General features: G+C 38.7%; 54 protein-coding genes and 1 pseudogene (2 of these 55 running past the window's edge). 23 read left to right on the top strand and 32 right to left on the bottom strand.

Going from position 1 to position 57671, the window contains the following annotated elements; all coding sequences use genetic code 11:
- From lgt to ACE1CA_RS23820, 7 genes are all read right to left on the bottom strand, one after another.
- Positions 1 to 30, bottom strand: partial view of a prolipoprotein diacylglyceryl transferase gene (gene lgt, locus ACE1CA_RS23850; RefSeq protein ID WP_413276739.1) — the 5' end (the start) only. Its footprint begins 867 nt before the window's first position; 30 of the gene's 897 nt are visible here — the first part of the coding sequence; the start codon lies at positions 28 to 30; its stop codon lies beyond the left edge, outside the window.
- A 274-nt stretch (positions 31 to 304) separates the two neighbouring features.
- Positions 305 to 1573 carry a lipid-A-disaccharide synthase-related protein gene (locus ACE1CA_RS23845; RefSeq protein WP_413276738.1) on the bottom strand — a complete coding sequence of 423 codons (1269 nt, stop codon included), beginning with the start codon at positions 1571 to 1573 and terminating at the stop codon, positions 305 to 307.
- A gap of 227 nt (positions 1574 to 1800) precedes the next feature.
- Positions 1801 to 2484 carry an ATP synthase subunit B family protein gene (locus ACE1CA_RS23840; RefSeq protein WP_413276737.1) on the bottom strand — a complete coding sequence of 228 codons (684 nt, stop codon included), beginning with the start codon at positions 2482 to 2484 and terminating at the stop codon, positions 1801 to 1803.
- A complete protein-coding gene (coaD, locus tag ACE1CA_RS23835; RefSeq protein ID WP_413276753.1) occupies positions 2418 to 2948 on the bottom strand; it encodes a pantetheine-phosphate adenylyltransferase in 531 nt (176 codons plus the stop codon). Before coaD ends, ACE1CA_RS23840 begins: the two co-directional genes overlap by 67 nt.
- A gap of 91 nt (positions 2949 to 3039) precedes the next feature.
- Complete coding sequence (locus ACE1CA_RS23830; protein WP_413276736.1) at positions 3040 to 3393, bottom strand: phenylpyruvate tautomerase MIF-related protein; 354 nt, start codon at positions 3391 to 3393, stop codon at positions 3040 to 3042.
- A 132-nt stretch (positions 3394 to 3525) separates the two neighbouring features.
- A complete protein-coding gene (locus ACE1CA_RS23825) occupies positions 3526 to 4008 on the bottom strand; it encodes a flavin reductase family protein (RefSeq protein WP_413276752.1) in 483 nt (160 codons plus the stop codon).
- Between the two features lie 174 nt (positions 4009 to 4182).
- Positions 4183 to 4656, bottom strand: a complete 474-nt coding sequence (locus ACE1CA_RS23820) for a hypothetical protein (protein WP_413276735.1) — start codon at positions 4654 to 4656, stop codon at positions 4183 to 4185.
- Between the two features lie 265 nt (positions 4657 to 4921).
- Between ACE1CA_RS23820 and ACE1CA_RS23815 the strand changes: the two genes are divergently transcribed.
- Positions 4922 to 5644 carry a histidine phosphatase family protein gene (locus ACE1CA_RS23815; protein ID WP_413276734.1) on the top strand — a complete coding sequence of 241 codons (723 nt, stop codon included), beginning with the start codon at positions 4922 to 4924 and terminating at the stop codon, positions 5642 to 5644.
- On the opposite strand, the gene ACE1CA_RS23810 is transcribed toward ACE1CA_RS23815, so the two are convergent.
- The 3 genes from ACE1CA_RS23810 to ACE1CA_RS23800 form a co-directional block, all read right to left on the bottom strand.
- Entirely contained in the window at positions 5641 to 6156 is a 516-nt protein-coding gene (locus ACE1CA_RS23810) for a hypothetical protein (protein ID WP_413276733.1), read from the bottom strand. The genes ACE1CA_RS23815 and ACE1CA_RS23810 overlap by 4 nt on opposite strands.
- A gap of 103 nt (positions 6157 to 6259) precedes the next feature.
- Positions 6260 to 6556 (bottom strand): hypothetical protein, encoded by a 297-nt coding sequence (locus ACE1CA_RS23805; RefSeq protein ID WP_413276732.1) that lies wholly within the window; start codon positions 6554 to 6556, stop codon positions 6260 to 6262.
- Between the two features lie 513 nt (positions 6557 to 7069).
- Complete coding sequence (locus ACE1CA_RS23800; protein WP_413276731.1) at positions 7070 to 7906, bottom strand: dienelactone hydrolase family protein; 837 nt, start codon at positions 7904 to 7906, stop codon at positions 7070 to 7072.
- A gap of 187 nt (positions 7907 to 8093) precedes the next feature.
- Between ACE1CA_RS23800 and ACE1CA_RS23795 the strand changes: the two genes are divergently transcribed.
- Both ACE1CA_RS23795 and ACE1CA_RS23790 read left to right on the top strand, forming a co-directional pair.
- The gene (locus ACE1CA_RS23795) at positions 8094 to 8309 is read left to right on the top strand and encodes a type II toxin-antitoxin system HicB family antitoxin (protein WP_413276730.1); all 216 of its coding nucleotides are present in this window, start codon (positions 8094 to 8096) and stop codon (positions 8307 to 8309) included.
- An 80-nt stretch (positions 8310 to 8389) separates the two neighbouring features.
- Positions 8390 to 8968 (top strand): annotated as a pseudogene (locus ACE1CA_RS23790) (DNA cytosine methyltransferase); the annotation flags it as partial.
- Between the two features lie 134 nt (positions 8969 to 9102).
- Here ACE1CA_RS23790 and ACE1CA_RS23785 read toward each other — a convergent pair.
- From ACE1CA_RS23785 to ACE1CA_RS23770, 4 genes are all read right to left on the bottom strand, one after another.
- Positions 9103 to 9924, bottom strand: a complete 822-nt coding sequence (locus tag ACE1CA_RS23785) for a VapC50 family PIN domain-containing toxin (RefSeq protein WP_413276729.1) — start codon at positions 9922 to 9924, stop codon at positions 9103 to 9105.
- A gap of 14 nt (positions 9925 to 9938) precedes the next feature.
- Positions 9939 to 10388, bottom strand: a complete 450-nt coding sequence (locus tag ACE1CA_RS23780; protein ID WP_413276728.1) for a helix-turn-helix domain-containing protein — start codon at positions 10386 to 10388, stop codon at positions 9939 to 9941.
- Positions 10389 to 10584: 196 nt separating this feature from the next.
- Positions 10585 to 10797, bottom strand: a complete 213-nt coding sequence (locus tag ACE1CA_RS23775) for a hypothetical protein (RefSeq protein ID WP_413276727.1) — start codon at positions 10795 to 10797, stop codon at positions 10585 to 10587.
- Positions 10798 to 10926: 129 nt separating this feature from the next.
- Positions 10927 to 11298 (bottom strand): SH3 domain-containing protein, encoded by a 372-nt coding sequence (locus ACE1CA_RS23770; protein ID WP_413276726.1) that lies wholly within the window; start codon positions 11296 to 11298, stop codon positions 10927 to 10929.
- 301 nt (positions 11299 to 11599) lie between these two features.
- Between ACE1CA_RS23770 and purB the strand changes: the two genes are divergently transcribed.
- The 4 genes from purB to ACE1CA_RS23750 all read left to right on the top strand — a co-directional run bounded on the left by purB (position 11600) and on the right by ACE1CA_RS23750 (position 15470).
- Positions 11600 to 12895: an adenylosuccinate lyase gene (gene purB, locus ACE1CA_RS23765; RefSeq protein WP_413276725.1), complete on the top strand. Its 1296-nt coding sequence runs from the start codon at positions 11600 to 11602 to the stop codon at positions 12893 to 12895.
- A gap of 181 nt (positions 12896 to 13076) precedes the next feature.
- Entirely contained in the window at positions 13077 to 14183 is a 1107-nt protein-coding gene (locus tag ACE1CA_RS23760; RefSeq protein WP_413276724.1) for a HindVP family restriction endonuclease, read from the top strand.
- 24 nt (positions 14184 to 14207) lie between these two features.
- Positions 14208 to 15173, top strand: a complete 966-nt coding sequence (locus ACE1CA_RS23755; protein WP_413276723.1) for a DNA cytosine methyltransferase — start codon at positions 14208 to 14210, stop codon at positions 15171 to 15173.
- Between the two features lie 84 nt (positions 15174 to 15257).
- Positions 15258 to 15470, top strand: a complete 213-nt coding sequence (locus tag ACE1CA_RS23750; protein ID WP_413276722.1) for a hypothetical protein — start codon at positions 15258 to 15260, stop codon at positions 15468 to 15470.
- Between the two features lie 15 nt (positions 15471 to 15485).
- Here the strand turns inward: ACE1CA_RS23750 and ACE1CA_RS23745 are convergent, their stop codons facing one another.
- Complete coding sequence (locus ACE1CA_RS23745; RefSeq protein ID WP_413276721.1) at positions 15486 to 15689, bottom strand: DUF6887 family protein; 204 nt, start codon at positions 15687 to 15689, stop codon at positions 15486 to 15488.
- Positions 15686 to 15871: a DUF6888 family protein gene (locus tag ACE1CA_RS23740; RefSeq protein ID WP_413276720.1), complete on the bottom strand. Its 186-nt coding sequence runs from the start codon at positions 15869 to 15871 to the stop codon at positions 15686 to 15688. The genes ACE1CA_RS23745 and ACE1CA_RS23740 overlap by 4 nt, the downstream gene beginning before the upstream one ends.
- A 187-nt stretch (positions 15872 to 16058) precedes the next feature.
- On the opposite strand from ACE1CA_RS23740, the gene ACE1CA_RS23735 reads away from it, so the two are divergent.
- Both ACE1CA_RS23735 and ACE1CA_RS23730 read left to right on the top strand, forming a co-directional pair.
- A complete protein-coding gene (locus tag ACE1CA_RS23735) occupies positions 16059 to 16286 on the top strand; it encodes a DUF433 domain-containing protein (RefSeq protein ID WP_413276719.1) in 228 nt (75 codons plus the stop codon).
- Positions 16287 to 16362: 76 nt separating this feature from the next.
- Positions 16363 to 16965, top strand: coding sequence for a Uma2 family endonuclease (locus tag ACE1CA_RS23730; protein ID WP_413276718.1), 603 nt, complete (start codon positions 16363 to 16365; stop codon positions 16963 to 16965).
- 87 nt (positions 16966 to 17052) lie between these two features.
- Here the strand turns inward: ACE1CA_RS23730 and ACE1CA_RS23725 are convergent, their stop codons facing one another.
- Complete coding sequence (locus tag ACE1CA_RS23725; RefSeq protein ID WP_413276717.1) at positions 17053 to 17973, bottom strand: metallophosphoesterase family protein; 921 nt, start codon at positions 17971 to 17973, stop codon at positions 17053 to 17055.
- A gap of 275 nt (positions 17974 to 18248) precedes the next feature.
- On the opposite strand from ACE1CA_RS23725, the gene ACE1CA_RS23720 reads away from it, so the two are divergent.
- Positions 18249 to 19325 (top strand): hypothetical protein, encoded by a 1077-nt coding sequence (locus ACE1CA_RS23720; protein ID WP_413276716.1) that lies wholly within the window; start codon positions 18249 to 18251, stop codon positions 19323 to 19325.
- A gap of 37 nt (positions 19326 to 19362) precedes the next feature.
- Here ACE1CA_RS23720 and ACE1CA_RS23715 read toward each other — a convergent pair whose 3' ends face one another.
- Both ACE1CA_RS23715 and ACE1CA_RS23710 read right to left on the bottom strand, forming a co-directional pair.
- The gene (locus ACE1CA_RS23715) at positions 19363 to 20052 is read right to left on the bottom strand and encodes an N-acetylmannosamine-6-phosphate 2-epimerase (protein ID WP_413276715.1); all 690 of its coding nucleotides are present in this window, start codon (positions 20050 to 20052) and stop codon (positions 19363 to 19365) included.
- Positions 20045 to 22462 (bottom strand): hybrid sensor histidine kinase/response regulator, encoded by a 2418-nt coding sequence (locus ACE1CA_RS23710; protein ID WP_413276714.1) that lies wholly within the window; start codon positions 22460 to 22462, stop codon positions 20045 to 20047. Before ACE1CA_RS23710 ends, ACE1CA_RS23715 begins: the two co-directional genes overlap by 8 nt.
- 181 nt (positions 22463 to 22643) lie before the next feature.
- On the opposite strand from ACE1CA_RS23710, the gene cobN reads away from it, so the two are divergent.
- From cobN to ACE1CA_RS23695, 3 genes are all read left to right on the top strand, one after another.
- Positions 22644 to 26450, top strand: coding sequence for a cobaltochelatase subunit CobN (cobN, locus tag ACE1CA_RS23705; protein ID WP_413276713.1), 3807 nt, complete (start codon positions 22644 to 22646; stop codon positions 26448 to 26450).
- Between the two features lie 120 nt (positions 26451 to 26570).
- The gene (locus tag ACE1CA_RS23700; RefSeq protein WP_413276712.1) at positions 26571 to 28043 is read left to right on the top strand and encodes a TldD/PmbA family protein; all 1473 of its coding nucleotides are present in this window, start codon (positions 26571 to 26573) and stop codon (positions 28041 to 28043) included.
- Positions 28044 to 28127: 84 nt separating this feature from the next.
- Positions 28128 to 29468, top strand: coding sequence for a TldD/PmbA family protein (locus tag ACE1CA_RS23695; protein ID WP_413276711.1), 1341 nt, complete (start codon positions 28128 to 28130; stop codon positions 29466 to 29468).
- 82 nt (positions 29469 to 29550) lie between these two features.
- Here the strand turns inward: ACE1CA_RS23695 and ACE1CA_RS23690 are convergent, their stop codons facing one another.
- The 3 genes from ACE1CA_RS23690 to ACE1CA_RS23680 all read right to left on the bottom strand — a co-directional run bounded on the left by ACE1CA_RS23690 (position 29551) and on the right by ACE1CA_RS23680 (position 35123).
- The gene (locus ACE1CA_RS23690; RefSeq protein ID WP_413276710.1) at positions 29551 to 32151 is read right to left on the bottom strand and encodes a GAF domain-containing sensor histidine kinase; all 2601 of its coding nucleotides are present in this window, start codon (positions 32149 to 32151) and stop codon (positions 29551 to 29553) included.
- 641 nt (positions 32152 to 32792) lie between these two features.
- Positions 32793 to 33710, bottom strand: a complete 918-nt coding sequence (locus ACE1CA_RS23685) for a DUF4351 domain-containing protein (RefSeq protein WP_486517505.1) — start codon at positions 33708 to 33710, stop codon at positions 32793 to 32795.
- Positions 33711 to 33779: 69 nt separating this feature from the next.
- A complete protein-coding gene (locus ACE1CA_RS23680; RefSeq protein WP_413276708.1) occupies positions 33780 to 35123 on the bottom strand; it encodes an adenylate/guanylate cyclase domain-containing protein in 1344 nt (447 codons plus the stop codon).
- A 107-nt stretch (positions 35124 to 35230) separates the two neighbouring features.
- Between ACE1CA_RS23680 and ACE1CA_RS23675 the strand changes: the two genes are divergently transcribed.
- On the top strand, positions 35231 to 35395 hold the full coding sequence (locus ACE1CA_RS23675; RefSeq protein ID WP_413276707.1) for a hypothetical protein: 165 nt from the start codon (positions 35231 to 35233) through the stop codon (positions 35393 to 35395).
- Between the two features lie 120 nt (positions 35396 to 35515).
- Complete coding sequence (locus tag ACE1CA_RS23670) at positions 35516 to 35767, top strand: hypothetical protein (protein ID WP_413276706.1); 252 nt, start codon at positions 35516 to 35518, stop codon at positions 35765 to 35767.
- 21 nt (positions 35768 to 35788) lie between these two features.
- Here ACE1CA_RS23670 and ACE1CA_RS23665 read toward each other — a convergent pair whose 3' ends face one another.
- The 4 genes from ACE1CA_RS23665 to ACE1CA_RS23650 all read right to left on the bottom strand — a co-directional run bounded on the left by ACE1CA_RS23665 (position 35789) and on the right by ACE1CA_RS23650 (position 39878).
- Positions 35789 to 36886, bottom strand: a complete 1098-nt coding sequence (locus tag ACE1CA_RS23665; RefSeq protein WP_413276705.1) for a protein kinase domain-containing protein — start codon at positions 36884 to 36886, stop codon at positions 35789 to 35791.
- Between the two features lie 100 nt (positions 36887 to 36986).
- Positions 36987 to 37820, bottom strand: coding sequence for an SH3 domain-containing protein (locus ACE1CA_RS23660; protein ID WP_413276704.1), 834 nt, complete (start codon positions 37818 to 37820; stop codon positions 36987 to 36989).
- A 150-nt stretch (positions 37821 to 37970) separates the two neighbouring features.
- Positions 37971 to 38546, bottom strand: a complete 576-nt coding sequence (locus ACE1CA_RS23655; RefSeq protein WP_413276703.1) for a thioredoxin family protein — start codon at positions 38544 to 38546, stop codon at positions 37971 to 37973.
- 33 nt (positions 38547 to 38579) lie between these two features.
- Positions 38580 to 39878 carry a hypothetical protein gene (locus ACE1CA_RS23650; protein WP_413276702.1) on the bottom strand — a complete coding sequence of 433 codons (1299 nt, stop codon included), beginning with the start codon at positions 39876 to 39878 and terminating at the stop codon, positions 38580 to 38582.
- Positions 39879 to 40179: 301 nt separating this feature from the next.
- Between ACE1CA_RS23650 and ACE1CA_RS23645 the strand changes: the two genes are divergently transcribed.
- Positions 40180 to 42330, top strand: coding sequence for a protein kinase domain-containing protein (locus ACE1CA_RS23645; protein WP_413276701.1), 2151 nt, complete (start codon positions 40180 to 40182; stop codon positions 42328 to 42330).
- Between the two features lie 374 nt (positions 42331 to 42704).
- Positions 42705 to 43193 (top strand): DUF1269 domain-containing protein, encoded by a 489-nt coding sequence (locus ACE1CA_RS23640; protein ID WP_413276700.1) that lies wholly within the window; start codon positions 42705 to 42707, stop codon positions 43191 to 43193.
- A 103-nt stretch (positions 43194 to 43296) separates the two neighbouring features.
- Here the strand turns inward: ACE1CA_RS23640 and ACE1CA_RS23635 are convergent, their stop codons facing one another.
- The 4 genes from ACE1CA_RS23635 to ACE1CA_RS23620 form a co-directional block, all read right to left on the bottom strand.
- Positions 43297 to 43788, bottom strand: a complete 492-nt coding sequence (locus ACE1CA_RS23635) for a DUF4276 family protein (protein WP_413276751.1) — start codon at positions 43786 to 43788, stop codon at positions 43297 to 43299.
- A gap of 45 nt (positions 43789 to 43833) precedes the next feature.
- Positions 43834 to 44897, bottom strand: a protein-coding gene (locus ACE1CA_RS23630) for an IS630 family transposase (RefSeq protein ID WP_459563618.1) whose coding sequence is annotated in 2 segments (ribosomal slippage) — positions 43834 to 44441 and positions 44441 to 44897 — 1065 coding nt in all. Because the reading frame shifts where the segments join, the coding sequence is not laid out codon by codon here.
- A gap of 294 nt (positions 44898 to 45191) precedes the next feature.
- Complete coding sequence (locus ACE1CA_RS23625; RefSeq protein ID WP_413278181.1) at positions 45192 to 46343, bottom strand: AAA family ATPase; 1152 nt, start codon at positions 46341 to 46343, stop codon at positions 45192 to 45194.
- Between the two features lie 115 nt (positions 46344 to 46458).
- A complete protein-coding gene (locus ACE1CA_RS23620) occupies positions 46459 to 47658 on the bottom strand; it encodes a phosphoglycerate kinase (RefSeq protein ID WP_413278180.1) in 1200 nt (399 codons plus the stop codon).
- 113 nt (positions 47659 to 47771) lie between these two features.
- Between ACE1CA_RS23620 and ACE1CA_RS23615 the strand changes: the two genes are divergently transcribed.
- The 3 genes from ACE1CA_RS23615 to ACE1CA_RS23605 all read left to right on the top strand — a co-directional run bounded on the left by ACE1CA_RS23615 (position 47772) and on the right by ACE1CA_RS23605 (position 50152).
- Positions 47772 to 48182 carry a universal stress protein gene (locus tag ACE1CA_RS23615; protein ID WP_413278179.1) on the top strand — a complete coding sequence of 137 codons (411 nt, stop codon included), beginning with the start codon at positions 47772 to 47774 and terminating at the stop codon, positions 48180 to 48182.
- Positions 48183 to 48326: 144 nt separating this feature from the next.
- Positions 48327 to 49190: a ribosome biogenesis GTPase YlqF gene (gene ylqF, locus ACE1CA_RS23610; protein ID WP_413278178.1), complete on the top strand. Its 864-nt coding sequence runs from the start codon at positions 48327 to 48329 to the stop codon at positions 49188 to 49190.
- 230 nt (positions 49191 to 49420) lie between these two features.
- Positions 49421 to 50152 carry a carbonic anhydrase gene (locus ACE1CA_RS23605; RefSeq protein WP_413278177.1) on the top strand — a complete coding sequence of 244 codons (732 nt, stop codon included), beginning with the start codon at positions 49421 to 49423 and terminating at the stop codon, positions 50150 to 50152.
- Between the two features lie 10 nt (positions 50153 to 50162).
- Here ACE1CA_RS23605 and ACE1CA_RS23600 read toward each other — a convergent pair whose 3' ends face one another.
- Positions 50163 to 50942, bottom strand: coding sequence for an MOSC domain-containing protein (locus ACE1CA_RS23600; protein WP_413278176.1), 780 nt, complete (start codon positions 50940 to 50942; stop codon positions 50163 to 50165).
- A 220-nt stretch (positions 50943 to 51162) separates the two neighbouring features.
- Between ACE1CA_RS23600 and ACE1CA_RS23595 the strand changes: the two genes are divergently transcribed.
- Positions 51163 to 52812 carry an adenylate/guanylate cyclase domain-containing protein gene (locus ACE1CA_RS23595; RefSeq protein WP_413278175.1) on the top strand — a complete coding sequence of 550 codons (1650 nt, stop codon included), beginning with the start codon at positions 51163 to 51165 and terminating at the stop codon, positions 52810 to 52812.
- Positions 52813 to 52824: 12 nt separating this feature from the next.
- On the opposite strand, the gene ACE1CA_RS23590 is transcribed toward ACE1CA_RS23595, so the two are convergent.
- Positions 52825 to 55080, bottom strand: a complete 2256-nt coding sequence (locus tag ACE1CA_RS23590; protein WP_413278174.1) for a PAS domain-containing protein — start codon at positions 55078 to 55080, stop codon at positions 52825 to 52827.
- Positions 55081 to 55555: 475 nt separating this feature from the next.
- Here ACE1CA_RS23590 and ACE1CA_RS23585 point away from each other — a divergent pair, with 475 nt between their 5' ends.
- Entirely contained in the window at positions 55556 to 57241 is a 1686-nt protein-coding gene (locus ACE1CA_RS23585) for a TolC family protein (protein WP_413278173.1), read from the top strand.
- Positions 57242 to 57506: 265 nt separating this feature from the next.
- On the top strand, positions 57507 to 57671 hold the 5' portion of the coding sequence (locus ACE1CA_RS23580) for a 2Fe-2S iron-sulfur cluster-binding protein (RefSeq protein WP_413278172.1). It continues 132 nt past the right edge of the window; only the first 165 of its 297 coding nucleotides appear in the window; it begins with the start codon at positions 57507 to 57509; the stop codon falls past the right edge of the window.

Here is a 57671-nt window from a genome sequence, read left to right as displayed (position 1 = left end):
AAAATTCAGTAGCCAAGAAGTGATGATCATAAGTTGGCGGAAGAAACAATTAAACTCAGAATTGACATCAGTTGTGTGATATTAACTGAGATCTAGCAGTAGGGGAGGTAGAACCTCCTTTCGTCTCGTTATCAGGTTCAACCTGGTAACGAAAAACAGAGGCTCTGCCTCTTGGTGTAAGATCTCAGTTCAACTCCGAGATTGATTTTAAATGGCTTTGGCAAAGATTGAATTATATCCGAAGTTTCATCTTTAAAAGTTTGTTGTCAGCACTTTAGTGCTATTCCCACTGAAGTGGGCACAACTAACCTAATTTTTCTATTAAACATTGAGCTATGCGGCGGGATGCACCGGGTTTACCCATGCGACGGAGACCATTGGCGGCTATTAATTGTAGACGATCGGGATCGTTAAGCAAATACTTTAAGGTTTGAGCTACAAGTTTTGGTGTTTCTACTAATAATATCGAAGGGCCGAGTAACCGATTTTGCGCTTCCGCGAAGGCATAAGTAAATTGTGGGCCTTTTCCGGGAATTGTAATTGCAGGTTTACCTAAACCGACAAATTGTTCGGTTGCTGTTCCTGCCATTGCGATCGCAAAATCAGCAGCTTGCAAGCAATCAGCAAAAGCTTTCTGAGTCAGAATTAACTGATATTTCCCTTGAGAATACACTAAAGCTGTAGAGTCGGAAATTGGCAATTTGGCAGACAAATATTGAGCAGACTTCAATCGCCAGCCTTGTCTTTCCAAAGTTTCTTGTAATGGGTCTAAACTTAAACCAGGAGCGATCGCTGCCAGAAACGACACCATGCGATCGCGAAAAGTCTCCACAATTCCCGCTACCGCTGAAATAATTATTTGCCAATTTTCGTAAGCTTCAGGAATCCGAGAACCTGGAAGCAGACAAACAGAAAGCGATCGACCCTGCAAAATACCCTTTTCCCCCGATAAATAAGCTGATTCAGGAGTTAAAGACTCTAAATCATCCATCATCGGGTTTCCCATGTCAAAAGCCGGGATCGACCATTGCTGTAAAACTTGAGCCGTTAAACTATCTCTAGGAAACACCGCCTTACAGCGAGGTTGACTCATAAACCAACGTTCCCAAGGCAAATAAACCGACCCAGACCAACCCTCCCAACGACGTTTAAAACTGTGAAAAGTCTTCAACTCTTCTCGCAAATAATATTCCGATTTCGCCGTACCCACAAACACATAAGGAGCGCCACTCAACCAAGCAAAAAACAGCGGCACAATATCACCAACAGCGATAATTGCCCCTCCTTCTTTAGCAAAAGCTTTCACCGCTCGAAATTGCTGCCACAGCAGTTCTAGTAAACCACCCCGAACATCGCCCCAAAACTGTCGCCAATCCATATAGACAAAACCACCGGATGGCATTTTTTGCGTGGGTGCAACAATCGGAATTCCCCGTTCTATGTAAGCTTGTCCTTCACCGACGATCGGCAGGGCGACAATTTTCAGGGAAGATGGAAGTTGTTGTAAATGTTGGCAGATTCGGACTGCGATCGCATCTTCCCCATGACCATTACTCAAACAAAGTAACCTCATCACCATCCCCTCAACCACCCGATTAATTTTCCCAATCAAAGCATAAGGCAGAGTTAAGATAAGTTTTGAGTTTTGAGTTTTGAGTTAGGGGAGTAAAAGTTTTGAGTTTTAAGTTGGAGAGTTAGGTACTTTTCTTGCTCCCCTGCTCCCCTGCTCCCCTGCTCCCCTGCTCCCCTGCTCCCCTGCTCCCCTGCTCCCCTGCTCCCCTGCTCCCCTGCTCCCCTACCTCAAATCTTCTTCGGCGGAATGGGAGAAGACCGATTTGAAGAAGCAGGAGGTAGAGTAGGAGGTTGTAATTGCTGCCTACCATTACGAATGATCCGCAACATTTCGCTAATATTTTGTTCGATATTAGACAGAACTTGGTCAGCATAGTCATCTGCACCATTTTGGATTGCTTCAGCTTCTGCGATCGCTTTAGCACGTATATCTTGTAATTCCTCTTGTGCCTCACGGTACATACTTTCAATTTCAGCCAAAGTCTGCTCTTGTGCTGACTGACATTCCTGCTGCACAGTTTGCCAGAGTTGCTGCGCCTCTAACTTTGCCTGTCTGACAACACTACTTTCCTCCAAAATTTGGTTAGCACGTTGTTCAGCAGCTTCCACTATCTGTTGAGCGTACTGTTCCGCCGCCAAAATAATTTCATCTTTATGACGGACAATAGTTTCCGCTTCCGCAAAAGCCGCTGGCAAATTCAGCCGCACCAAATCTAATTGTTCTAGCAACTGTTCTTCATCCACCAAAGTACGCCGAGACATGGGAATGCGGGGACTATCGAGAATAATCTCCTCTAGGCGATTGAGTTCTCGTTGAATGTCTACACCTGTTGTTCTCTGCTGATTTAACTGCTCTTCGGTGTTGGGTTCTTCACTATCGGGGTCTGTTCTGGATGTATCTTGGTGTAACATTTTTTGTATATATCAATAGCAACGTGCTTAGGGACTAGATGATCGACTGAGCCGCCAAATCTGGCTATCTCTTTTACCACGCTACTGCTTAAAAAGCCATATTCTGTCGAGGTTGCCAAAAAAACTGTCTCGATTTCTTCAAAAAGAGTTTTATTAGTGTGAGCCATTTGTAACTCCTTTTCAAAGTCAGAAAGCACCCGCAAACCTCGGATAATAACGCTGGCTCCTCGCAGTTGGGCATAATTTACAGTTAGACCATCAAAACAGTCTACTTCCACATTAGAAAGGTGGGTAATAGATTGCCGAATTAGGTCGATTCGCTCTTGCATGGTAAACAGAGGTGATTTGCTAGGATTTTGCAGCACAGCTACTATGACTCGCTCAAACAGCTTACTGCCTCTGGAAATCACATCGAGGTGACCAAGAGTAATTGGATCGAAGCTGCCAGGATAAATTGCAATCACGAACAAAGGGGTTTCAGAATTACTCACCGAGATTATAAGCTAGTCTGGGTTAATTAAGTTGTTCTGTGAGTGCATAAAATTAGTTAAGTTATCAGCCGAATGTCGAGCTATTCCAACCCCACATGGCACCTTTAGCATCGGCAAATTCTATGTAGATGCGATTAGCTGGTACACCCAGCGTTTGATTAATCTGCTGGCAAAAATCCTGACTCATGGATTTAGTTTGTGCTGGACTCATGGTGCCAATACTTTTGATTTCAATGTAGCAAACGGGGTCTGTGGTGCCAGCAAAAGTCATGGGGACATTTGGTTCAAATGCTGTCATTACATAAGATTCGGGTTTTCCCAAGTGTTTGGCTAATCCAGATGAGAGGGTTTTGAGCAAGGATTCGACTTCGGCTTTCTCTGGTGCGGTTACTGAGGTTTGTACTTTAATTAATGGCATAAGTTAAATCTCTAAGTGGGTTATTTAAGCGATCGAACAAACTAAAATCTTATATTAAAATTCCAACTCTATTACCTATTCCTTTCTTCCCAAAGGAATAGATAATAGAGTCACAGAGATTAATAAATTTTTCTAACCACCGTACTGCCAACCAGTGCTTTCCAGCAACAGGGGACTTCCCTCCCGATGTACACCTGCACCAATTACTTCACCCACATAAACGGTGTGGTCTCCTTGTGTCACGGCACCGACAACTTTACACTCTACATAGCCCAAAGCGTCGGAAATAATCGGACAACCAGTTTCTTGTCCCAGATAAAATTCTACATCTTCAAATTTGTTGCCCACTCGCCGCTGGGGTTTAAAAAATTTCTGTGCTAAGTCTGTTTGTCCAGTTTCCAAAACGCTGAGAGTAAACACACCGCTTGCTTCGATCATGGCGTGGGATTTAGAATCTTGTTTGACGCAGTTTACTACTAATGGCGGGACAAAAGAAGCTTGCATTACCCAACTAGCAGTGAAACCGTTAACGTCTTCACCTTCTTTAACGCCACAAACATAAATTCCGTGAGGAATCATCCGCAGTACTGTCTTTTTTGCCTGTTCGTCTAACAATGGTTTCACCTCAAAATTCTACAAGGCTCAGTTTATCAAGCTTTTTCATCCACAACCTCTTTCTTTATTGATAGATTTGCGTTCCCTAAATCAAAAGTAGAGACGTTTCATGAAACGTCTCTACTTCTGTAGTGCAGATTTAATCAACACAAACAATTAGCAATTTTGATAGCCTTAGTATCTTCTCATGCTAACGGGAACACAGAAACCACTGCTACAATTTGTCACTCTTAACTGATTTCGCCCTATTGGTTGAATGCGAAATGTGTCAGCATTGTAGTTAGGAACTGGTCTGTTACTTCCGGGGTAAGTTGGTCTGCTACCCCGTAAAATAAAGCCATTTCTTGTAGGTGTCAATGTCATTCTTTGTTCGGCAGCGATTAAGTTTCCATTGGGCATTCTGGCGTTTACAGTCATTCTGCCGAAGTTGCCATCCATTGAAAGTCTAGCGCGATGATTAATGCCGCTTAAACCCCATTGTAATCGCCAATTTCCATCAAGGGCAACGTTAGGATTGACGCTATAGGGGCGAATTGTTTGTTCTGCGGTTGGTTGTTGTGCGATCGCGTTTTCTTTAACAATTGTACTGCCAATTCCTAAAGCACTAACTGTCAAACCAACTAAAGCTAAAGCTGCAATGTTCTTCATAAATTACTCCGGTTTTTTAGATGTTAATTTTGGAATTCGTTTTTAAATCTTTCTAGATATTTCCGACGAATATGTTTATCTTAAGTTTCCGAAAAAAGCTTCGTCAGTACCCGATCGGGGTACTTTGTTTTTAGCTGTTGTTTGGTTGTAAAAATACTTATTGGGGGGTAGGCGATCGCAGATTAACACAGGTAGTTATTTTGCCTTTCCATCTATGATATTCTGTAATTAAATGTATTAATTGTTTGCTTATATCTACTCCAGTATGCAGCTTTATTTTATTAGACACGCCGAATCTACAAATAATTACAATCGGCGAGTGACTGGTTCAAGTAAAGGTCGATCGGACGATCCAGAATTAACTACCACAGGTAAGGAACAAGCTCAAGTTTTAGCCCAATTTCTGAGTGACAATTATTCTCCTACACCCATACCGGAAAGAGATTTTCAAAATGCTACAGGTTTTAATTTTACTCATCTATATTCCAGCTTGATGATTCGATCGGTTATTACGGGAACTTTCATTTCTCAAGCAATAAATTTACCGTTAACAGCGTGGGTTGATATCCATGAATGTAGAGGCCCTTATTTCCGGGACGATCGAACTGATGAACCTATAGCCACCGAAGGTAAAAACCGAGTGTATTTTACCACAAATTACCCAGAATTAATCCTCCCAGATTACTTAGGAGAAAAAGGTTGGTGGCATGGTCAAGTTGAAGAAACCGAACTATGGTTTATTCGGGCAAAAAGGGTTTTTCAAGAACTATTAGAAAAACATGGTAATACTAATGACAGAGTAGCCTTTGTCAGTCACGGAGGTTTTTATAACTGCTTTTTAGCGACGGTTTTAAACTTCCCTTTAGGACATTGTTTTTCCTTCATTCTTAACAACACTGCCATTAGTAGAATTGACTTTGAAAATGGCAAAATTAGGTTATGTTATTTGAATCGAGTAGATTTTTTGCCCAAACACCTAATAACTTAGATATTTTTTGGCAATATTGCCTGCTGATGTATTGGTTTGAGAAATTCTTCCCCTTCGGATGCTTTTATGTAACCGCCTGCTACTGCTTTGCTAACAATTTCTTCGAGAAAATTGGTTAAAACTTCCAAGAATTGAGACTTATTCAATTGAAAGTTTTTCTGTTCAGTTGAGTATCCGAAGTTTCTTAGGTTGCAGTTAATTGTATCTCCCATTGGGACTAACTCAAGAATTAAATAGCTTTCGGGAAAATGTATATCACCCTTTTTACCTTTAGATAGTTGTGCGATTTTATCTGGTAATTCCTCTATTATCAGAACAACATCAGGGTCTAAAAATATATCTTTTTTCGTATCTCCTACTTCTAGTGAAACTTTATGATTCCATTCAAAACAAAAAAGTCTCAAACCCATTTCTAAATCCGAAAGTTCATTAAGTGGATCGTCAGGTGCTTCTAAACCCTCCCATATCCAAGGTTCTTCTATTTTGAAATTAAAATTAATGTAATCATTCATTTGTTTTTTCTCCTATTGTTAAATTGAAAAAAAACGATTCCCATAAGAAATCGATATCACTTAAATATATCAATTTTTTAGCAATGGTGAATTGTCTGACTGCTTAAATGCTTCCTAGTCTTTCTGCGGAATATTCCCTTTCATTAAAATCTGCATTTGAGCAATAATCCTCAGAAGAATAGTTAGGCTGACATTGCTTCTCAGAGAGTTGATCTTTCAAAAGCTGATTTTCCGCGTGTAAGTCATACTCTATATAAGCTTGCCTATCCTTTATTTGGTTAATTTCTTTCTTAAGTAATGCAATCTCATTAAATAAATTATGATACACATCACTTTGAGCAGAAAGCGCGATTGCCAACCTTTCACTAAGTTGCTGATCTAAGTTAAAATTTTTAGACATGAAGACTCCTTGGCTCTAACAGCCATACTGTAGTCAAAAATAGAATTGTGAAACGGCTAAAAGCCTCCAAGCCAGCCGCTTCGCTCTTCACTCTTGGAACAGCGTCATCTGAACAAGCATTAGAATTGGTGTTCAGGTGGTGCTTATTGTTTATGAACAGGATTTTTTATTCCCTTATTCCTAATGTAGCACAACCGCTACATTATAATTAGCTTAACCTTTACAAAAACATCTTCTATATTCTATACTTTTAATAGAGAGAGCTAGTCCATTATCCTAGTGGCTCACTAATTCATCTTTTCATGCTCAGGTAAAAGTCCTAAAGAAGGAATACAACTGAGTAAAATTTATGTTGTTGACTACCAAAAGCTTACTAGGAAAGCAATAATCCCTAACAGGGATTGAAATAAGCTCATTATAATGTGAACTTACTCTCTCTAGCCCTTCTAAATAGTTTTATTTTCTAGAAGGACTTAACACTTAATCCCTATCAGGGATAACTTTTTCTTTCCTCTAAGCAACTCCATGTTTCTGAAACCAAGCTAACATTTTTTTCCAGCCATCTTCGGCTTGTTGTTTGCGATAACTTGGACGATAATCAGCAAAGAAAGCGTGAGGAGTATCGGGATAAAGCACAATTTGTGAACCGCTGTTTCCGGCTTTTAATGCTTTCTGCATTTGTTCAACTGTCTCATTAGGAATGCCATCATCACTTCCGCCGTAAAGTCCTAATACTGGTACTTTTAAATCAGCAGCGATATCAATAGGATGTTTAGGAGTTAATGGAGTAGGTTTACTTACTAAACGCCCGTACCACGCGACACCAGCTTTGACATTTTGGTTATGTGCTGAGTATAACCAAGTAATTCTGCCACCCCAACAAAAACCTGTAATTCCTAATTCTTTGGTGTTGCCTTTACTTGACTGTGCTGCCCATTTTACGGTAGCATCTAAATCAGACATTACTTGAGAGTCAGGGACTTTAGAAACAACTTTGGAAATGATTTCTTGGATGTCAGACATTTGGGAGACATCGCCTTGACGGGCAAACATTTCGGGTGCGATCGCTAAATATCCCAACTTAGCAAAACGACGACAAATATCTTGGATATGTTCGTGAACCCCAAAGATTTCTTGTATCACTAAAACAGTAGGAAAATTCTCCCCAGTTGCAGGCATAGCGCGATAAGCTGGAATTTGACCATCTGCAACCGGAATTTTCACTTCTCCCGCTATCAAACCTTTGCTATCGGTGGTGATAACTTGGGCGGAAATAGGGCGAACTGCTAAAGCAAAACCAGCAGCTAAACTAGAAACAATAATAAATTCCCGACGAGTTAATTCTTTCATTGGTAGTTCTCTCCTTTACACATTTAGCTATTACACTTCGCAAAGATAATCATAACTTATAAAAAAATAAATTTACTAGAAAAAGCTTTGCTGTGGGGTCGTGAAAGTGAAAGAAGTCTTTCACACAGCTGGTTAATTGGTAAAATGCAGGAAATTAGTAATTAACAGTAAACCAAGACGGCTGAAAATGAGCAGAGAATTTAATGTAATAATCGAGCGAGATTCCGAAGGTTATTTTGTCGCTTCTGTACCTAGTCTTCCTGGGTGTCATACCCAAGCAAAATCGCTTGATGAATTGATGGAACGTATTCGAGAAGCGATCGAACTTTGTTTAGAAGTTGAGCAAGACACAGGAGAATCACTTGAATTTGTTGGTGTTCAAAGAGTTTCAGTTGGAGTATGAGTAAACTACCAAGTTTGACCGGACGGGAAGTGATTGCCGCACTTGAAAGAGTAGGTTTTGCAGTAGCAAGGATACGTGGAAGTCACCATTATGGAGTACCGCAAATTAGACCAAGAGCTATTTTCATTGCTAATCGATTTGGCATGGAAAATCCATATCCAAAAATTCAATTATTACCCCATGAATACAAACCGATTGAATCAGCGATTTCCGATTTGCCAGAGTATACAGCTATCCCAGAACTAAATCATGAATGGACTCGCCATTCACCAGAATATATGGAGAGAATAGCAAAAGTTCCGCCTGGTGGTTCTTTGTATGAAAGTTATGTTGATGCTTTTAAGCGTCAATACCCTGGTAAACCAAGTATGACTGTGAAAGAAAATCACGGAGGTACACACATTCATCCTTACTTAAATCGGGTGATTTCAGCGCGAGAAATGGCTCGTTTGCAGACATTTCCCGATAGTTTTATTTTTAAAGGTTCAATGAAAAAAGCTATGTGGCAAATTGGTAATGCTGTACCACCGAGATTAGCTGAGTGTATAAGTTATGCGCTGATGCCTTATTTGAATGCAATAGAATCTAATTCTCAAACTAAAATTTCTGTTAATCGTTTTGAGCAGATTCCATTAATTCTAGGGTGCGTCAGACTTTGATGATTTTGATTTCCACAAGCTTTTCTTGTCTAATGCGCTCTAACTAACAATCCTCAAATTGCAATTAATGAGAAGATTTATACTTCAGATATTGCACCATTTTTAATAAGCGTTGGAAACCCGGGCTGCTATGGCTAATCCCTAGTTTTCTCTAGTTCTTGGTCTAAGTTTTCAGCAAATTTTTGGAAAACTATGACATCCTGGGATAAAATATTTCCTTCTATTTGCCTGTCCTGAACTCGCAGGATTTCACCTCGACCATCTTTAGCAGTAATTGTAAGAATTTTTCTTTTCTGCCAGAGTCGATACCTCTCTCCTTCATAAAATCGACCACCTTCTGGCGCAGGCATTCCTATTTTACTTAACGCTTTCTTAGCAGTTTGTACAACAAAATCACAGTATTCATAAAATAGAACTTGATTAGCAAAGTTCGGTACTTTAGCTTTGTTAGCCAAAAATTCAAGTAGTTCGACAAAAGTCCGTTTCGGTTTTGTATATTTGTTACAGTTTTGCCTTACTACTTGAACTATAGAGTCTGGATAAGCTTGGAATAAATCAGTGAGAAAATCATCAGCTGACTGTGCTTTGACATTCCAAGGAGCCAAATCCTCTGGTTTAAAGTCCGAAATATTATCGGTAACAATAATATCGGCTTTAGCTACTACAGCAGCGGCAAGAACATGACGATCTTTAGGATCGTTTGTCATTACTTTTTCCAGCCCAAAAGGTATTTCAACCATTGCTTCTGGAAAGGCTTCCTTAATAACAGTTCCAAATTGCCTTGCCTCCTCAAACGTCTTTATCCCTTTGCTTACAAGTTTGCCTGTTGCTTCCTCTAAGATTTTTTCAGTCCAACATGGTAAATACAGACCTGCTTCGGCGGTAGAGAGCAAAATATCTCGTAGGTACATAGGGTATAAAACACAGGCATCTAAGACAACAACATCTTTCTCCATATCTACGGATTAAATTACTCGTTGTCCTCGTAAAGTCCTGCATCTTCAGTCATTTGAACTAGTTGCTCAAGTAATTGACTGCGCTTTTTATCACGTACTTCCTTATACGTCATCAAATCTTGATAACGAATGCGGCGATGTTTTCCTACCTTGATGTATGGAATTTGCTCCTCTTCTAATAACTTGATCAGAAAAGGTCTTGAAACATTCAAAATATCAGCTGCTTGCTGTGTAGTTAGTTCACGATTGTGAGGTGCCAAAGTAATAGTTTTACCAGATGCCATTGCGTGAACAACCTGACGTAACACGCTGTAAACAGACTCAGGAATTAGAACTTCTTCTCCGTTGCTTCCTACTAATTTTGCTTGTGAATCTTCCAGGCTGAGGATTTGTTCTAGTTTTGCGATTAAGTCTGCCTCTTGTGGCTGAGTAACTGACTTTAATGGTAATTTTTGCTTCAGCATGATGTGTATAAGCGTATATGTTCTTAGAACATAACACAGATTCGTATTAAACGCAATAATCGCATCAAACGAAATACGAGAACTGTTTCTGCTCATAATTAACAGCCGATATGAGCCTTGGATTTTTGTTCTATGAATTGCTAGATATATCAGCAAGGTCTTTGATTGCTTTGGGGAGAATTTCGATCGTATACATTTAAACCTCTATCCCCAACTCTGCTTTAGCTTGTTCCCAAGGAATAGCTGTTTCTTTGTTCTCCCGTGCTAGACGAATTTCCTCAGCATCTTCCAAATCTTCCAAAATAGTTAATAGTTCTTCCCAAACTTCCAGGCTGAGTTGCACAGCAGATTTATTTCCCTCTGCATCTACTACAAATTGAACCTTCTGCAACAATTCTTTCGCTTGCATAATTTCTTCTGACTCTTTAATATAATTAATGCCATTATAATAAAAAGTCGTGAATAAGATAATTTCTTACTCACGGATAGAAGCATCTAAATTATTTATCAAATCTCAGATAACTATTTTTTACTAAGCTCAATCAGCGCCACAAGTTAGGTAATTTGCCCATACCCAACCTTCGTAACCATTGCCTCTGTCGGTAACAATATTTGCCCAATCTCCCGATCGATCAAACTTCTTCAGCAACACGACTGAACGATTAGGAATAGTACCGAAAGCTTTGGCGTTAATGTCGTTGCGATCGCGCACTTGTAAAGGCCCACCTTCGGGAGTCATTACCATCATAAATGGCTGGTTACAACGTCGCTGTGCAATCAGAAATTCATTGCCATTTTGACTAAGGTTTAAATTAGTTTGAGTAGCAGAAATAGCCTTTGTACTGCCTAAAGATAAAGATACCAAAGTAATAATTGATAGAGCTTGCCCCAAATTAACTATCTTACTCATAATCGAGAATTCAACTGTTAAATTAAACTATGATTTTACTACAACAATATCCGTACAATTCCTGAAATTCGTAAACTCTCGTAGAGACGTTGCCTGCAACGTCTCTACCAGGGTTCCTTGCACTCAAAGGAGGCAGAGCCTCCATTCTTCGTTCCCAGGTTGAACCTGGGAACGAAGAATGGAGGCTCTGCCTCTTGCTGCAAGATCTGACGTTAACAAAGCTTTATCAAATCGGGGTTTTCTCGGCTTTCGCTGGAGGCAGATAGCGATAAAATATGACAGTTGTACTGTGTAGCAGACTGTGATTGAGCGTTATACGTTGCCTGAGATGGGCAACTTGTGGACTGAAAATTATAAATTAAAGACGTGGCTTCAGGTTGAAATTGCAGTTTGCGAGGCGCAAGCTGAACTGGGATATATTCCGACTGAGGCGGTAGAGGAAATTAAGGCGAAGGCAAACTTTGACCCCAAGCGGGTGCTAGAAATTGAAGCCGAAGTCCGCCATGATATGATTGCCTTCCTGACGAATGTTAACGAATATGTGGGAGATGCGGGACGTTACATTCACTTGGGTTTAACTAGTTCCGATGTCCTCGATACTGCTTTGGCATTGCAATTGGTGGCTAGTACCAATGTGCTGTTAGAACGTTTGGAAGATTTAATCCAAGCGATTCGTTACCAAGCACAGCAACATCGTAACACGGTAATGATTGGTCGATCGCACGGAATTCATGCCGAACCGATTACTTTTGGGTTTAAACTGGCAGGATGGTTGGCAGAAGTTTTGCGCCATCGTGACAGATTGGTGAATGTGCGTCAGCGTGTTGCAGTGGGGAAAATTTCCGGTGCGGTGGGAACTTACGCTAATATTGAACCGAGAGTAGAAGCGATCGCTTGTCAAAAACTAGGTTTAGAACCAGATACCGCCTCAACTCAGGTAATTTCCAGAGATATTCACGCGGAATTTGTGCAAGCTTTAGCATTACTTGGCGCATCAATTGAACGCTTTGCCGTAGAAATTCGCAACTTGCAAAAAACCGATGTTCTCGAAGTAGAAGAATACTTCGCTAAAGGACAAAAAGGTTCTTCCGCAATGCCGCACAAACGTAACCCAATTCGTTCCGAAAGATTAACCGGAATGGCGCGAATTTTGCGGGGTAATGCGGTTGCAGCTTTGGAAAATGTGGCGCTTTGGCATGAACGGGATATTTCCCACAGTTCGGTAGAAAGAATGATTTTGCCAGATAGCTGCACTCTGACTGATTTCATGTTAGTAGAAACTACTGATTTGGTGAAACATCTGTTAGTTTATCCCGAAAACATGGCGCGAAACATGAATGTTTACGGCGGTGTTGTTTTCAGCCAAAGAGTGATGTTAACTTTGGTGGAAAAAGGGATGAGTCGGGAGGAGGCTTATGCGATCGTCCAATCTTGTGCTCACCAAGCTTGGAATAAACCAGAAGGTAATTTCCGAGAATTAATTAGCAGCGATCCTCGTGTTACTGAAAGGTTATCGAAAGAGCAAATTGAGGAGTGTTTCGATCCACAAAGGCATTTAAAGCATTTGGATCAGATTTATCAACGATTGAGTATTTAGTTGTAGGTTGGGGGAAGGAAATGGTTATTTCTTTCCCCTTGGAAAGGGTTGGTTTTAGAGCATAGTTGATTTAGAAAGCGAGATTTGCTGAATAATAGCGATCGAACACACTTCAGGTTGCAGTTTTGTAGTTGATAATCTTTAGAGATTTTTCTAAACATCAAGTGTAGTAAAAAACAGTATGATACCTACCCAAACAATTTTTTCTGGCGCAGAATCAGGTATATTTGGATTAGAGCGGGGACGCTCTAATAGAGATTTTTCCAAGGAGGAAAGTTGGGGCAAAAATAAATTTAATAATGCTTTTCCTGCATCTTTAGCTTGCTACATGGCTAGTAAAGGATTGAAGCCAGTCTATCTAACCTTAGATACAAATGCTCGAATTAGACATGAAAAGATAGATGTCTCTGCTGTTTTTGGATTAGATCCATTTGCATCAGAACTTTACTTCTCATTTGAAACGGATTTTACACCTTACAGAACAATTGTTACAGGTAAATTTCCCAGAACTGACCTAGTAACACTTAACAAAGCCACAAGAAATACTTGTTTACGCTGCTTAGAAGTAAAGCTCACAGCATTACCTGATAATTCAACCTATAGATTACCAGAAGCTCAGTACGGCTGTGAAATTGTTGTCAGACCTACTACCATTGTTTATTTAGCACTAGGGATTGCATACAAGTTTAACGATTCTCCTGGAGCATTACTTAACTATTTAGATCCTAATTCTGTTCGTAGAATATCAGCATGGTGGGATGTAGAAAATGTTATAGGTTACATTTTAGACTTGGCAAATGATATAGATCAGATCTTGATGTCAGCATTAAACTCACAAGAACCATTTGTTCTACAACCAGTTTGGAAAACTATTGGAAGAACAGCCAAACTGCACGAAGACTGTTTGGATATCTTTGTGTGGAGTGATTTTGCATTCACAAGGCTTTTCTTCAATGCAGCAAGGGAGGCTTTGAGTAGAAAACAAGAAATAGATCGATATGCAAGGTCTGTTATTTGGCTGGCAAGAATGCTTCTTGATTTTGCTCTAGAGGATAGAATTCCTCATGCAGATATTATAAAAACACTTGCCTATAATGCTCAAACTGATAAGGCGTTTGCACTAAACGGCGCTAATACCAATCAATACATGGCTTGTGCAGAACTAACAAGTCCTAGAATTAAAAAAAACGAGATTAAAAATATTGTTCTTGGCGGTGGGCAAAACTTTCTCAGCCCGGAAAGACGATTTGATGCCGCTCTTTTAAGCAACCCAGAGCTATTTAATTAGATCGGTAAACTAAGGGAAAGAAAAATGAAAATTAAGCCAAGTGAATTTAAAGTTATAGATCTTTTTTCAGGCTGCGGTGGTTTATCGCTGGGAATCCAAAATGTTGGATTTGATCTGATTGCTGGTTTTGACAACTGGGAGTTAGCCATTGATGTTTATCGTCAAAACTTTAAACATCAAGCATTCGTAGTTGATCTGGGCAATCTTCAAGGAGATTTTGACACGATCAGAAAACTTAGTCCAGATATTATAGCTGGAGGGCCACCGTGTCAAGACTTCTCTAGTGCAGGAAAAAGAGATGAAAGTCTAGGAAGAGGAGATTTAACAATCTCTTTTGCTGAGATTGTTATCGCGGTTAAACCTCAATTCTTTATCTTGGAAAATGTGGACAGATTTGTAAAAAGCACAAAGTATCCAGAAGCTAAGAAAATCTTTAAGTCTGCTAACTATGGGCTCAGTGAAAAAATTCTTGATGCTAGTCTATGTGGGGTTCCACAAAATAGAAAAAGATTTTTCTGGATTGGCGAAATTGATGGAGAAGATAGAAAAATTGAGCCTTATTTGTCAAATAATTCAGCTGCTCAACCTATAACCATTAGACAATATTTTAATCAAATAGGAAAGAGTTTAGATATTGAGCATTATTATAGACATCCGAGAAGTTATAAGAGACGTGGTGTATTCAGTATTGATGAACCTAGCCCAACAGTTAGAGGAGTGAATAGACCGATTCCAAAAATGTATAAACCTCATCCGGGAGATTCAGCCCCAATATCGTCGGCTATACGTCCTTTAACTACTCTGGAAAGAAGCTATATACAAACTTTTCCAGAAAAATTTGTTTTTGAAGGTTCTAAAACCGATATCGAACAAATGATTGGCAACGCTGTGCCTGTTAAACTGGCTGAATATGTTGCTCATTGTCTTGCCCAATATATAAAAGCAAAAGCATTTTCTGTTTGCTATTTAACTCAAGTTAATACTTATTAAGTATGGAGTATTTTGTGGTCTTTAAGGTGCATCAGATATGATAAATATTGGCTACTGAACAATAATTTTAAGAGGTAAGTTATTATGAAACTAGCTGAATCGCTTCCCGCTGTTCTACAACTTTCTGCAACAGAAAAACTCAAATTGATCCGAATTCTGGCAGAAGATTTAGAGATAGCAGAGGATATTTCGCCATTAGAACCCTTTAAAACTTATGACTTACAAACTCCATACGATTGTTTTGGGGCGGGTGCAATTCTAATGGAAGCATTCAAGCAGTCGAGTACAAATTATTAGTAATATAGTTTTTGTTCAATTTTCCGAGTTTAATTGTGTTTGAATTGCTGATACTATCTTCTCTTCCCAAGCTGGATCTTCAAATTTTATTGTAAGTTTATTAGGGCGGGAATGTCGTCGATCGATATAAGCGTAAAATGCCTCTCGATCGTCTCGATGACTCAGAATATATTGCTTTAATTCGCGATCGCTCATTGCCGCAAAATTAACTTTAGTCATGGTTCAATACTCCCATCTGGTTGAATTTCAAATTCGATATCTTCAGCTTGTCCAGCTAGAATAAACAAATTGAGCGATCGCTCATCGAGGCGCACGATATGAATAGGCTGAAACATCATGTTTGTAAGGAGATGGCAAAGTCTATATAAAGTTTTTAGCTGCGCCCCTGTTGGTTCTCTCATCGCTCTATCATCATAGCTTAAACAAATAATTGTACGCTAAAATTTTTTCATTATTATAGAGATGTTACTCACTCGATAATAGCCTAATTTTATGAGTACCCTTGACCAAGTACTAGAAACATTCAATATATTCAACTTGTCCAGCTAGAATGAGTAAATTGATCGATCGCAAATCTAAGCACAAATTATGAACAATATAGATCGTATTACTATTAACCCAAATATCTGCCTTGGACAACCCACAATTCGTGGAATGCGAATTACAGTCGGATTTGTTCTCAAGTTATTAGCCAGTAATTTGTCTGTTCAAGAAGTCTTGGAAGCTTACCCAGAATTAGAAGCAGAGGATATCCGACAAGCTCTTAATTACGCTGCTTGGGCAGTTTCCGATCGAATTGTGAGTTCTTCAGCATGAATTTAGAGAAGGTTCAGCCCTAACTTTAGATGATAATTCTGTACGTATTCGTAAGTTACCAATCCGTTGATCTAAAATGACAGAAACTAACTTATCCTCAGTATTTACGGTCAATATTCCAACTACTTTAACACTGCAACTTTCCCACGAGCAGTTTGTGGAATTGGCACTGGCTAACCGCGATTTACAACTGGAACGAACTGCTACAGGAGAGTTAATTGTTATGCCACCAACGGGTAGTGAAACTGGTAACAAAAACTTTGATATTTCTGGGCAAATTTGGTTGTGGAACCGTCAAAATAAACTAGGTGTAGCATTTGATTCTTCCAGTGGTTTTCATCTGCCAAATGGGGCCGATCGCTCTCCTGATGCTGCTTGGATACGTCAAGAAAGATGGGATGCACTGACAAAGGAACTGCAAGAAAGTTTTGCGCCTATTTGTCCTGATTTTGTGCTGGAATTGCGTTCTAAAAATGACTATATGGAACCTTTACGAGCCAAGATGCGGGAATATTTGGAAAATGGGGCTAGTTTGGGTTGTTTGATCGATCGCAAAAACCAAAAAGTAGAAATTTATCGCCAAAATCGGGATGTAGAAGTATTAGATCATCCGCTAAGTTTATCTGGGGAAGATGTTTTGCCTGGGTTTGTTTTGGATTTAACTCAAGTGTGGAATTGATCAATAAAATTCTGTTAATGTTCTGAATTTAATTGTCTTTGAATTGCTGATACTATTTTTTCTTCCCAGGCTGCCTGCTACTGCTACCTACAATTTAATCACCCCTTTATCAAACACTAAATGATCTGTACCAATGGCGCTAATCAAAATGCGATCGCGATACACTTCATAAGCGGCAAAACTGAGGCGACTTGCGGAATATTCCGTAAAATCCGAACTTCCAACAGGGCGGGTTCCTGCACCTCCACCAGTGATCATGTAAGTTGTACCATCGATCGATCGCGTCCGCTCATAACTGTGTTCGTGACCGTTAATATAAAGTTGCACTTTATATTTTTGAAAAAGCGGAGTAAAAGTCTTAATAAAAGGTTGATTCAACCCATAAACACCAGAAGAATAAATTTGATGATGCCCAAACACAATTTTCCAGGGCGCATCGCTCAAACTTAGTTCTTTTTCTAACCAACTTAACTGATTTTTCCAATCAGCATTAACATTAGTATCTAAAGCAAAAAATTGTACATAATCGTGGCGAAATGTATAGTAACGACTTGGCATATTAAAACCAGCATACCTAACTTGAGGATCGCCATTTTCTGTGCGAATATCGTGATTGCCTAAACAAGCACGAAACTTGACTCCTTTTTTTAATAAATATTCATAAGGTCGTTCAAAAACTGCCTTAATTTTTTCCATTTCACCGTTGTTATAAATGTTATCTCCCGCCAAAATTACTAAGTCGTAAGGATTTTTTTTGTAATAGCGAGACATAGCTTCCGCTACGGCATACTGACTTTTCGTACCCGTACCCGTATCTGCTACAGAAACGAACCTGAACGGGGGTGGTTCTTTAGGAGTAACTAATTTTGGAACTACTTTAGATAATTGGCTTTTGGATTGGGTGTCTGTACTTTCGGCTGGGGTATTTGGCAGAAATTTAGTTAAAAAGCCTAATCCCAAACCAGTTAAGCCGCCTAAAACTAGGAACTGACGACGATTGAAGTTCATAATTAATTCTTAAACTAAATAACTCGCTCAAAAGCAGAATAGCAGATGATAGATTAGGGCAGGAGAAAGCATTCTGTAAAAATCTTAGAACTAAAGCTGTCAGGCTTAACACAGTTTGTTAGGTGCGTCAGAAAAGCTAAAGCTGGGGGTTAGGGGTTAGGTGTTGGGGGTTGGGAAAGATTCTTTCCCTATCCCCTATTCCCTGACCCCTTCTTCCTTCCCTATCCCCTAACCCCCATCCCCCATCCCCTAATAAAAGCCCAGGAAGAGATTTTATGTCACAAGATCAACCAAAGCAGCCGGAAGTTAGCACTCAGGACACTATACCCGCTGCTGTTAGTTTGCCACCAGAAACGGCTATGCCTGTTCCGAGTCCGCTGACGGATACGTTACCAGCAGCTGAATTAACTGTTCCGAGTCCGCTGACGGATACCCTATCAGCAGCTGAATTAACTGTTCCGAGTCCGCTGACGGATACCTTATCAGCAGCTGAATTAACTGTTCCGAGTCCGCTGACGGATACGTTACCAGCAGCAACGACTCCTGCGCCTGCATCAACGGCAACAACTACTGCTAAGGCTGCGCCAGTGGCACAGCCGAGTTTATTCAGTAAAATTTGGGGTGTATGGAAGGCTATTTTGACGAAGGTACGCCAGATTTTACCGGAGTCGGTGCGACAAAAGTTGCCGAATGATACGGTGTTGACTGGTGCGATCGCCCTACTATTAATCCTCATACTCTGGGTAAATTCCCTACTTTCGCCCGGAAAACCAGCCCAAGTAGCTGAAGTTCCCCCCACAATTCCTAGCGCACCGTCAGAGGTGACAACACCACCAGAAGTGGCAGTAGTACCGGAAGAAACCCCAGTTCCCGAAATTCCTGTACCATCAGAAATTATCACAACCTCGGAAACTCCGGTATTCACACCTGTACCGGAAGACGAAAAAGTAGCATCAGGAATTAAAGCACCTCTGGAATTAACAGAAACTCAGCCACCTCAACCAATAGAAAATTTGCCACCACCACCACCAGTATTGACACCGGAACAAACTTTAATTGCAGCAATTCAAAACCAAGTTGCTGATATTGCGGGTGGATTTGCTGATGGTTTAATTGTGGGAATTAAAGCTGATTTTCCTAATAATTTTTTAAGCCTTCAAGTAGCTAATGATTGGTACACTTTTGATTCTGCTAAACAGGATCTATTAGCTGCGGATATGTGGCGACGTTCTCAGGAATTAAACTTTGACAAGTTGGAAATTAGCGATACTCAAGGTAGGTTGATAGCTCGTTCTCCGGTAATTGGTTCTAATATGATTATTTGGCAAAGAAAATTAGCCGGACTTAGTTAGTTTGAAGGCAGGGATTAGGGGTGTTTTTCCCTAACCCCTAATCCCTACCCCCTAACCCCTCCAAATAAGCTTTAAGTTTGGCATCTATTCCGGTAATATCAGTGCCGACAACTACTGCGAAAGCGCCAATTTTTAGGGCTTGTTGTGCCATTTTTGGGGAGGAGATTCCGCCTTCACAAATTACGGGAACTTGGAGTTTTTGCACCATTTCTGTTAATAGTTGAAAGCCTGGGGGAGTGAGGTGTTTTGTTGCTTTTGTGTAGCCGTAAAGGGTAGTACCGACAAGATCGGCACCCGCATTTTCAGCGAAAATTGCTGCTTCTAGGGTGTCTATATCTGCCATGACTAATTTACCTAATTCTTGGTGAATTCGGGTAATGATTGTTGTTAGTTGTTCTTGATGGGGACGTTCTCTCAAGGTAGCGTCAATTGCTATGATATCTGCTCCGGCTTGGGCGATCGCTTCTGCATGAGTAAATTGCGGGGTAATATACACATCATAGCCAGGGATTTGTTGTTTCCAAAGTCCAATAATTGGGGCTGAGATTTTTTGGCGTACTGCTGTGATATGTGCTGGGGTATCGATTCTGACTGCTGCTGCGCCATTGAGTTCCGCTGCTTTTGCCATTGCTGCGATTACATAAGGATCGTGCAGGGGAGATTCTACTGGCGCTTGGCAGGAAACTATTATACTCTGTTTTAAGGGTTGTAATAAGTCTTTATTCATCTATTTTATTCGTCATTAGTAGTTCAACTTTGTGTAATAAATCTTGGGGTAAAAATGGTTTGAATAAGTAATCATTCACTCCTTTCAAGATATCTTTTGATTGCAATTTATTGATTAAAGCTAAGATTTTTACATCCTGCATTTTAGGTAAATTACGAATCTGTTCTACTATTTCTTTGCCATGAAAGTCTACGATCGCAATTAAAGGTTGCAAAATCTCTATTTGCATCATCGCTGTAGAAGCTTCTAATAACCAAACTACTTGAAATCCAGCAGCAGTTAAAATTTCACAAATTAAAGTAGCTGTTTCTTCATTATTTTCAATGACAATGATTCTTCCGGCGGGAAATTTTAAGTTTACTAATTTTCTTTCTTTATTATAGGATGATGAATTAGCTCCGGTTTTCTCGCCAATAAGATATTCTTGTTTGGGCAACCACACAGTAAAAATTGAACCGACATTAACTGTGGAGTTAACTTCAATTGTACCGTCATGAAGTTCTACTAATTGTTTAGTTAAAGCTAATCCTAATCCTGTTCCTTCATATTGACGATGGTAAGAACTATCTAATTGTTGGAATTTTTGGAAAAGCAAATGTTTTTGGTGTTCGGGAATGCCTATTCCCGTGTCTTCTACTTGCAGAACTGCTCGATCGCCTTCTCGCCAAACTCGCAAGGTTACTCTACCACCTTGGGGAGTAAATTTAATGCCATTACTTAATAAATTGTAGAGAATTTGCTGCACTCTTCTATCATCGGCTAAAAAGCGATCGTTTTTCGGATCGAGTCTCACTGCTATTGCTAATTCTACTCCTCTTTGGTTAGCTTTTAGTTTCAAGTTGTTGATTGCTTGATGTGCTAACTGTGAAAGAGAAAATTCGCTGATATTTAAAACAGTTTTCCCGGATTCTAGTTGGGATAATTCTAAAATATCGTTGATTAATTCGAGGAGATGTTCTCCGTTATCATGAATGCTTTGGAGATAATCTCTTTGTTTTTGATTTAGTTGCCCAAAAGACCATCTTAATAGAGTAGCAGATAAGCCGATTACGCAGGTTAGAGGTGTGCGTAATTCATGACTCATCGTGGCTAAAAATTCACTTTTGGCGCGATTAGCTGATTGTGCCAAAAGCATGGCATCATGTAGTTCTTGGGTGCGATCGATCACCCTTTTTTCTAAGGTTTGTTTTTGTTGTTGCACTTCGGCATAAAGTTGTGCTTGGTAAATTGCGATCGCTAAATGTTCGGCAATATGGGACAAGAAATTTTTCTCTTTTTCTTGCCATTGACGTGGTTCAAAACATTGGTGAGCAATTAATAAACCCCAAAGTTGTTCTTGAATTAAAATCGGTACAACTAATTTAGCTCTCACTTGATGAGAGCGCATTAAACTCAACAAGCAGGGATGAAAAATATAGGCAGTTTCAATATCTTTGACTGCTAAAGTAAAGCCTTTGCGATATTTTTCCCGACAGTTTGGTACATAAAAAAAACAACGTTCTTCTTCCGAAAAACCTAAGACAGAAGGTATATCATCAGAATATCTAGCTTCATAAGTAATTCGTCCCCAAATTTTGCGATCGCTTACTTCCTGCTCAAAATCCTGCTCTAATTGATGGTGATTTTCTGTTCTAATTAACTGCGCTGCTTCAGGATGTAATTCTGGTTTCATCGCTAACCTATAAAAAGATAAAATATCACTATCGTCTATCTCTAAGTTTTTAACTGAAGATAAAGGTTGCTCAAACTGATATATTAATAAGCGATCGGCTTGTAAAAAATTCCTCACTTGTTGTACAGCTGTTTCCAAAATTACAGGTAATTCTAAACTTTGCCCTATATGGGCTGTTACCTGATTCAATAATCGCTCTTGTTCTACCTGTTGTTCTAAAGCTTCATGCACAGGTTGACAAACAGAAACAAAAGGATATAACGCTTGTTCAGAAATACTTTTTCTACCTTCAAGTGTAATAATTTCTAATAAGGAAAGAGTAAATTCGCTTTGAAGATTACTATCGTTGGGACGGAGAATTTGAGTTGCTTGTTGGAGAGTTGGTTCGGCAAGGGGCTGATCTTGGAGTAAACTACTTAATTGAGCGATAAATGCTGCGATCGCTTCTGGTGCAAAAGTTAATCCTATCTGGTATAGTCTATCTTCTGGATCTTCCCATTGACCCTCTTCTAAATATTGCGTTCCCACCAGTAAACCGCTAAACTGTTCTGACACCAACAAAACAAATTTTTCTTCTATTTGTTGAGGTCTAACTGTCACGGTAGATAGCACATCTTCACTCAAAAATAGTTTAACCTCTCCGACCCTTTGTGCCATTTGCCCAAAAACGGTTCGCAGTCCATTAAAAGAGGTAAGCGATAAATTCCGACGTAAAATAAAATTTTGATGACTCAGCATTTTAGCCTTTTACATAAGGAAGCAGTAGGCTTTGCTAGATCGAACCCCGAATCATGATACTTAATGATTCATTATGGATAAAATAGATCATTTTTACCACGACTGAAGCAAGTATAAGCCGTTCCCTTAACTAATGTATAACCGAAACCTAATAAAAAACCGTAATCATTGAGGTAAAATTGTGCATCGCATAGCTGCTACTCCCGGAGGATGGAATTTTCAAGAAGAAGGAGTCATTTTCATTGAACAAACCCCTGCTCCTATTGTATTCATAACAGCTGCGGATACAGATATTCAAACTTTAGCAGCGGCTGTGGGCAAACTACCAGAAGGATTTCCTGAACTGCGAGTCGTCAATCTTTTACAATTACAGCAACAACTAAGTATTGATACTTACGCCACTCAAGTATTAGCAAAAGCTCAGATTATCATCATTCGCTTACTTGGAGGACGTTCTTACTGGTCTTATGGTTTAGAAGTGGTGCGGGAAACGGTACAACAAACAAAGGCAAAACTCATTATAATGCCAGGGGACGATCGCCCAGACCCAGATTTAATTAGTCATTCTAATATTTCCTTGGTAGGGGTAAATCAGCTATGGCGCTACTTCAATGAAGGTGGTGTAAATAACTTTGTCAATGCTTTAAAATTCGTTGTCGATATTTGCTGGGAAACAAATTATAGCCCACCACCTCCGCAGGAAGTTCCGCGAGTCGGGGTTTATCTTTGGCAATCAGAAAAATCAGAACTAGCGTACAAATACTTAAATTTATTTCCTAAAGTTGGTATTTTATTTTACCGCGCTCATTATTTAGCAGGAAATACCGCCCCTATTGATGCTTTATGTAATGTTTTAGTGACAAAAAATTTAGACCCGGTGCCAGTTTTTGTGTCTTCTTTACGAGATCCCGATGTGCAAGCTGAGTTAGAGGAATATTTTCATTCAAAAGATGGTGAATCAATTCAAGTTTTACTCAATACTACTAGCTTTTCAGTTAATAATTTTGAGCGGACAATTAACAACTTGGAATTAACTGCAAATTTCTCAGATGTTCCGGTTTTACAAGTAATTTTTAGTGGGGGAACTGAGGAACAATGGGAATCGGGTTTTCAGGGACTTTCGCCTAGAGATATGGCGATGAATGTAGCATTACCAGAAGTAGATGGAAGAGTTATTAGTCGGGTAGTTTCTTTTAAAGCGGTACAGTCTAAACATCCTAGTTTAGAAACAGATATAGTTGGATATCAACCCAATTTAGACAGGATTAATTTTGTTGCTGACTTAGCAGCGAGTTGGGTAAAGTTGCGGCAAAAAACTCCGGTTGAACGCAAGATTGCTTTAATTTTAGCTAACTATCCCACCCGTGATGGAAAGTTAGCAAATGGTGTGGGATTGGATACGCCTGCTAGTTGCGTGGAAATTCTGAAAGCTTTAGAAAATGCTGGTTATGTGGTGGGAAATTTGCCGGAAACTGGAGATGATTTAATTAATAGATTAACTGCGGGAATTACGAATGATTTGGAAGGAAAGGAGTTGCGATCGCCCAACCAAGTGCTATCTTTAACAGAATACCAAGAATATTTTGCGAATCTGCCTTTATCAGTGCAACAAAGCATAATTGAAAGATGGGGAATTGCTGAGGTTAAAGATTTTGCTATTCCGGGAATTCAATTAGGTAATATTTTTGTGGGAATTCAACCGAGTCGGGGTTATGATAGTGACCCAAGTTTAAATTATCATGCGCCAGATTTAGAACCCACTCATGATTATTTGGCGTTTTATTATTGGGTGAGAAAGTATTTTGAGGCAGATGCGATCGTTCACGTCGGAAAACATGGTAATTTGGAATGGTTGCCTGGTAAAAGTATTGCCCTTTCGAGTAATTGTTATCCCGAAGTAGCGCTAGGTGCAATTCCCCATTTTTACCCTTTTATTGTTAACGATCCAGGTGAAGGTTCGCAAGCAAAACGTCGCGCCCAAGCGGTGATAATTGACCATTTAACGCCGCCAATGACGAGGGCAGAATTATATGGAAATTTGCATAAATTAGAAAATTTAATTGATGAATATTATGAGGCGCAAAATTTAGATCCTTCTCGGTTGGGGAGGATTTGCGATCGGATTTCCCAGCTAATATTAGAAGAGAATTTGCATTTAGATTTGGGGACTGGGGACTGGGGACGTTCGGCTGAGCGCTCACGTCGAAGCCTGGGGACTGGGGAATTAACATCAATAATTCCGCAAATTGACGGTTATTTATGTACATTGAAAGAGGCGCAAATTCGGGACGGTTTACATATTTTTGGGCAATGTCCTCAAGGGCGACAATTAAGAGATTTAATCGTTGCTATTGCGAGACATCCTGGTAGTAATAGAATCGGGTTAACTCGCGCCATTGCTAAAGATTGCGGTTTGGATATTGACCCTTTAACAGATGATTTGTCATTGGTTATTAGTCATTCGTCATTTGTCAATGGTAGAGAATGTCGAACTGTGGGTGATGTGGTGGAAGTTTTGGAAGAACACGCCGCTAAATTGGTAGAAAAGTTAATCGAAAATCAAGAAAAAATGACCAATAATCGAGGAGAAATTACCGAAAAAGAGTTAACTTGGATCGGTGATTATCTACTTCCTGCGTTACAAAAAACTCAACAGGAAATCACTAACTTATTGCAAGGTTTAGATGGAAAATTTGTCCCTCCCGCACCTTCAGGCGCACCTACAAGAGGTCGCCCCGAAGTATTACCAACTGGACGCAACTTTTACTCAGTTGATATTCGCGCCATTCCCACAGAAACCGCTTGGGATATTGGTAGAAAAGCGGCAGAAGTATTAATTGAAAGATACACTCAAGAAAATGGAGAATATCCGAAAACTTTGGGTTTATCTATTTGGGGAACTTCCACAATGCGAACGGGTGGCGATGATTTAGCAGAAGCTTTAGCATTATTAGGAGTGCGTCCAATTTGGGATGGTGTGGCGCGACGAGTGGTAGATTTTGAAATATTACCAATCTCGATTTTAGGTCGTCCTCGCGTTGATGTTACCTTGCGAATTTCCGGTTTTTTCCGGGATGCTTTTCCGAATTTAATTGATTTATTTGACCAAGCAGTAACCGCAGTTGCAGGATTAAATGAATCGCCGGAAGATAACCCTTTAGCGGCAAAAGTTAAGCAAGAAACGGAAGTTTGGGTAAATGCTGGGTTGAGTGAAGAACAGGCAAAAATGCGATCGCAATTTCGCATTTTCGGTTCCAAACCCGGTGCTTATGGCGCAGGTTTACAAGGTTTAATTGAATCCCAAAATTGGCAAGATGACCAAGATTTAGCTCGTGCTTATATTAACTGGAGTAGTTACGCTTATACTAGCTCTAACAAAAATTCCCCCCCTTATCAAGGGGGGTCAGGGGGGATCTCCGCACCAGAAGCTTTTGCAGAAAGATTGCGCCAAATACAAATAGTATTACATAACCAAGATAACCGAGAACATGATTTATTAGATTCCGATGATTACTATCAATTTCAAGGCGGTTTAACCGCATCAATTCGCGCCTTAACTGGCAAAAATCCCCAAACTTATTTCGGCGATAATTCCATTCCCGAAAAACCAAAAGTTAGACAATTAAAAGCGGAAATTGCCAAAGTTTATCGTTCCCGCGTAATTAACCCAAAATGGATTGCTGGGGTAATGCGTCACGGTTACAAAGGTGCATTTGAAATGTCCGCAACAGTTGATTATTTATTTGCTTACGATGCGACAGCAAACTGTGTAGAAGATTTCATGTATCAAGGAGTAGCAGAAAATTATTTATTTAACTCAGAAGTCAAAGAATTTATTCAACAAAAAAACCCTTGGGCGTTACGAGATATGGCAGAAAGATTGTTAGAAGCAAATCAGCGAGGTTTGTGGGGAAATGTCGATCGCACTACAATAGATAAACTAAGAGCAATAGTCCATGAAGCAGAAGGAAAAATAGAAGGTAATTAATGCAGATTTCAAACTCTCCTCTTCCTATCTGTGTCCTCTGCGTCTGGAGCGGTTCCTAAAAAAAATAAATTTGTTACACTGATTAAAAGTAGGATGCCTCACCCTAAAACGAGATTACCAATGTTAGCAACCTCGATACTTTTAACTAAAGAATTGCCCAGCTTGTCATATAATCCCACACGCGATCGCTTCGATGAAAGTTGGGAAGCACCCTTAGCAACATTGCTAGGATTGGGACGTGCTGCTGGTGCAGATTTTATCGAATTCTTTTTAGAACGAGTCAATTACATTAGCTGTTTAGCAGAAGATGACGGTATTACTAGCATCTCACCTAAACTTTCCACAGGCGCAGGTGTGAGAGTTTTTCGCGGACAATCTGATTGCTATGTTAGCACCAATGACCTATCATTTTCAGGACTAAAATTAGCATTAGAAAAAGCACTTTCCATTCAAGGATTAATTCTTCCCGCCCCTAATTCTTACATCCCCGAAATTAACTTAGAATTACTCCGAGACTACGCCACCAAAAATAACAAAGATACTTGGAATTCTCAATTTAGCTCAATGCAAGAAATGGGCGAATTTTTGCTTGATGCTAACGCCAAACTCAAACAAAAAGCTAATCATATTCAATCTCGTCGCGCCGTTTATTTCCGAGATTGGCAAGAAGTTTTAGTCGCTGCAAGTGATGGAACTTTTGCCCGTGATATTCGTTTAACTCAATCGGTTGGTTACAATCTTTTCTGTGCTGATGGTGCTAATCGTTCCTCAATTGGTAAGCGTTCAGGTAATACGGGAGATGCTAATTTTTTGCGGAATTGGAATTATGAATCTGACTCGGAAGAAGTAGCAGAATCAGCCGGAAAAATGCTTTATGCTGATTATGTAGAATCGGGAACTTATCCGATTATTATGGCAAATGCTTTTGGTGGCGTAATTTTTCATGAAGCTTGCGGACATTTGCTGGAAACAACTCAAATTGAACGCAAAACTACTCCTTTCATTGATAAGAAAGGCGAAAAGATTGCTCACGAAAATTTAACTGCTTGGGATGAAGGTCGATCGCAAAATGCCTTCGGAACGATCGACATGGACGACGAAGGAATGCCTACCCAAAGAACATTATTGATCGAAAATGGCACTTTGAAAAACTTCATTGCCGATCGCGCAGGTTCCATCCGAACCGGACATCCTAGAACCGGAAGCGGAAGAAGACAAAATTACACCTATGCTGCTGCTTCTCGGATGCGAAATACTTACATTGCTCCCGGAAATTATGCTCTAGAAGACTTATTCGCTTCCGTAGATAAAGGCATTTACTGTAAGAAAATGGGCGGTGGTAGTGTCGGTTCAACAGGCGAATTTAACTTCGGAGTTGATGAAGCTTACCTGATTGAAAATGGCAAAATTACCAAACCTTTAAAAGGTGCTGTTCTCATTGGTGAAGCTCAAGAAATTATGAACAAAATCTCCATGAGTTCCAGAGATTTAACACTATCTCCTGGTTTTTGCGGTTCCATCAGTGGCAGCGTTTACGTAACAGTTGGACAACCACATATCAAGGTTGATTCTATCACCGTTGGCGGACGCTAAAAGAATTTTTGATTTGTAATTTAAGATTTTAGATTAAATCTAAAATCTTAAATTTAGTAAAGTGAATTGAACAGGGAGAAAATTGTGCCAAGTACTCAAGAAATTGCCGGATACGCTCAAGAAATCGCTCATAAATTGGGAATTAAAAAATTCGATATTTGTGGTTCTACTGTTGATAAAACCAGCGTAGAAGTATATCAAGGAGAACCGAAACAAGTTAACGCTTCTAGTCGTTCTGGTGTTATGGTTCGGGTGTGGAATGACAAGCAAACTTTAGGGGTTACTAGTACCACAGATATCGATCCTTTGGGTATTGAATTAGCTTTAAAAACTGCTTACGAAGCCAGTTTTTTTGGTGCCAAAGAAAACATTCCCGACTTTAGCCCAGAAGCAACTATTCCCATTACTCATTCATCCGAGCAAAAAGCACCCCAAGCACCCGTAGATAAACTCATTGAAACTTTATTAACAGCAGAAAAAGAGTTAATTTCTGCTCATCCTGCAATTACAAGCGTGCCTGATAATGGTTTAACTCAAAGAGATTTAGATAGATTTTATGTTAACAGTGAAGGTGCAGTAAGAAACGAATCTCACACTATTTCTTCTATCTATCTCGGTACTAAAACTGAGCAAGAAGGCAAAAAACCTCGTAGTGCTGGTGCAATTAGAATTAGCCGCAGTTTGGAAAAATTAGATGTTCAAGGTTGCTTGCAAGAAGCGGCGAAAAAAACTATCAGTCACTTAGATTATCAAAAAGTCAAAACTGGTAAGTATCAAGTAGTTTTTTCGGGTGAAGCTTTCTTGAGTTTATTATATGCTTTTTCTAACATTTTTAATGCTCAAGATATCCTCGACAAACGAAGCCTTGCTACTACTGAAACTTTGGGAACAAAAATTGCTTCTCCTTTAATTTCTCTTTGCGATGATACGTTACATCCTAGCAATGTTGGAGCAACAACTTTTGATGATGAAGGTACACCAACTCGTAAAACTTCGTTAATTAGTAATGGGGTTTTAACTGGTTTAATTCACAGTGCTGGTACTGCGAAAAGGTTAAACGCGCAACCTACAGGTAATGCTAATATCGGCGCAAAAATAACAGTTAGTCCGCACTTTTTCCATGTTTTTTCGGAAATTAAACCCGATCGAGAATTAAGCATCGAAACAGCGGATAATGTAATTTACATCGATGAATTAAAGGCTTTTCATGCGGGAGTTAAAGCTGTTCAAGGTTCTTTTTCTCTGCCTTTTGACGGTTGGATAATCAAAAATGGCGAGTTAATTAGTATCGATGCGGCGACTGTCGCGGGAGACTTTCTGCAACTTTTAAATTCCATAATTTTTGTAGAAAAAGAAGCAGAATTAACTACCAGTGGAGTGTGCCCCAAAGTTTGGGTTGATGCACTTTCAATTACTGGCGAATAAATTCGGTATGTTGTTGCGCTTCAGCGCTACTATCATTGTGGTAATAGTGCTAAAGCGCAACTACGTACTTATTTCTAAATATTTACCTTGACTGTTCTATAGGAATCTTGATAAAAAATTTACTACCCTCTCCTATATTTGACTCGCACCATAGCGCTCCTTGGTGTTTTTCTACTACAATTTGGTAGCTAATTGATAAGCCTAAACCTGTGCCTTTGCCTACTGGTTTAGTGGTGAAGAAAGCATCAAATAATCGTTTTTTAGCTTTTTCGGGTATGCCTGGGCCATTATCAGTAATGCTGATAATAATAGAATTATCATCAAAAAATCCGGTGCGAATTATAATGATAGGAGAAGAATGACTTTTGCTTCTTTTATCTTCTAAAGCATCGATCGCGTTGCTGATAATATTCATAAATACTTGATTTAATTGCCCCGCAAAACATTCTACTAAAGGGATTTTTCCGTATTCTTTAATTACTTCAATTTGGGAATTCGTACCGTTAGCTTTGAGCCGATTTTGCAAGATTAATAAAGTGCTTTCAATGCCTTCGTGAATGTCAGCAGGCTTCATTTCTGTTTGTTCAATGCGCGAGAAATTCCGCAAAGTTAAGACGATTTGGCGAATGCGATCGCTACCTACTTTCATGGAACACAGAATTTTTGGCATATCCTGCATCAAAAACTCTAAGTCAATTTCTTCCTCGCAATCTTGAATTTCTGGGCTAGGATTGGGATATGTTTTTTGGTAAAGATTGATGAGTTTTAGTAAGTCTTTGCTGTAATTATTAATATAACTTAAGTTGCCATAAATAAAGTTAACCGGATTGTTAATTTCATGGGCTACACCCGCTACTAATTGTCCTAAACTAGACATTTTTTCAGTTTGAATTAGTTGGGTTTGCGCTTGTTGTAGATCGTACAACGCTTGTTGCAAAGCTGCGGCTTTCTTTTGAGCATTAGCAGCAGCTATTTGGCTTTTTTTGTAAAGTTCTGCTTGTTGAATAGCGATCGCTAACTGTGTACTAATTTGTTGCAATAATTCTACTTCCGAATCTTGCCAAACTCTCGGTTGATTACACTCTTCAACAATCAACAATCCCCAGAGTTTGTGAGGTTTTTTCTCTGTGCTTTCTTCTCCCGTTTCCTCATTTCTAATAATCGGTACAACTAAACTAGCTTGCACCTGTAACTGCTGTAAAAATACTAAATGGCGATCGCTAATATTCGCATTAGATACATCATTAATTATCTGTACTACTTCTCCTTGATACGGGTAAGAATACTTACTCAAAAAACAACTATTACGGCTCATTTCTTGCATAATACATGAGCAATTTTCCTTAGTTTCTTGCACAAGTAACTCACCTTGCGTTCCCTCTGTAAACTGATGGATTGCTACTCGATCGGTAGCTAAAAATTTATGTACTTCCTTGACAGTTGTTTGTAAAATTGTTCTTAAATCTAAAGTGCGACGAATTTGATTACTAATTACTCTTAATAAAGATTCTCGCTCCATCGTCGCCCGACTTTGAGCATATAAACAAGCTTGATGAATCGCAATAGCTAATTGATTCGCCACTGCTTCTGCTAATTCTAAATCACTTTTTGACCAATAGCGATTATAAGCGCATTGATTAAGATAAAGAATTGCGTGCAATACATTGTTCGCTTGTACGGGAACGACTAAAGAAGATTTAATCGCCGCTTTTTGGTATTCCTCATTTTTTTCCCCAATTCTCAAATCCTGAGTAATATCATTAATTACCACTGATTGTCGATGTTGAATTACCCATTGAGTAATCGGCCCTTGGGTGTCAAAATCAGTTAGCGAAGCTGCAAAAGGTTCGCGATGCACTTCGTATAAATGCTGGCGACGATATGCTATTTGATGTGCTGTTTCCCAAAAGCTTTTTGCTTGGCTATCTGCTTCTAATGATACATTCTGTTTAGCTTCCGATTTTGCGCTGCTGACTGTTTCTACTAAATGCACTAAACAACGATCGACTTCTAACGCCTCTAACAACTGCGCGATCGCAGAATTTAAAATCGTTTCCAACTCCAAACTTTGCCTAGTTTGGCTATTAATTTGATTAATTAGTTTCTCTCTTTGCGCTTGCCTCTGACTGCGATCGTAAATTTGGGATTGGCAAATCGCAATAGATAGTTGTTGAACAATTAACTGGATAAAATCAAGCTCATCTACATTCCATTTACCCAGTTCATAACCATAGCAAGCAATTAATCCGATCGCATCTTCCTGATAGGTTTCCCTTGTGGTATCCCGATAAATAGGAATTATTAACTGCTCAAAACCTGGCTTTTCTGAATAGCTTGGTTGTGTTAGCATTTGGGCGATCGTCTCGAAAGATGCCAATATTGCCTCAGTTTTATACTTTATAAAAATTAAGTCATTGCTAACTTCCAACGCAATTTGTTCTAAACTATGCCTCGCATCACTAAATATTTCTAACGAACAATCTTCCCCTAACACTAAATTTTGTTGCTCAACTAACCACTCGCAAGTTACTTTAATTTTTTTACTATCTACCAAATACCAAAAAAAACTACAACGTTCTACATTTAATAACTTGGCAATCTCTTCTAATGCTACTTCTATAGGCGCACAATTTTGTATTCCTATTTCGGAAGCGTTCCAAATCCGCGCAATTACTTTTTGCAAGATTACACTCCTCTTATAGGATTCGTTAATCTCTGTATTGACTAACTGTTTTCCGCAGTTTAATTCACTCGATAACTTATGTACTATGGATATACAATCCACCATGATTACACCTGAGAAAGAATTGTAATTTCTACTTTTAGGTACTGCATAACTTAGTGTTACTTACAAACTAACTATTATATCCTCTTAGTTTCCGTTAATTTTTATCTTCTCTCAACTTAATCCAAGTTTTAATAATGTGTAGCTACATCATACCTTGATTTAGTTTTTTATCAATTTAATTGATTTTACTGATTTTAATTTATATTAGTTTTATAAAATGAATCAAATTTTACAAAATCTCATAGTTTTTTCTTAAGCTTTTCTATTTTCAAAAAATAAAATAAAGTTTTAGAGGAAATTCCAGAATGAACTCTCAGCCAAAAATGAGGCATAATAAGTTAAAAACCTAGTGTAAGATTGTGTTGCCAAATCGTAATAAAATTAGATTATACTTGCTGGCGATAAAGTTAGGGAAAAATCGGGATTATTTTCGACATGGCTGTGACGATCGCACTTTCACCCTTCATCAAACTAAGTTGTTTTAGATTGTGCGATCGCATCTTAGCTAAATTTATTTCATTCTCCAACCCAAAAATTTACTTTAAATTCTGCAACCAAGTAGTTAAATCTGCTGGCGATGTAAAATCCAACAACGCTTCCGCTAATTCCTCCAATTGAGAAAGAGATAAAATACAAATTCTGTCTTCTGTACTAACTGGAATTTCTCCTACTCTCCGCCTAAGCAAACGCAGAGTTTGCAGAAGTGCGTGCTGTTTTTGTCCTTGTTCTAAACCCTGTTGTAAACCCTGTTGTAAACCCTGTTGTAAACCCTGTTGTAAACCCTGTTGTAAACCCTGTTGTAAACCTCGCTGTACGCCTTTTTCAATTATGTGTTTGTAAAATGAAGATTCTTCCATATTATCCTCCCGAAATAACTGACTTATCAGATTTGGTTTATACAGTAATCCTGCCATTAATGCGGTGCAAGCTAATATTTCTTTTCGCTGTGTTGGGTCTTCTATTAATTTTATCCTTTGTGATACTTCCTGTAACAATTCTATTGGTGAATTGCTGCGAGTTAAAGGTGCTAAGGGTAGTAAAGTTGGTTCTCCTAAAAATAGTTCCGACTCTTCTTCCCATAATCTCATTATTCGATAGGAATGAATTGTGTTTGCTTCTTCAAATCGGTTTATGAAAACTAAGGGTGAATTGGTCGGTTCTAGGAAAATTACTACCTGCTCTATTCTACATCTATATTTTCCATAGAGGCGCACCCAATAGTTGAGCATTCGTTCGGGAATTGGTGGATCTGAATAAGGTAATTTTTCAAATTCTAGATGCAGGATAGTGTTACCGAATTGTAGTAAAATTAATGAATCGGCTCTGATTGGTTCAGCAGGTAATTCGGTTTTAAGGATTTCGACCTTGGTGAATTTCTCATTGGGTAATAACCAGCGAACAAAGCTGGCAGGATTTTGAGAGGCGATGTACTTGCAGGTGTTGTCGTAAGCCAAGGTTTTCTATTTGACAAGGAGTAGCTTATGGTTGTTTATATTCTACTTTATTATTTGTTATCGATCGAATTAATTTTGCAAAATTGTTGTTTCGGAAATTTTACTTTTTAGTAAGTATGTTTTCATGTTTCCTCTACCTTTGACATGAATGATTCCCCGTTCTACGAAAACGTAATGATTTTTTAGTAATTCATAAGTTTCGCTGGTAACTTGAATGCTGCCTGGTATGCCGTGAGATTCCATGCGACTAGCAATATTTACTGTGTCTCCCCAGAGGTCATAAATAAACTTTTTCAAACCAATTACTCCGGCAACTACCGGGCCTGTATTAATGCCAATTCTAATTTGAAATTTTTGATTGTTTTCAGTATTAAATTTGGCTAATTCTTGCTGCATATCTAAAGCCATATTTGCGATCGCAATTGCATGATCTTGCCGAGGCGTTGGTAATCCAGAAACTACCATGTAAGCATCACCAATAGTTTTAATTTTTTCTAAATCATGTTTTTCAGCTAATTGGTCAAACAGTGAGAAAATTTTATTAAGTAATTCCACCATTTCTGTAGGGGGAATTTTTGCTGATAACTCAGTAAAACCAACGATATCAGCAAATAAAACTGAAGCTTCGCTAAAATGTTCGGCTAAGGTTCCAGTAGATTGTTTGAGACGGTGTGCGATCGATTGGGGTAAAATATTGAGTAATAAACGTTCTGATTGTTCTTGCTCAATTGCTAGTTGCTGATAAGCTAGTTCCATTTGATAACGAGTTCTAAACTCGGAACGCTGCAACCGTTCATATAAATAAACTGACAAATCGCAAACAAAACAAACCCAAAACATATACAAAAATAATAAGGAATTATTCATCCAAGTTGTAGGCATTGTAGCAGCTTTGTCTAAAACAAACTGAATCCCCACATAGTAAATAAAAACTCCCAATTGGGTTGTCAAATGCAACTGCCAATACACAGGAATTAAGGTAGCCATGCCAAAAAAAGTTAAAGGCCATCCCAAAATATCGGCTTCGATTTTACCTGCAAAAACAGTATTTATTATTATTGGAATTAAGGTGACAGACCAAGCAAAAATAAGAAAAATTACGCTAGGATAGCGCTGAAAAAATTTAGTTTTTAGTAGGATAAAACAAACTAACAAGCTTAATTCCTCGATTATATAAATTACGAGAATTAAAGCTTCAAAGTATTCCCGACTAAAGAAAAAATCTCTAATTTCTAAGGCAATAAAAGTTAACAATCCGATTAAAGCAAGTTGCAAATTTAACTGCAACCGCTTGTAGAGAAACTTTCGTCGCCATTTTTGGTAATCAGCTGCTTCCACCTGAGTCTGTGCTTGGTGTCTTAGCAGATTTTGGATTAGAGAAGCTAATCGATTTTTGTTTAGTAATTGCCACATCCTGATTGCTAAATCCAAGTTGAAGCTAAATTTAAGACCATCATAGGCTATGAATTGGGATAATTAAGTGTTTACTTTGGGTCAATTGTTGCGAAATTCAAAGGATTATGGGTGAAAATTTAGGTAATAAGGCAATTACTTGGCTTTATCTTTCTAGGGAAAGTGTGACAGTTTATAAATTGTCTACTTCGAGGTGCGATCGCCCAAACCAGCAAAAAGCAATTATTATTTCTATACAAGGTTACAATTCCTGCTATTTGCAGAAACTCTAGCTAAGAGTAAAGCCAGCTTGCTATTCAGTCAAACCAAAGAGTGACACATCGCGTTCAGAAAAAAGCAAATAAATTTTTTATTTTGAAACTAAGGATCAGCAACGAAGCGAGCAATTAACTATGCAAAAAGATATCAATTTACCAATGGCGGCTGTAATCAACGATATAGAAGCTTTAATTACAGAAATAGATGAAAATCCTCAAATCTCCTCTTGGGTAATTAGATTAGTACTGAAAGCAATTAAAGAAAAAGCTTGGAAAATGGTGTTAGAGAATCCAGTTGATATTACTAGTCTCAATCAAACACCTGTTTTTGATGTATTGACTAATACTTCAGCAATTACTACTTCAAAAATTAGAAGTTTAAGATGAAAGTTAATCGTAATTAATCCCTTAAGAACCAGATTGATTTTTGGGTGTTTTAGGGTCAAACTGAGATTTGACTTCCTCTAAATCTAGGTCGATCTGGTTTTTTAGTTTTCCGGTTCCTAGAAATTGCGATCGCAGTTCTTCTAATTCGCGATCGACTTGACTTTTTGCTGAATTGTTTTTTGTATTAATAGGAGGTGAAGGTAAAGGATTTTTTGCCGGAGGTTGGCTGGGTGTTCCTGAAACTGGTGAGTTTAAATCTTTGAGAACTTCGGCGGCTGATTGATAACGTTTATTGATAGCAATTTCTAGCATTTTATCTAAAATTCTAGACATGGAATTGCTAATTGGATGTGGCAAAAATTGCTGCCAAATCCAGGTATCTTCTTCCAAATTATATAGGTCAAAAGGTGACATTGCTGTTAACAAATGAATACAAGTGGCACCTAAACTATAAATATCGCTGGAGAAAACGGCTTTACCACGATACTGTTCTGGTGCTACATATTGCGGGCTACCAATACTAGTTCCAGTTTTTTGTAAATTGCTATTAACATTAGCTTTAGCTGCACCAAAATCTACTAAAAACAACTTGTTATCGCTAGTTCTCCTAATAATATTATCCGGCTTAACATCACGATGAATTACTCCGTGACTATGAACAAATTCCAAGATAGGCAATAAATCATTTAACAATTGACGAATTTGTACTTCATTAAAAGTACCTTTGTGGATTAATTCTTGAGATAAAGTTTGTCCATCAATAAATTGTTGAATTAAATATTGGCGATTATCTTGAGTGAAGTAAGCTAGTAGTTCTGGAATTTGAAGATGTTTACCTAATTCATCCAATTGTACTGCTTCTTGATTGAATAATTCTGCGGCTTTTTGGGAATTATTTGTGCCTTGGGCTAAAGGAAAAAATTGTTTAATTACACAACTAGGTTTGGAAGGTTTATCTTCATCGATCGCTAAAAATGTTCTTCCGAAACCTCCTTGACCAATAGGTTTAATTGCTCGATAACGTTCTCTTAGCAAGAGTTTTGCACCGCAGGTAACACAAAAGTTTGTAGTTTCGGAGTTTTGCGGATGCGAACAATTAGGGTTTAGACAGTAACTCATAGTAATTTACCAAACAACTTGAAGTATTATATAGTTTATTAGCTGACTATGTTTGTGTCAAATGCGCGATCGCGTTCTCACACTTTTATTTTAAAATTTTCTAATCTCTTTGTCCTACTGATAAATAACGTAATCGCCATTGTCCATTAAACCGGGCAAAACTAAGACGATAATCTCTTGGTTCATAATAAACAAACTGATTTTGTACCCAACCTTTTTTATTATTTCTAAAAATCACTGGAGTCCACCCATCAAATTGGTTGACTAGTTCTCGTTCTGCTTCTGATAAATTTTGGTAAGTTTCCGAATCAAATTGGAGTAATTCTTTAGAAACTATTGCTATTATGGGTGAATTAATTTTAGCTTCTGCACGAATGTTGACGCGATCGGTAATAACTGCAACTTGAGTTTGCCAATCAGAATCATAAATTGGTTTACCGAAAGTTTTGGGACAAACCCAAATTTCGTTTTCGGTTTCTTGCTGAGTTATTCTAATAGTAACTTCCAACGAACAGCCAGCGTTAACAACTTTTTCCATTTGTTGCCAGAAAGGAGAATTTTTATCTTCTAAATCATAGTTTTCTAACCTTAATGGTTGACCTAAGTTCGATTGAGTTTGCGGAATCACAAGGGCACGAATAAAAGTTTCATCGTGACGCTTGACTGCACTTAAAAGAGATTGCCGAAATAGGGAAAAATCTATTTTGCTAGATAGAGGATTATTAACTAAGGTATTTTTATTTTGACTAGAACTACCTGATTTTTGCAAATTTAAATCTTTTGGTAAAGAGTTATTTTCCCATGATTTTGCAGAGAAAATTTGAGTTTTTAATGCAGATTGTCTATCATTTAAATAGGCAATAGTTGCTAAAGTAGAACCTGCGATCGCGCCAAGGACTATCATAATAAACATCAATATATGTGGAAATCTCATACCAGTTCCTCTGCAAATCAATTATCTGAGGGAAGATAGTTACCCTGATTGATACTATTTTATACTTTCGGTGCTTCCTGAAACAGCAAGAAACCCGTCTGGAAAAAAACGGGTTTTACATAACTCAATATAATAACCTAATGATTAGCTTTAGTAACTTGGCGCGTTACCAGCTTTCCACTTAATATTACAACCGACGCTGGGTTTTTGCTCTTGATTGACAGGTTGATTATTTAATACTGCATCCACAGCAGCACGTAAATCTTTACCTGTCACAGGAATTCCGTTACTAGGGCGACTATCATCCAATTGACCGCGATAAACTAATTGTCTATTGCGATCGAAGAGGAAAAAGTCAGGAGTACAAGCGGCAGTATATGCTTTAGCAACTTCCTGAGTTTCATCATAACAGAAAGGAAAAGTAAACCCAAGTTCTAAAGCCATTTCTTTGAGTTTTTCCGGTGCATCATTAGGGTAATTTTTGGCATCATTAGCACTGATAGCAACTATTCCCAAACTCTGATTTTTGTAATCTTTCCCTAATTGTGCCAATTCATCTTTAATATGTTTGACGAAAGGACAATGGCGACAAATAAACATCACTAATAATGCTTCCTTGTCAGCGAAGGTTGCCAGGGAAATTTTCTCATTGGATACTACATCTGGTAGTTGAAAATCGGGTGCTTTAGTATCCAATGCCAACATTGTTGAAGGTGTTAACGCCATGATTGCAACTGCCTTTAGTAGAAGTGTTTATTATTAAGATATCAGATGATCTGATTTTTTCTTGCTAAGTTGGCGTTTCATTTGCCAACCAAGGCCAAAAGCAGCAAAACTTAATAAGCTAAAAGTAAAAGTAGGTTCAGGGACAGATTTAGAATCGGGTGTTAGTAGAAAACTAGCGAATTTACCATTGAGATAACCATTGCCAACTATTTGTCCTTTATTATTAATTTTTAAGGCAGAAGTTAGTTGCCAACCTAAATTAGGATCGATAAAGTTGTTGAGATTGTATATACTATTTTCTTCCCAAATAACAGCAGACGTTAAATTGGATTTAGAACCGGAAGCACCTACTATTTGACCTAAGTTATTAATACTATTTGCCTTGCTGTAATTATCTCCAAGAGTGCCTAAATCAGTCCCGACTGGATTTTGTTCTGGGTCATTCCACAACAGCCCATGTATGATGGAAACCGAAGAATAAATATCTTGTTGGTTATAAATCATACTTCCTGAACCAACTACTTGACCTCGATCGTTAATAGATGAAGATGAAATTTGTAATGAGATAAAAGATGTATAGTTTTTAGTAAATTCTGTAGAATATAATGAAGTAAATCTACCATTGTTGTAAAAGTAAGTGTTTGTAGTACCTGCACCAGCAAAATCTTCAATTACTTGACCAGAATTGTTAAGTGCCATTCTAGGAATATACCTACTAGAACGCAAATTGGTAAATGTACCGTCAACATTCCTCAATAAACCATTAGCGCCATAACGCAACGATTGAGGAATTGGCAATCCAGCTAAAGCAATTTGTCCAGCATCATTTATATCATAGGGAATTGAATAATTGCAAAGAGTTCCACTACTTGTACAAAAGTTAACTGGAGGTGTATCTATTTTTCTAATATTGCTAGTACCATCGGAAACAAAAGCCTGTTCCCCTATTATATTATCTCCCCAATAACCAACTATTTTACCTTGATTATTAATGGCAGTCAGTTTAATAATTCCGGGATTTTCACTAATATTACGAATTAGTCGATCGATCTCTGCTTCAGGAAAAAAATTAGGATAATCGGTTTTACTAAATAGTTCATAGATTAGGTTATAAAAATCAGTTTTACTAATTAAGCTATGAAAATCTATGAGAGTTCCATTAGTCCATAAATAGTTTTGTCCCACTATTTGACCATTATCATTAATATCTGAGGGAGTGAAAGGTAATTCAGTAATGGAATAAAAGGAAGCTGCGCCAGCAGAAAGAGTGGTGGCGAAAAAGATTAACGAACTACTAGCAGTAGTTAAAGAGAGTTTTTTTAAATTTAACATGGGAGTAAAATAATATTTGTAAACAGAATTTTCCCACTGTTGAGTTACTAACTTTGTGGGAACTTAATGTGAGTTTATTTAATGGAAGATTAGCGATCGTCAACCATTTTTACACCTGTCTCAAGGTGAGTAAATAAAAAGAAAACCCATTTTCCGTATAATCAAGTAAAAACGGTAACGCAACTAAGTTTGAGATTATCAGCTAAAAAACTGGCAAAATTGAATAATTACAATGCGTACTTAACTGAGCTAATCTGGATGAGATAAGTTAAAATCTAACAGCCCAGCTTGAAACTTAGGTATGATGCCGATTTATTGCTCTAAGGGACACGAAAACGCTAATACTAATCTTTATTGTCAACAGTGTGGGGAGAAGCTGGAGCAACCTGTTGTTAAAGGTGTTTATCCGGGGTTGCTGCTGGGCGATCGCTATCGAATCGTCCGCCAACTGGGACAAGGTGGGTTTGGGCGTAGTTATTTGGCGGAAGACTCTAACCGCTTCAATGAACTTTGTGTTCTCAAGGAGTTCGCCCCCCAAGTTCAAGGTACTTACGCACTACAAAAAGCTGTAGAATTGTTTGAAAGAGAAGCAGGCACTCTCTACAAATTACAACATCCGCAAATCCCCAAGTTTCGAGAATTATTTCGGGCAAAAATTCAGGATGAAGGGCATTTGTTCTTAGTTCAAGATTATATTGAAGGGGAAACTTATCGTGCTTTATTGGATGGGAGGAAACGCCAAAAGCAGAAATTCACAGAACCAGAAGTTAAACAATTAATGTTGCAACTTTTGCCAGTTTTGGAATATATTCACAGCTTGGGTGTAATTCACCGTGATATTTCTCCTGATAACATCATTTTGAGAAATTCTGATAAATTGCCAGTATTAATTGATTTTGGGGGAGTGAAAGAAGTATCTGCAAATGCTGAATCTCAGTTTACCCAAGCATCGCCCAATGTTGCGCCTTCTTATGCTACTCGATTAGGTAAAATTGGTTATGCACCCCACGAACAAATGCAGGTTGGGTTAGTTTATCCGCACAGCGATCTATATGCTTTAGCGGCGACTGTTTTGGTGTTATTAACTGGTAAGGAACCCCAACAATTAATCGATCCGAATAATATGACTTGGGACTGGCGGAGGGAAGTAAATATTAGTCCCAGTTTTGGTATGACTTTAGATAAAATGTTAGCTCATCGTCCGAGCGATCGCTATCAAAATGCTCGGAAAGTTTTTCAAATTTTGGCAGGTAATACAAATCCGGTTATTCCTGTTACCCAAACACCAAATTATGCGACAATTCAAAATACTGTAGCAGTGGCACCAGCAGCAACTCAACCAGCAACAATTCCTGCTACTAACAGGAATCAAAGTAGTAGTTCGAGTGGTTGTTTAGGGAGAATTTTGACTACAGGTTTATTAATTGCGCTCGCCATTGGCATAGGTTTAGCAATTAGCAATAGTAACTTATTTAAAAAGAGTAGAAAACCGCCTCGTCCACCTGTAGAACAACCAACAGAAACAATACAACCTGAACCTCCGATTTCTAAACTTTCTCCTCAAGAACTAGCGAGAAAAAATGCGTTGCGCGATCGTCGTCAAGCTTTAGGTATCGATTATAATTTCTTTTTAAATTTAGTCAATGAGACATTTTGGCAAAGAAATCCAAGTCAGCGAGGAAAGATTTTAAGTGATGAACCGAAAGACGAACAATTGAGGACACAATGGGATAGAATTGCTTCTGAATGGTTGGATAAATTGGGATTTTTAAGTAGCGAATCTCGTCGCCGTTTGGGAAGTTATACGGTAAACGATCGCTTGCAATGGAAAGCAGAAGTAAATAATAAAAAACTTAGCAGTCGCGCCCTTTACGACCTTACGGACGGGGAATTTTTCTCCAGATTTCCCGAACAACAAGGGAAAAATTTTATTGATAAACCGATTGGACAAGTTTGGCAAGCAATAGCTTTTGATAAAGTTAATGCGATTAAATATGGTAATGCTTTGCAAAGAATCGTATTTCCTCAAGGGGAAATAGGCGATCGCGTTAGCGGTACACTCAAACCAGGAGAAGGAAAAGCTTACATTGCTGGACTTGCTGCTGGGCAAATTATGAACGTAAAACTGCAAGCAGAGAGCAAAGTTTTATTTTCAGTTTATCCGCCAACAAGCGAACAACCAGCATTATTAGAAGATACAACCAAACGCACTTGGTCAGGCACACTTTCCCAAGGTGGTTTTTATGAATTTGTAGTGGTTTCTAAAGCAGAAAAACCAGTTGATTATCAAATCACTTTAACAGCGGAAACTCCCCCACCACCAGAACCAACCCCAACTTCCACACCCACAGAAATACCAACTCCTATACCAACAGAAACACCGACAGCAGAACCTACACCAACAGAAACTAATTCATTGCCTCCTAGCGAAACACCAATAACTAATCCGTAAGCAAATCTTTAGGTTTTAATAACTAACTTATTGAAATTCAGCTAAGAAAAGACTTGTGAAAAACTCAGATGTTAGCGTATAATGCGCGGGGGAATAAATTCAACCAATTTAGGTGAAACGACCCAGGATAATTGAAATTTTAAGCGATCGCTCCGCTTAAAAAAGCTCCTCATACTTCACACTAGGCTGGCTAATCATTAGCCCTAATTCTTTACAGCAAAAAAACACAAAAACTAGGAGTAATTATGCGTTTTCGTTGCTCTCATTAAAGGCTTACATCAATTCCTGAAATTGAACTAACCTTAATGTAGGCATAAAGTCTACAATTTACAATTTTTTTGCAACCAATATTAATCAAAAGTGCGAGGAAAATCATGGCAACATTAACTGTTTGGAAATTTACGACTGCTGATGGCGCAGACAATGCTTTGAAAAAACTGCAAGACCTGCAAAAGCAAGAAATAATTGAAGTGTTGGATGCAGCGATCGTTTCTTGGCCCCAAGGACGCAAACGCCCCAAAACCTATCAAGCAATGGATACCGTAGGCGCAGGTTTGCTCGGTGGCGCATTTTGGGGTATGTTGTTTGGATTAATCTTTTTTGTGCCAGTGTTAGGCTTGGCAGTAGGAGCACTTGCAGGTGCGCTTTCAGGTTATTTCACTGATTATGGCATCAATGATGACTTTATCAAAAGTGTTCAAAGCAAAGTCACCGAAGGCACATCTGCCCTATTTTTGCTAACAGGTAAAGTGGTGTTAGACAAAGTAGAAGCAGCTTTTTCAGATGAAGAGAAAGGCGAACTGATTCAATCCAACTTATCAACTGAACAAGAAAATAAATTGCGTCAAGATTTTGCGGAATAGTAAGCTTCCGTAGTTAAATAGTAAGGGTATGGTATACCATACCCTTACTAATGTTTTTCAGAAACTATGGCAAAGTACAAATTACGGGTACATCATTAATCTTTTAGTCAATAATTTTCCTGAGTCCATCGCGAAAAACTTGAAAACTTTTTGACTGATTATTTTCTACATCCATATAAGGAGCAACTCTCTGAGCAAAGTCAATTTTTTGTAAACCTGTTTCATAACCATATTTTTTAAGAATTCGATCCAATTGTTCCCAAGTTCCACCTTTAATAGTATCTGGATTGCGAAAACCTGCTTTTTTGCATAGAGAAATTGGTATTTTTTCATACTCAGCGCAAATAGCTGATATATCACCAAGAAACCAAGATTCTAATTCTTCTACAGCAATTCGATGGAGAACTATGTCACCTTTTTGTTGTGTAACTACACTGCTAGCATCACACAAAATTTTTTTTAACTCTAAACAGTCATCTCGATCTTGGTCTACTACAATTACTATACGCCAGTCCTCCGTTACAAATTTAGCATAAGCATTCATACGTTCTGGTAGTTTTTTTAAGAGCCTATCTTTATTTTGAAAATTATGAATAAGGAAACTGTGATTATCTCCGATAATTTTAGGTATATAGCCAGTCTAAATGAATTGTGAAAAAGCATCGTAGTTTTTAAAGTTAGGAACATTAAAAAGTTTGAAATCAACAAAAAGCTGAAATAACCGCTTCACAATGGCAAAACTTTTACCAAACCGATAAAATCTTCTTAGTAAATTTTTTAACTGTAGCCAAATTGCTTCTACAGGATTTTCTTGGGGAGCGTAAGGCGCAAATCTATGACAAGTAACATTCCATTCTTCGGGAGTCATTTCTTGATTCTGTTGAGTTAAAAATTTTTTCATTTCCTCTCCTCTATGATAACTAGCTCCATCCCAGATCAATAAAATTTTGGCTCCCGGATTTCTTTGTTGTAGTTGAGTGACAAAATTGACAGTGTTTTCTCCATTTCCTTGGGGATAAGGGTCGAGAATAAATTCTTTCGTTAATAGATCTAAAGCTCCATAATAAGTCTGTCTTTCTTTGGGATTCAACAGTGGAATTTTCACTGGTTCTTTGATGAAGTTCCACAGATAACCACAGATATCGTCCCAGAGTAGATGGCATTCATCAATAATATACACCACCAGCTTTCTGGCCTCTATTTCGGTGCGATGTTTTTCGAGAAGTGCGGCAATTTCTTGGTTTTTTTTTTAGTTAATTCTGCATCATATCGAGGATTCACCTGTTCTCCTTTTTGCCAAGAGATTTTCGCTTCTTGAAAAATCTGATAATAGCTTTGTCGCGATTGAAAAACTACATCATATTTGTCAATTAAATAAGTTTCTAATTCGGAAATATCCCAAGCTTTTTGCTGAATTAACCACGCAATTGTTTCCGCTCTTTCTTCTGGGCTTAAATAACTTTCTGTGCCTTTATACCTGGATTTTAAAGCTTCATTACCGCCGACTTTAAAAGCATTAAACCATTTACTGATAAACCCTACTGAGACTGCTAAAATTTCTTTAATTTTCTCATAGCGATATCCCTCTAACGCCAATTTAGCTGCTAATGCTCTCTTCATTTCTGCCGATTTTGGATTACTTTTAATAAAATCTTCGAGAGTCTTTAGCTGTTTTCTAACTTCTGAATCTTCTACTGCTCTCATTTCTACTTCTCGGTTACAAGCCGTTCTTATTTTACCAGATTACCCTTTTACTTCTTTCATGACTCATTTAGACTGGCTATAATAATTTTTAAAGTTACTTCAGTTGAATATTCTTCTACTAAGAATTCAATGTGCATGATTGCTCCAATTAATATGGTAATCCTCTAAGATAAGCTGTCACGCATTTAAATCACTTATTAAGATTGCAGGGGAGCAGGGGGGCAGGGGGGCAGGGGAGAGAATTAGACGAATTTTCTTCTGTTTCCAAACAATCCAATTTAAATGCGGAACAGCTTAGCCCTCAGACCAGAGATCTCCCAACCCTGCTTGTGATTCTATAAAGTGTTTGGCATCAGGTATTTGATCGGCTCTTGTAACAGTTGCATAACCATTATTATCTCGTTGAAAAATCCACAAATTTTTAGCATCTTTAATGGTATTTACAAAGAATGGAGAATGAGTTGATACAAAAACTTGAGCGCGTTGAGAATATGCAATTAATTCTTCACTCAGGGGTTCAAGCAATCGATGATGAAGCCCATTTTCTGGTTCTTCAATACAAAGCAACTGAGGAGGATTAGGATCATTTAATAGGATCAAATATGCTAGTAACTTTAGAGTTCCATCTGAAGCAAATCGGGCTAAAAATGGTCGGCTAAATGGGGCATCTTTGAATAATAAAGCTAATCTGCCATCAATGGTTGGTTCTGATTCTACTCGTTCTAACTGGGGAACTCGATGAGTTAATTGCTTGAGTATTTTATCTAAAATTTTAGGATATTCATCTGCTAAAAATTGAACTACATTAGCAATATTGTCACCTTCACGCGAGAGATGTTCCATTGCTCCAACAGTTGCTAATTGGCGTGCTTGGTCAGGAATAAAGTAAGAGAGGAACCATCCTTCTATAAAACGCCGTAAGCTTGCTACACGAGGGTTATCGGATAATTGACCAATAGTTTTAATAGCAAGGGAACTTGGATCATCCATTCGATAGTAGATTCTGTTGTCATTAATTTCAGGATTTTCACCGCTAATTACCTCACCTTCACCATATTCAAATTTCAGAAAGTCAAATGGTTTACCATGAGGCCCTCGTTTCCAGCGGAGACTTTCTCTAGAAACAATAGGCGAACCACTTTGTAAACCAATGGCTACACTATAAGTAATCAGAGGCGATTTACTATTTTCACGATATTGAATGGCTATTTCAATTTCTTGACGGTTGCAGTCACGAGATATAACTTCGGGAAATCGTCCTCTTTTTTCTAAAGCTTTCCGAACATTAGTAGTGAGACAATCTGATAAGAAACCTATTACATCAAAAAAGGTAGTCTTACCACTTCCGTTTGAGCCAAGAAAAACGGAAAATGGTTTAATATCTTTAAGGGTAATATCTTGCAGTACTCGGTAGTTTTTGACGGAAATTTTTTCAATTCTTGCCATTAGCTTGTTAATTAGAAATAATATTAAATAAAATATTAGTAAGGGTATGGTACACCATACCCTTACTAATGGTTTTGAGATTGTGGATTTTATTTAAGCTTAATCAGGTAAATTATTAAGCTTCATCTAATGCCACAATTCCGGGCAGTTCTTTACCTTCTAGCAATTCCAAACTAGCACCACCACCAGTGGAAATGTGACTCATTTGATCGGCTACACCGACTTTTTCTACAGCAGCTACAGAGTCGCCACCGCCGATAATGGTAATAGCACCTTTTTTGGTTAAGTCTGCTAAAGTGTGAGCGATCGCTTCCGTACCCGCAGCGAACTTATCAAACTCAAACACACCCATTGGGCCATTCCAAATTACACTCTTGCAATCTGCCAGAGCATCTTGGAACAGTTTCACAGAATCAGGGCCAATATCTAAACCCATCCAACCATCAGGAATGTTTTCAATGCTAACAATTTGAGAATTAGCATCTTTATCGAATTTGTCTGCAACTACCACATCAGTTGGTAACAGTAATTCCACGCCCCTTTCTTTCGCTATTGCTTCCAAAGATTTCGCTAATTCTAGTTTATCTTCTTCTACCAAAGACTTACCCACGTTTAAACCGCGAGCTTTGAAGAAGGTGAAAATCATGCCACCGCCGATAAACAATTTGTCGCATTTTTCGAGTAACTTTTCAATTACACCGATTTTGCTAGAAACTTTAGAACCACCGATAATTGCTGCTAAAGGACGCTGCGGATTTTCGATCGCATTTTGCAGATATTCCAATTCCTTTTCAATCAAATATCCCGCAACCGAAGGCTTCAAAAATTTAGTCACACCTTCAGTAGAAGCATGGGCACGGTGAGCAGTTCCAAAAGCATCATTAACATATAAATCTGCAACAGAAGCCAACTCCTTAGCAAATTCTGGATCGTTCTTTTCCTCTTCCGGGTGGAAGCGGACATTTTCTAGCAACAAAACATCGCCATCTTGCATTTCTGCAACAGCAGAGGCAACTTCTTCGCCAATGCAATCACTAGGCTTTTTCACCTCTTTTCCCAACAATTCTGACAACCGTTTAGCAACAGGAGTAAGACGAAGTTTCTCATCAACACCCTTGGGACGGCCAAAGTGACTGCATAGTATAACCTTTGCTCCTTTACCTGTCAAATCTTGGATGGTTGGCAAAGCAGCCCGAATGCGGGTGTCATCGGTGATTTTACCATCATCTACAGGAACGTTAAAATCAGCCCTTACCAGGACTCTTTTCCCATTTAAGTCTGAGGACGTGAGATCTGCTACAGTTTTCTTGGACACCGAAGTAACCTCCTAAATGCTTTTTTTACGAAATCAGCGTGCCAACTTATGGTCGTCCGTTCTGTCTACGCAGTCCACATTTTACCGGAGTGAGGGATCGCGAGGTAAGTTAAATGTTTAAGACAGTTTTATTCCCAGTGGATCAAAGTCGGGAAGCCCGTGAAGCGGCTGATGTAGTGGTGAATATCGTACAAAAGTATGGTAGCCGTCTCGTTTTGCTGTCCGTAGTAGAACCGCCAGCTGAAGGAGAATCAGTTAATTCAGATGCGATGACTTCACCCGAAGCAGTAGCAAAATTATTGAAAACTGCCCAAAGTCTATTTGCCGATCAAGGAATTCCCGCTGATGTCATGGAACGTGAAGGCAAAGCAGCTTTTACGATCTGCGATGTTGCTGACGAAATTGAAGCAAATTTAATCGTTATGGGTAGCCGAGGGCTAGGATTAACAGAAGAGGGAAGCGCCGATAGTGTCACTTATCGCGTGATTAACCTTTCTCCCTGTCCTGTTTTGATTGTTCCTTAATCGGGGAGTGGGGACTAGGAGGAAGAGGTAGGGGGGTAGGGGGATGGGGGAATGGGGGGAGTTTGTTGCTTCAATTTCTCCCCATCTCCCCACCTCCCCATCTCCTCATCTCCTCATTTCCCCAACCCCCTACCCCCAACCACTATGACTACTCCTGCGATTCAATGGTACCCCGGACATATTGCCAAAGCTGAGAAGGCACTCAAGGAACAGCTAAAGCTGGTGGATGTGGTGCTCGAAGTTCGGGATGCGCGAATTCCTTTGGCAACTCAACACCCGCAAGTTCCGCAGTGGGTGGGAAGTAAGGCGCGAGTTTTGGTGCTTAACCGTATGGATATGATTCCTTCGCAAGTGCGCCAACTTTGGGAAAGTTGGTTTGAGTCGCAGGGGGAAACTGCGTATTTTACGGATGCCCAACATGGTAAGGGTATCCAGGCTGTGGCGCAAGCGGCGCAGGTGGCAGGGGTGGAGGTGAATCGGAGACGGCGCGATCGCGGAATGTTACCCCGTCCGGTTCGCGCTGTCGTCATCGGTTTTCCTAATGTGGGAAAATCAGCTTTAATCAATCGATTGTTGAATAAAAGAGTCGTAGAAAGCGCCCGTCGTCCCGGAGTAACTAAACAATTACGTTGGGTGAGAATTTCTCAAGAAATGGAATTATTAGATGCACCTGGGGTAATTCCCGGTAAATTAAACGATCAAGAAGCAGCGATTAAATTAGCGATTTGTGAAGATATCGGCGAAGCATCTTATGATAATCAGCGAGTCGCTGCCGAATTAGTGGAATTGTTGAACTATTTAGGAGATGTCGCCAGGAATTTTTTGCCCGGATCTCCTTTGCAATCTCGTTATGGATTAGATGCTAAAGAATATACAGGCGAAGATTATTTAGTAAATTTAGCGAAAGAACGTAATCAAGGCGACGTAGAACGGACAGCAAGGCAACTTTTAAATGACTTTCGTAAAGGTTTAATGGGTGCGATTCCTTTGGAATTACCACCTAGTTAAATAATTTTTTTAATCGCTTAAAAATAACACAAATTAGATGATTTTGCTAGATTACTCGATCAATTTTTTGGCAATAACACTTTTTGGCTATTTTTAAACATAAATTAATATTAATTGAATTATTTTAATTATTTTTAATAAAAAACTCATTTTTTAGATCTACTTAAATAGTTTAATAGAATACAAACTTGTCTTCGGCATGAAATAGTGGAGTGTAAGCGAGCATAATTATGGGTCGCATGAATGGTTTTATTGGTCGTCGTAATGTTTTAAAATGGGCGGGAATTGGAAGTACTGGTTTAGCTGCTAGTGCTGCTGGTGGATTCCTTTGGGGTGTACAGGAAATGGTGACTCCGCAGCTAGCAGAGGCACAAGAAAAACCCCAACCAGTTGCTCCTGATGCGGCGTTACAAAGAATCTTAGAAGGAAATAAAAGATTTGTTGCAGAAAAGCGGCAAAATTTGCCATCTCGATCGCGTTTGAAAGAAACTGCTACTGCACAATTTCCTTTTGCTTCAATTCTCAGCTGTGCTGATTCACGGGTTCCCGCAGAAATCGTTATAGATCAGGGACTTGGGGATTTATTTGTAGTTCGGATTGCGGGAAATGTTGCTACTGAATCTGGTATAGGTAGCTTAGAGTTTTCCACCGCAGTATTAGGAACTCAACTAATTATGGTAATCGGACATGAAAGATGTGGTGCAGTAGCAGCAGCAGTAAAAGGCGATCCGCTTCCGGGAAGAATTGGAATTTTTGTGGAAGAGATTAAACCTGCTGCGCGATCGGTACAGGGAAAACCAGGCGATCCGGTAGAAAATGCAGTTGTCGCGAACGTGAAATATCAAGTAAACAAATTGAAGGAAAATTCATCAATTTTGTCTAATTTGATTGCGGAAGGCAAATTAAAAATTGTCGGTGCTCGTTATGATTTAGATACAGGAGAATTAGCAATTGTAGCTTAATTGAAGTTAATTACAACAGTTTAATTTTATCTCCCATTTGTAAAATTTTTCCTGCTTCCGAGGCAGGAATTTTTGTATTAACACTCAACCGATAAAAGTGATTAAATCGAGATGAATTTACCCAATTTGGTAAACTTTCTCGGCGGTTTTCTGTGAAAACTTTTTGGAAATTAGGATAACTTTCACCTGTTAACGAGTCACGAGTCGGAACAATACAACGTTGACAAGGGTTAATTCCTTCAAATATCACTTCGCCAATTTGAAATTTTACAACTTCTCCTTCATTGGCAAAAAGTCGATCTTCCCAAAAGGGAGGAACGCCATTTATCTCCAGATTACTACGGAGGCGTTGGCGCATTTCGGTTACAGAAATTCCCGGAAACCAAGTGGCGACGGTTTCTAGAGTAGCGGTACTAATCACAGTTGGGCCAGAGGCAATGTTATCATCTGGAAAACCAGTAGTTGAGTTTTTTACTAATGTGACAGCAAAACCAAAATATTTACTTAACCAGGATTGAAGTTCGGAACGATCGCTCTCGATATCAAATGCGGTTTTTTCTCCGGTTCCCTGAATTTGTAAACAGATAGTTTTTTTGTTCACATCCCAAGACGATCGCAATAAATGCACTTTCGCATTACGTTTGCCATTCACAAACCGACCTTGTGCATCTACGATAGCAAACTCTCGGTCTTGCCACAAAGCACCGCTGGGTAAAACTTTTGCTTGGTTAACAGTTATAGCATCTAAGGATTTTATTGGATAAAGGAAAATACTAGCAAGATGTGACATCTAATAACTCTCTAATCCTAAGTTAACAATTGCTTGATGTTAATCATCTTTATGTTACAACCGTCACGTCTTTTCTTTACAAATCTAGCTATTGAAACTAACTATTAGGTTAGACTGGGGACATGATCTGGACAGGAAAAAATTACTTCATCCGTGAATGTGTAAATTTATATCAGGGTCGCTATTAGAAAAAAAATAAATAGTTATAAAGGATAAAGAAATGGCAGAGCTTAAGCTGTGTGTCTACTTAGAAAATCAAGAAATTATAGTACCAGTAGATCAAGATGAATTTACGATCGGGCGCTTACCAGAAAATAATTTACACCTGCCATATTTTGGGATTTCTCGATGTCATGCGCGAATTTATAAGCAAGGCAAAGGCAAATGGTTTATTCAAGATATGGGCAGTAAAAATGGTACTTCTTTAAATGATAAAATTTTGACGGATTCGACGCTTCTAGCACATAATGATTGGATTAAATTAGGAAATATTGATGCCAGAGTTATTTTAAATGATTCTACTTTACCTCGGGTGCGAAAATTCGATCAGCCTGAATTAGATGAAGGAATGACCATTGTTCGCAATGTGAATGATTTAAAAGCGCAATGGATAGAGGCGGATAATTTAGTTGATAAAGTTAAACGACAAGAAACTTCGATCGCTCGCTTAAAAGACTTAGTTGATATCGCGCAAAATTTAAATTCAGCGGAATCGATAGAAGAAATATTTCTGGCAGTCAAAAAAGTAGTATTCCGTTACATTGAAAATATGGAACGTTTAGCTTTGTTAATTGTCGATTGTGACACCGGAAATCCAAAACTATTTAATGAGGCGGTTAAAGAAGAAAATTATTCTCAACCCTTACCCAATGAAGGTGTTTGGATTAGTCGCAGTATATGTCAAACAGTATTTTCGGAAAAAATAGCAATTCAAACTTCTAATGCCCAACTCGACGAAAGGTTTGGTAATGAAATCAGTATTATCACCAAAGATATTCATAGTGTAATGGCTGTTCCTTTATGGGATGAAAGTAAAGTTGTCGGAGTTTTATATGCTGATGGACATATTCCAATTAGCGAATCAATTCAGCAAAAAGATGAAAATTTAAGTTTTTTTTCTACCTTGGCTAACTTAGTAGCTTCTAGCGTACAAAGATGGTTATTAACTCGGCAATTAAGAAATGAAGAAAAAATTCGTCATCGTTTAGAAAGATACCATTCTCCAGCAGTGGTACAACAGATGATGCAAGCGGGTAATTTATCAGATACTCGGTTAATTCCTAAAGAAAGTGAAATTAGTATTATGTTTGCTGATATCGTCGGGTTTACAGCACTTTCTGAAAAATTGACTCCAGCAAAAATTTCCGAATTACTCAATGCTTTTTTTGAGGAAATGTTGCAGGAAGTGTTTGCTGAAGGCGGAACTTTAGATAAATTTATTGGTGACTGTATTATGGCTTTTTTTGGCGCACCAGAACCGCAAGCGGATCACGCCGAAAGAGTTTTTAGAGCAGCTAAAGGAATGTTAAGTCGTTTAGCAAGAATGAACGTAAACAAAGTGTTGTCTCACCCTTTAGAATTACGTATTGCTATTAATAGCGGAAAAGCTGTTGTGGGAGATGTGGGTAGTACATTACGGGTAGATTATACAGTTTTAGGGCCAACAATTAATTTAGCTTCACGGATGGAATCAATCTGTCCTCCTGGTAAATTAATAGTTAGTGACGCGACATATAAAATGTTGCAACCTTCTCAACGTTTAGAGTTAGAAGAAATGGGCGAATATCGGTTTAAAGGTATCGAGCAACCTATACCAATTTATGTAAATATTAAAGATTTAAAGGCTACTATATACCAAGAAAATTATTAAATTTTGGGCTGACTATTGTTCGCAGGAATTAGGATGATTAGTTTCAGTAAAAGCTATGCGATCGCGTCCTTGTTGTTTAGCAGTATAAAGCGCTCGATCGGCAGCGTTAATTAAATCTTGCGGTGATAATTGAGCATCTGGAACTATACAAGCAACTCCCAAGCTAACGGTCAAACGATCGCTTACTAAAGACTGACTATGGGGAATTTCTAACTTATGAATTGCTTGGCGAATCAGTTCCGCTAAATGAGTTGCGCCTGACAAATTAGTGTGGGGAAGTATTACCGCAAATTCTTCACCACCATAGCGAGCAAATAAGTCAGCTGAACGGCGGGAAATAGCACTAATAACTGTTGCGACTTGACGCAAACAATCGTCTCCTGCTAAATGACCATAAGTGTCGTTATAAAGTTTGAAATAATCAATATCAAATAAAATTAAAGATAATGATGCTTTTTCTCTGCGAAGACGAAACCATTCTAAGTTAAGATATTCGTCAAATCGGCGACGATTAGCAATTTGAGTTAAACCATCAATAGTTGCTAATTTTTTTAATTCTTCATTCGCTGCTTGTACTTGGTGATAAAGTTCTGATTGGTAGATTGTCATTGCTAACTGAGTCGCTATTTCCCTAACTATTTCTATTTCTGATTCTTGCCAAGAGTATTGTTGAGTTTTTAGGAGGCAAAGGCTACCCCAAGTTATAGAATTAAAATGTAATGGAATTAATAACCAAGCACCAGGGAAAATTTTAGCTAAGTTACTATTAATTTCATCTTGACAAAGGCTGGCATTATTTAATTGGACAATTTTTAATTTCTTAAGTTGTGTAGTAATGGGATTATCTCGATCGAAAATTTTCTCTTCCATTAAGCTATTTATTTCAGAGTTTTGGCGATATTCAGCTACGGTTAACCAAATTTGTTGTTCGGGTAAATACTTAACAATAGCCGCTTGTTCAACTTCTAAAAATTCACCAATATCGATAACTGCTGTAGAAAAGATTGTTGATAAATCTAAGGAGTTGCGAATAATTTGAATGACTCGATTTAGTGCTTCCTCTTTCTGTGCTTGCGATTGTAGTAATTCTTCTAGCTGTTTCCGTTCCGTGATATCTTGTAAGATGCCAAATAGCTTATTTACTCGTCCTTGACTATTGAAAATTGCTTCTCCTTTAGCATGACTGTAGATAATCAAACCATCTTTACGAACAGCTTTAAGATCGATTTCAAAAGATTTTCCTTCAGACAATCCTCTGCTGATTGCTTGGAGTAATCTTTCTTGGTCTTCAGGAAAACAAAGTTGCATAATCTCTTGATAATCATACTCTCTGCGATCGTCTAAGAATCCAAAGATACGGAAAAATTCTGTCGAACCAATAATTTTTTTGCTAACATTATCTAATTCCCAACTACCTATACGAGCAACTCTTTGAGCCGCTGCAAGTTTAGCTTCGCTTTGTCGCAAAGCTTCTTCTGCTTGTTTGCGAACAGTGATATCTTCACAAACAACTACTGTATGCAAAATCGAGCCATTTTTACTTTTAACTAAAGATAGAGTCAAGCGTCCCCAAACAACTGTTTTATCCTTGCGAATATAACGTTTGTCAATTACATAACTGCTTCTTTCTTCTGCTAATAAAGATTTATATAATTCCATATCTAATGCTAAATCTTCGGGATGAGTAATTTCTGTAAAGTGCATCCCAATTAGTTCTTCTTGGGTGTAGCCAAGAAAGCGACAATCTGCTTCGTTAGCTAATATAATATAGCCATCGACATTAACTAATGCCATACCTACCGAAACATTATCAAAAATGGAGCGAAATCTTTGTTCGCTCTCCCGCAATTTTTCTTCTATTTCTTTGCGATCGCTAATATCAATTATTGATCCAACCATACGGATAGCATGACCATTCCCATCTCGCACTGCTTTACCTTGACTAATAAACCAGCCATAACTACCATCTACCTTTTTTAATCGCATCTCACACTTGTATGGCCGATCGACTTCTAAATGTTGTTGAATTTCTCGTTTTACTCTTACCAGATCTTCTTCATGGATTAATTGATAAAACAACTCTAAATTTGGCTCATAACTCCTGGGCACTAACCCAAGTAAAAAAAATAATTTATCTGACCAAAACAAAGTATCATTTTTTATATCCCAATCCCAAATACCATCATTAGTAGCGTCGATCGTTAACTGTAACAGTTCATGATCTTGGCAGAAATTCACTTCTAATTGCCGAGGTTTTTGTAGTACCATTCGCTCAGGATGCTTTGCTTTTATTTGATTAACTAGTCTATTGCAATACCAAATCAATATAAAAATAATAGCTATAGTTAATAATATTGTAGTATGACAATCAAAACTGTACTGAAATACGCTCTTTTTCTGCAAATTTTGTAACATTAATAAATCCATAAACCTATACAAATTAATTGTCCGTACAACAAATATTTTATATAAATTATAACTAAGAAAAAAGCAGAAATTCTCACAAAACCATGAAATAAGGATAAATTTTGCTTTATATTTAGAGAAAATTTAGATAAATACCATTGCCCTAAAGCAGAAAGGCTTTTATATTTAATTGAGGAAACAGTTAGCAGTCAATCGGGGTACTTTAAATCACGATGGCACTACCTGTTGCCGATCGAGGGAGTGTTTGCCAAGTCCAGTTATCAACTAGTATGCTGCTGTAGTTGTTTGCACCAAGCAGCAGACTCTTCTAAAGCGTATGTCTAAGTTTCGTTATATCGTGGTTGTGAGTGTGAGTGCCATTATCTGTGCTGGTATGCCCCGCTTAGCTAACGCGCAAAGCGGTAAAGCCAGTCTTGAGCCTAGCAGTGAAGCAATGAAAACTAACCAAACTTTACCTGCTATAGTTCAATCGAGCGATCGCTTACTTAGCGATCGAAAGCACAAAGAAGAACAAAATAAAGCCGATCATAGTCATACATTTAATCGGTCAAATCGGTTAAATCATCAAGCTAAACAAAATAGGAATTCGCTGGATTCCGCCCCCAACTTGATGACACAAAAGATACCAGTAGACCTACCGGGTAACGTTCCCATTCCGAACGATCTGATTCCCAACCCTAACCCATTACTGTTTCCCACCAGACCAGAAGAGGTAAACATAGAAGTAGTTCAACCGATAACCTTACAACAGGCGATCGAACTAGCACAACGGAACAATCGCCCCCTGCAAGTAGCCCGAATACAAGTTGAGCAAGCAGAAGCCCAGCTACGAGAAGCCAGAGCAGCCTTATATCCCACAGTAGATTTAACTGCGACTGCCCAAGGAGGACGAAGCGCTCAGAGCCGATTACAATTTGAAAGTAGTAGGCAACAGGCAGAACAGCGAGGCATCCCACTTAACGATAACGATCGCCTGCAAGGAGCAGTCACTTTAAGCGGCACAATCCAAGCTGAGTATAACCTTCTGAATGGAGGGCGGCGCAACGCCCAAATCCGAGCCGCCCAAGAAACACTCCGCAATGCCCAGTTAGCAGTAGAAACCCTCAGCGAACAAACACGCTTAGATGTGTCCAACGCTTACTACGACTTGCAACTGGCAGACGAACAAGTAAGAATTGCTGAATCTGCCGTCCGCAACGCTCAACAAAGTTTACGAGATGCCGAAGCCTTGGAACAAGCCGGACTAGGCACCAGATTCGATACCCTGCGAGCCCAAGTACAGTTAGCCAACCAAAACCAACTTTTAGTGACTAACCGCGCTCAACAGCAAGTCAACCGTCGTCAATTAGCCCAAATTTTGAGCGTACCCCAATCAACCAATATCCTAGCTGCTGACCCTGTAGAAATCGCTGGACTGTGGAATTTAACTTTAGAAGAGAGTATAGTCAGAGCATTTCAAAACCGCTCTGAACTACAACAACAGTTAGCTCAGCGGAACATTGCCGAACAGCAACGACGTATTGCCTTAGCTGCGAACAGACCGCAAGTAACTTTATTTGGCAACTACAATCTGCTAGAGCAGTTTAACGATGGGATAGGTTTAGTAGATGGTTATGCAGTGGGAGCAAGACTAAACTGGAATTTATTTGATGCTGGTGCAGCTAGAGCAAGGGCGGCGCAACAGCAAGCAGGAATTGAAATTGCGGAAACTCAATTTGCGAATCAACGCAATCAGATTCGTTTCCAGGTTGAACAAGCCTTTTACAATTTAAACGCTAATTTCCTGAACATTCAAACTGCCAGACTTGCCGTAACTCAAGCCGCAGAAGCTCTACGTTTAGCACGCTTGCGCTTCCAAGCAGGAGTGGGTACACAAACGGAAGTAATTGATGCAGAAAACAGCTTGACAGAGGCACAAGGTAACTTAGTGAGAGCCGTGATTGATTACAATCGATCGCTAGCCACACTCACTAGGTCTGTTAGTAACGTTACCTTTCCTTAGAAAGCAGAGGGGCAGGGGGGCAGGGGGGCAGGGGAGCAGGGGGGCAGGGGAGCAGGGGAGCAGGGGAGCAGAGGAGCACAAAAACTCCTTAACTTAAAACTCTCTCAACTCCCCAACTCAAAACTCAAAACTCAAAACTCTCCCAATCCCCAATCCCCAGTATTTAAAGTTTGTAATAGTTCTTAAGAAAAAGTAAAATAAGATAGTTAACGCTGATTTCATAAGGTTTGCTCTGGGCGAAGGTTAGATCAAAAAGGGGTAAGTAATGGCTAACATTAAGTTTGTTAAAGAAAATAAAGAAGTAGTGGCAGCAGATGGAGCGAATTTAAGAGAGAAAATGCTGCAAAATGGCATAGATTTGTATAAATTTACGGGTAAATTAATGAACTGCGGTGGTTACGGTCAATGTGGCACCTGCATAGTCGAAATT

The sequence above is a fragment of the Floridaenema evergladense BLCC-F167 genome, assembly GCF_041929205.2.
In the GTDB taxonomy this organism is placed as follows: domain Bacteria; phylum Cyanobacteriota; class Cyanobacteriia; order Cyanobacteriales; family Aerosakkonemataceae; genus Floridanema; species Floridanema evergladense.
The sequence above is the reverse complement of the archived record's forward strand: the minus strand, read 5'-3'. Positions and strand labels throughout refer to the sequence as shown.

What these genes read in the sequence shown, in the direction of transcription:
- ACE1CA_RS23845 (WP_413276738.1), bottom strand. Translation starts at nt 1,573, where the DNA reads ATGAGGTTACTTTGTTTGAGTAATGGTCATGGGGAAGATGCGATCGCA.
- ACE1CA_RS23840 (WP_413276737.1), bottom strand. Translation starts at nt 2,484, where the DNA reads ATGTTACACCAAGATACATCCAGAACAGACCCCGATAGTGAAGAACCC.
- ACE1CA_RS23830 (WP_413276736.1), bottom strand. Translation starts at nt 3,393, where the DNA reads ATGCCATTAATTAAAGTACAAACCTCAGTAACCGCACCAGAGAAAGCC.
- ACE1CA_RS23820 (WP_413276735.1), bottom strand. Translation starts at nt 4,656, where the DNA reads ATGAAGAACATTGCAGCTTTAGCTTTAGTTGGTTTGACAGTTAGTGCT.
- ACE1CA_RS23815 (WP_413276734.1), top strand. Translation starts at nt 4,922, where the DNA reads ATGCAGCTTTATTTTATTAGACACGCCGAATCTACAAATAATTACAAT.
- ACE1CA_RS23810 (WP_413276733.1), bottom strand. Translation starts at nt 6,156, where the DNA reads ATGAATGATTACATTAATTTTAATTTCAAAATAGAAGAACCTTGGATA.
- ACE1CA_RS23805 (WP_413276732.1), bottom strand. Translation starts at nt 6,556, where the DNA reads ATGTCTAAAAATTTTAACTTAGATCAGCAACTTAGTGAAAGGTTGGCA.
- ACE1CA_RS23800 (WP_413276731.1), bottom strand. Translation starts at nt 7,906, where the DNA reads ATGAAAGAATTAACTCGTCGGGAATTTATTATTGTTTCTAGTTTAGCT.
- ACE1CA_RS23795 (WP_413276730.1), top strand. Translation starts at nt 8,094, where the DNA reads ATGAGCAGAGAATTTAATGTAATAATCGAGCGAGATTCCGAAGGTTAT.
- ACE1CA_RS23785 (WP_413276729.1), bottom strand. Translation starts at nt 9,924, where the DNA reads ATGGAGAAAGATGTTGTTGTCTTAGATGCCTGTGTTTTATACCCTATG.
- ACE1CA_RS23780 (WP_413276728.1), bottom strand. Translation starts at nt 10,388, where the DNA reads ATGCTGAAGCAAAAATTACCATTAAAGTCAGTTACTCAGCCACAAGAG.
- ACE1CA_RS23775 (WP_413276727.1), bottom strand. Translation starts at nt 10,797, where the DNA reads ATGCAAGCGAAAGAATTGTTGCAGAAGGTTCAATTTGTAGTAGATGCA.
- ACE1CA_RS23770 (WP_413276726.1), bottom strand. Translation starts at nt 11,298, where the DNA reads ATGAGTAAGATAGTTAATTTGGGGCAAGCTCTATCAATTATTACTTTG.
- ACE1CA_RS23760 (WP_413276724.1), top strand. Translation starts at nt 13,077, where the DNA reads ATGATACCTACCCAAACAATTTTTTCTGGCGCAGAATCAGGTATATTT.
- ACE1CA_RS23755 (WP_413276723.1), top strand. Translation starts at nt 14,208, where the DNA reads ATGAAAATTAAGCCAAGTGAATTTAAAGTTATAGATCTTTTTTCAGGC.
- ACE1CA_RS23750 (WP_413276722.1), top strand. Translation starts at nt 15,258, where the DNA reads ATGAAACTAGCTGAATCGCTTCCCGCTGTTCTACAACTTTCTGCAACA.
- ACE1CA_RS23745 (WP_413276721.1), bottom strand. Translation starts at nt 15,689, where the DNA reads ATGACTAAAGTTAATTTTGCGGCAATGAGCGATCGCGAATTAAAGCAA.
- ACE1CA_RS23740 (WP_413276720.1), bottom strand. Translation starts at nt 15,871, where the DNA reads ATGAGAGAACCAACAGGGGCGCAGCTAAAAACTTTATATAGACTTTGC.
- ACE1CA_RS23735 (WP_413276719.1), top strand. Translation starts at nt 16,059, where the DNA reads ATGAACAATATAGATCGTATTACTATTAACCCAAATATCTGCCTTGGA.
- ACE1CA_RS23730 (WP_413276718.1), top strand. Translation starts at nt 16,363, where the DNA reads ATGACAGAAACTAACTTATCCTCAGTATTTACGGTCAATATTCCAACT.
- ACE1CA_RS23725 (WP_413276717.1), bottom strand. Translation starts at nt 17,973, where the DNA reads ATGAACTTCAATCGTCGTCAGTTCCTAGTTTTAGGCGGCTTAACTGGT.
- ACE1CA_RS23720 (WP_413276716.1), top strand. Translation starts at nt 18,249, where the DNA reads ATGTCACAAGATCAACCAAAGCAGCCGGAAGTTAGCACTCAGGACACT.
- ACE1CA_RS23715 (WP_413276715.1), bottom strand. Translation starts at nt 20,052, where the DNA reads ATGAATAAAGACTTATTACAACCCTTAAAACAGAGTATAATAGTTTCC.
- ACE1CA_RS23710 (WP_413276714.1), bottom strand. Translation starts at nt 22,462, where the DNA reads ATGCTGAGTCATCAAAATTTTATTTTACGTCGGAATTTATCGCTTACC.
- ACE1CA_RS23700 (WP_413276712.1), top strand. Translation starts at nt 26,571, where the DNA reads ATGTTAGCAACCTCGATACTTTTAACTAAAGAATTGCCCAGCTTGTCA.
- ACE1CA_RS23680 (WP_413276708.1), bottom strand. Translation starts at nt 35,123, where the DNA reads ATGTGGCAATTACTAAACAAAAATCGATTAGCTTCTCTAATCCAAAAT.
- ACE1CA_RS23675 (WP_413276707.1), top strand. Translation starts at nt 35,231, where the DNA reads ATGGGTGAAAATTTAGGTAATAAGGCAATTACTTGGCTTTATCTTTCT.
- ACE1CA_RS23670 (WP_413276706.1), top strand. Translation starts at nt 35,516, where the DNA reads ATGCAAAAAGATATCAATTTACCAATGGCGGCTGTAATCAACGATATA.
- ACE1CA_RS23665 (WP_413276705.1), bottom strand. Translation starts at nt 36,886, where the DNA reads ATGAGTTACTGTCTAAACCCTAATTGTTCGCATCCGCAAAACTCCGAA.
- ACE1CA_RS23660 (WP_413276704.1), bottom strand. Translation starts at nt 37,820, where the DNA reads ATGAGATTTCCACATATATTGATGTTTATTATGATAGTCCTTGGCGCG.
- ACE1CA_RS23655 (WP_413276703.1), bottom strand. Translation starts at nt 38,546, where the DNA reads ATGGCGTTAACACCTTCAACAATGTTGGCATTGGATACTAAAGCACCC.
- ACE1CA_RS23650 (WP_413276702.1), bottom strand. Translation starts at nt 39,878, where the DNA reads ATGTTAAATTTAAAAAAACTCTCTTTAACTACTGCTAGTAGTTCGTTA.
- ACE1CA_RS23645 (WP_413276701.1), top strand. Translation starts at nt 40,180, where the DNA reads ATGATGCCGATTTATTGCTCTAAGGGACACGAAAACGCTAATACTAAT.
- ACE1CA_RS23640 (WP_413276700.1), top strand. Translation starts at nt 42,705, where the DNA reads ATGGCAACATTAACTGTTTGGAAATTTACGACTGCTGATGGCGCAGAC.
- ACE1CA_RS23625 (WP_413278181.1), bottom strand. Translation starts at nt 46,343, where the DNA reads ATGGCAAGAATTGAAAAAATTTCCGTCAAAAACTACCGAGTACTGCAA.
- ACE1CA_RS23615 (WP_413278179.1), top strand. Translation starts at nt 47,772, where the DNA reads ATGTTTAAGACAGTTTTATTCCCAGTGGATCAAAGTCGGGAAGCCCGT.
- ylqF (WP_413278178.1), top strand. Translation starts at nt 48,327, where the DNA reads ATGACTACTCCTGCGATTCAATGGTACCCCGGACATATTGCCAAAGCT.
- ACE1CA_RS23605 (WP_413278177.1), top strand. Translation starts at nt 49,421, where the DNA reads ATGGGTCGCATGAATGGTTTTATTGGTCGTCGTAATGTTTTAAAATGG.
- ACE1CA_RS23600 (WP_413278176.1), bottom strand. Translation starts at nt 50,942, where the DNA reads ATGTCACATCTTGCTAGTATTTTCCTTTATCCAATAAAATCCTTAGAT.
- ACE1CA_RS23595 (WP_413278175.1), top strand. Translation starts at nt 51,163, where the DNA reads ATGGCAGAGCTTAAGCTGTGTGTCTACTTAGAAAATCAAGAAATTATA.
- ACE1CA_RS23590 (WP_413278174.1), bottom strand. Translation starts at nt 55,080, where the DNA reads ATGGTACTACAAAAACCTCGGCAATTAGAAGTGAATTTCTGCCAAGAT.
- ACE1CA_RS23585 (WP_413278173.1), top strand. Translation starts at nt 55,556, where the DNA reads ATGTCTAAGTTTCGTTATATCGTGGTTGTGAGTGTGAGTGCCATTATC.